Origin of the sequence: Streptomyces sp. NPDC088747 (assembly GCF_044751025.1) — a bacterium.
Taxonomy (GTDB): Bacteria; Actinomycetota; Actinomycetes; order Streptomycetales; family Streptomycetaceae; genus Streptomyces.
Window position 1 is genome coordinate 685,426 of sequence record NZ_JBIVKZ010000002.1, and the last position, 56,741, is coordinate 742,166.

At 70.7% G+C, this 56,741-nt stretch carries 53 protein-coding genes, 5 tRNA genes and 1 other RNA gene (2 of these 59 only partly in view); 20 read left to right on the plus strand and 39 right to left on the minus strand.

The window, feature by feature from the left end; genetic code table 11:
* A protein-coding gene (locus ACIP79_RS07585) for a DUF4158 domain-containing protein (protein ID WP_401220545.1) crosses the window boundary here: on the minus strand, positions 1-268 show its beginning. Its footprint begins 431 nt before the window's first position; 268 of the gene's 699 nt are visible here — the first part of the coding sequence; the start codon lies at positions 266-268; the stop codon falls past the left edge of the window.
* A 149-nt stretch (positions 269-417) separates the two neighbouring features.
* Between ACIP79_RS07585 and ACIP79_RS07590 the strand changes: the two genes are divergently transcribed.
* A complete protein-coding gene (locus ACIP79_RS07590) occupies positions 418-618 on the plus strand; it encodes a hypothetical protein (protein ID WP_383679002.1) in 201 nt (66 codons plus the stop codon).
* 546 nt (positions 619-1,164) lie between these two features.
* On the opposite strand, the gene ACIP79_RS07595 is transcribed toward ACIP79_RS07590, so the two are convergent.
* The 9 genes from ACIP79_RS07595 to ACIP79_RS07635 form a co-directional block, all read right to left on the minus strand.
* The gene (locus ACIP79_RS07595) at positions 1,165-1,407 is read right to left on the minus strand and encodes a hypothetical protein (protein WP_401220548.1); all 243 of its coding nucleotides are present in this window, start codon (positions 1,405-1,407) and stop codon (positions 1,165-1,167) included.
* A 592-nt stretch (positions 1,408-1,999) separates the two neighbouring features.
* Positions 2,000-2,926: an RNA polymerase sigma factor SigF gene (locus tag ACIP79_RS07600; RefSeq protein ID WP_401220550.1), complete on the minus strand. Its 927-nt coding sequence runs from the start codon at positions 2,924-2,926 to the stop codon at positions 2,000-2,002.
* Between the two features lie 244 nt (positions 2,927-3,170).
* Positions 3,171-4,073: an RNA polymerase sigma factor SigF gene (locus tag ACIP79_RS07605; RefSeq protein WP_401220955.1), complete on the minus strand. Its 903-nt coding sequence runs from the start codon at positions 4,071-4,073 to the stop codon at positions 3,171-3,173.
* A 305-nt stretch (positions 4,074-4,378) separates the two neighbouring features.
* Positions 4,379-4,672 carry a Dabb family protein gene (locus tag ACIP79_RS07610; RefSeq protein ID WP_383678996.1) on the minus strand — a complete coding sequence of 98 codons (294 nt, stop codon included), beginning with the start codon at positions 4,670-4,672 and terminating at the stop codon, positions 4,379-4,381.
* 56 nt (positions 4,673-4,728) lie between these two features.
* Entirely contained in the window at positions 4,729-4,908 is a 180-nt protein-coding gene (locus tag ACIP79_RS07615; protein ID WP_401220958.1) for a hypothetical protein, read from the minus strand.
* Positions 4,909-5,096: 188 nt separating this feature from the next.
* A tRNA-Ser gene (locus ACIP79_RS07620) sits at positions 5,097-5,181 on the minus strand.
* A 76-nt stretch (positions 5,182-5,257) separates the two neighbouring features.
* On the minus strand, positions 5,258-5,689 hold the full coding sequence (gene tadA, locus ACIP79_RS07625) for a tRNA adenosine(34) deaminase TadA (RefSeq protein WP_401220961.1): 432 nt from the start codon (positions 5,687-5,689) through the stop codon (positions 5,258-5,260).
* An 81-nt stretch (positions 5,690-5,770) separates the two neighbouring features.
* Complete coding sequence (locus tag ACIP79_RS07630; RefSeq protein WP_401220553.1) at positions 5,771-6,313, minus strand: hypothetical protein; 543 nt, start codon at positions 6,311-6,313, stop codon at positions 5,771-5,773.
* Between the two features lie 899 nt (positions 6,314-7,212).
* Entirely contained in the window at positions 7,213-7,395 is a 183-nt protein-coding gene (locus ACIP79_RS07635) for a hypothetical protein (protein WP_401220556.1), read from the minus strand.
* A 138-nt stretch (positions 7,396-7,533) separates the two neighbouring features.
* Here ACIP79_RS07635 and upp point away from each other — a divergent pair, with 138 nt between their 5' ends.
* On the plus strand, positions 7,534-8,169 hold the full coding sequence (gene upp, locus ACIP79_RS07640) for a uracil phosphoribosyltransferase (protein ID WP_383680014.1): 636 nt from the start codon (positions 7,534-7,536) through the stop codon (positions 8,167-8,169).
* A gap of 21 nt (positions 8,170-8,190) precedes the next feature.
* On the opposite strand, the gene ACIP79_RS07645 is transcribed toward upp, so the two are convergent.
* On the minus strand, positions 8,191-8,832 hold the full coding sequence (locus tag ACIP79_RS07645) for a LytR C-terminal domain-containing protein (protein ID WP_383680098.1): 642 nt from the start codon (positions 8,830-8,832) through the stop codon (positions 8,191-8,193).
* A 114-nt stretch (positions 8,833-8,946) separates the two neighbouring features.
* Positions 8,947-9,243: a type II toxin-antitoxin system VapB family antitoxin gene (locus tag ACIP79_RS07650; RefSeq protein ID WP_003999914.1), complete on the minus strand. Its 297-nt coding sequence runs from the start codon at positions 9,241-9,243 to the stop codon at positions 8,947-8,949.
* A 105-nt stretch (positions 9,244-9,348) separates the two neighbouring features.
* Between ACIP79_RS07650 and ACIP79_RS07655 the strand changes: the two genes are divergently transcribed.
* Positions 9,349-11,070, plus strand: coding sequence for a helicase HerA-like domain-containing protein (locus ACIP79_RS07655; protein ID WP_401220561.1), 1,722 nt, complete (start codon positions 9,349-9,351; stop codon positions 11,068-11,070).
* Positions 11,071-11,130: 60 nt separating this feature from the next.
* On the opposite strand, the gene ACIP79_RS07660 is transcribed toward ACIP79_RS07655, so the two are convergent.
* The 5 genes from ACIP79_RS07660 to ACIP79_RS07680 form a co-directional block, all read right to left on the minus strand.
* The gene (locus ACIP79_RS07660; protein ID WP_401220563.1) at positions 11,131-11,328 is read right to left on the minus strand and encodes a hypothetical protein; all 198 of its coding nucleotides are present in this window, start codon (positions 11,326-11,328) and stop codon (positions 11,131-11,133) included.
* 50 nt (positions 11,329-11,378) lie between these two features.
* On the minus strand, positions 11,379-11,708 hold the full coding sequence (locus ACIP79_RS07665; RefSeq protein WP_401220565.1) for a hypothetical protein: 330 nt from the start codon (positions 11,706-11,708) through the stop codon (positions 11,379-11,381).
* Between the two features lie 112 nt (positions 11,709-11,820).
* Positions 11,821-12,420, minus strand: a complete 600-nt coding sequence (locus tag ACIP79_RS07670; RefSeq protein WP_401220568.1) for an HdeD family acid-resistance protein — start codon at positions 12,418-12,420, stop codon at positions 11,821-11,823.
* A 313-nt stretch (positions 12,421-12,733) separates the two neighbouring features.
* Positions 12,734-13,327 carry an HhH-GPD-type base excision DNA repair protein gene (locus tag ACIP79_RS07675; protein WP_401220571.1) on the minus strand — a complete coding sequence of 198 codons (594 nt, stop codon included), beginning with the start codon at positions 13,325-13,327 and terminating at the stop codon, positions 12,734-12,736.
* A 24-nt stretch (positions 13,328-13,351) separates the two neighbouring features.
* Positions 13,352-14,080, minus strand: a complete 729-nt coding sequence (locus ACIP79_RS07680) for a siderophore-interacting protein (protein WP_401220574.1) — start codon at positions 14,078-14,080, stop codon at positions 13,352-13,354.
* Between the two features lie 76 nt (positions 14,081-14,156).
* On the opposite strand from ACIP79_RS07680, the gene ACIP79_RS07685 reads away from it, so the two are divergent.
* The 3 genes from ACIP79_RS07685 (at position 14,157) to ACIP79_RS07695 (ending at position 18,814) form a co-directional block, all read left to right on the plus strand.
* Positions 14,157-16,250, plus strand: coding sequence for a penicillin acylase family protein (locus ACIP79_RS07685; protein ID WP_401220577.1), 2,094 nt, complete (start codon positions 14,157-14,159; stop codon positions 16,248-16,250).
* Positions 16,240-16,872: a GNAT family N-acetyltransferase gene (locus ACIP79_RS07690; protein ID WP_401220580.1), complete on the plus strand. Its 633-nt coding sequence runs from the start codon at positions 16,240-16,242 to the stop codon at positions 16,870-16,872. Before ACIP79_RS07685 ends, ACIP79_RS07690 begins: the two co-directional genes overlap by 11 nt.
* Positions 16,873-16,945: 73 nt before the next feature.
* Positions 16,946-18,814 (plus strand): copper resistance CopC/CopD family protein, encoded by a 1,869-nt coding sequence (locus ACIP79_RS07695; RefSeq protein ID WP_401220582.1) that lies wholly within the window; start codon positions 16,946-16,948, stop codon positions 18,812-18,814.
* Positions 18,815-18,826: 12 nt separating this feature from the next.
* Here the strand turns inward: ACIP79_RS07695 and ACIP79_RS07700 are convergent, their stop codons facing one another.
* The 7 genes from ACIP79_RS07700 to ACIP79_RS07730 all read right to left on the minus strand — a co-directional run bounded on the left by ACIP79_RS07700 (position 18,827) and on the right by ACIP79_RS07730 (position 28,294).
* On the minus strand, positions 18,827-20,146 hold the full coding sequence (locus ACIP79_RS07700; protein ID WP_401220585.1) for a glycosyltransferase: 1,320 nt from the start codon (positions 20,144-20,146) through the stop codon (positions 18,827-18,829).
* Positions 20,147-20,348: 202 nt separating this feature from the next.
* Entirely contained in the window at positions 20,349-22,784 is a 2,436-nt protein-coding gene (locus ACIP79_RS07705) for an endonuclease/exonuclease/phosphatase family protein (protein WP_401220588.1), read from the minus strand.
* Between the two features lie 314 nt (positions 22,785-23,098).
* Positions 23,099-24,226 carry a M24 family metallopeptidase gene (locus tag ACIP79_RS07710; RefSeq protein WP_401220591.1) on the minus strand — a complete coding sequence of 376 codons (1,128 nt, stop codon included), beginning with the start codon at positions 24,224-24,226 and terminating at the stop codon, positions 23,099-23,101.
* A complete protein-coding gene (locus ACIP79_RS07715; protein ID WP_401220594.1) occupies positions 24,223-25,221 on the minus strand; it encodes a threonine/serine exporter family protein in 999 nt (332 codons plus the stop codon). The genes ACIP79_RS07710 and ACIP79_RS07715 overlap by 4 nt, the downstream gene beginning before the upstream one ends.
* Positions 25,222-25,774: 553 nt before the next feature.
* Positions 25,775-26,557, minus strand: a complete 783-nt coding sequence (locus tag ACIP79_RS07720) for a polysaccharide deacetylase family protein (RefSeq protein ID WP_401220597.1) — start codon at positions 26,555-26,557, stop codon at positions 25,775-25,777.
* A 153-nt stretch (positions 26,558-26,710) separates the two neighbouring features.
* A complete protein-coding gene (locus ACIP79_RS07725) occupies positions 26,711-27,358 on the minus strand; it encodes a dihydrofolate reductase family protein (protein WP_401220600.1) in 648 nt (215 codons plus the stop codon).
* Between the two features lie 102 nt (positions 27,359-27,460).
* The gene (locus ACIP79_RS07730) at positions 27,461-28,294 is read right to left on the minus strand and encodes a PIG-L family deacetylase (RefSeq protein ID WP_401220602.1); all 834 of its coding nucleotides are present in this window, start codon (positions 28,292-28,294) and stop codon (positions 27,461-27,463) included.
* 133 nt (positions 28,295-28,427) lie between these two features.
* Between ACIP79_RS07730 and ACIP79_RS07735 the strand changes: the two genes are divergently transcribed.
* Positions 28,428-28,700, plus strand: coding sequence for a hypothetical protein (locus ACIP79_RS07735; RefSeq protein WP_401220605.1), 273 nt, complete (start codon positions 28,428-28,430; stop codon positions 28,698-28,700).
* Positions 28,701-28,897: 197 nt separating this feature from the next.
* Here the strand turns inward: ACIP79_RS07735 and ACIP79_RS07740 are convergent, their stop codons facing one another.
* From ACIP79_RS07740 to ACIP79_RS07760, 5 genes are all read right to left on the minus strand, one after another.
* On the minus strand, positions 28,898-29,119 hold the full coding sequence (locus ACIP79_RS07740; protein WP_401220608.1) for a hypothetical protein: 222 nt from the start codon (positions 29,117-29,119) through the stop codon (positions 28,898-28,900).
* Positions 29,120-29,203: 84 nt separating this feature from the next.
* Positions 29,204-29,626, minus strand: coding sequence for a PIN domain nuclease (locus tag ACIP79_RS07745; RefSeq protein WP_401220610.1), 423 nt, complete (start codon positions 29,624-29,626; stop codon positions 29,204-29,206).
* Positions 29,623-29,838 carry a type II toxin-antitoxin system VapB family antitoxin gene (locus ACIP79_RS07750; protein ID WP_401220613.1) on the minus strand — a complete coding sequence of 72 codons (216 nt, stop codon included), beginning with the start codon at positions 29,836-29,838 and terminating at the stop codon, positions 29,623-29,625. Before ACIP79_RS07750 ends, ACIP79_RS07745 begins: the two co-directional genes overlap by 4 nt.
* A 465-nt stretch (positions 29,839-30,303) precedes the next feature.
* A complete protein-coding gene (locus ACIP79_RS07755) occupies positions 30,304-31,383 on the minus strand; it encodes a hypothetical protein (protein WP_401220616.1) in 1,080 nt (359 codons plus the stop codon).
* Between the two features lie 508 nt (positions 31,384-31,891).
* Positions 31,892-31,979: transfer RNA gene (locus ACIP79_RS07760), tRNA-Ser, on the minus strand.
* 71 nt (positions 31,980-32,050) lie between these two features.
* Between ACIP79_RS07760 and ffs the strand changes: the two genes are divergently transcribed.
* The 6 genes from ffs (at position 32,051) to ACIP79_RS07790 (ending at position 42,340) form a co-directional block, all read left to right on the plus strand.
* Positions 32,051-32,149, plus strand: an RNA gene (gene ffs, locus ACIP79_RS07765) — signal recognition particle sRNA small type.
* Positions 32,150-32,256: 107 nt separating this feature from the next.
* Complete coding sequence (locus ACIP79_RS07770; RefSeq protein WP_401220618.1) at positions 32,257-34,650, plus strand: DNA polymerase III subunit gamma and tau; 2,394 nt, start codon at positions 32,257-32,259, stop codon at positions 34,648-34,650.
* Between the two features lie 729 nt (positions 34,651-35,379).
* A complete protein-coding gene (gene purD, locus ACIP79_RS07775) occupies positions 35,380-36,633 on the plus strand; it encodes a phosphoribosylamine--glycine ligase (protein WP_401220620.1) in 1,254 nt (417 codons plus the stop codon).
* A 299-nt stretch (positions 36,634-36,932) separates the two neighbouring features.
* Positions 36,933-39,449: a hypothetical protein gene (locus ACIP79_RS07780; RefSeq protein WP_401220623.1), complete on the plus strand. Its 2,517-nt coding sequence runs from the start codon at positions 36,933-36,935 to the stop codon at positions 39,447-39,449.
* A gap of 270 nt (positions 39,450-39,719) precedes the next feature.
* Positions 39,720-41,273: a N,N-dimethylformamidase beta subunit family domain-containing protein gene (locus tag ACIP79_RS07785; protein ID WP_401220626.1), complete on the plus strand. Its 1,554-nt coding sequence runs from the start codon at positions 39,720-39,722 to the stop codon at positions 41,271-41,273.
* Positions 41,274-41,428: 155 nt separating this feature from the next.
* Positions 41,429-42,340 carry a phosphoribosylaminoimidazolesuccinocarboxamide synthase gene (locus tag ACIP79_RS07790; RefSeq protein WP_401220628.1) on the plus strand — a complete coding sequence of 304 codons (912 nt, stop codon included), beginning with the start codon at positions 41,429-41,431 and terminating at the stop codon, positions 42,338-42,340.
* 98 nt (positions 42,341-42,438) lie between these two features.
* On the opposite strand, the gene ACIP79_RS07795 is transcribed toward ACIP79_RS07790, so the two are convergent.
* The 8 genes from ACIP79_RS07795 to ACIP79_RS07830 all read right to left on the minus strand — a co-directional run bounded on the left by ACIP79_RS07795 (position 42,439) and on the right by ACIP79_RS07830 (position 47,330).
* Positions 42,439-42,514 (minus strand) — tRNA-Gly (locus tag ACIP79_RS07795).
* A 23-nt stretch (positions 42,515-42,537) separates the two neighbouring features.
* A complete protein-coding gene (locus ACIP79_RS07800) occupies positions 42,538-43,194 on the minus strand; it encodes a response regulator (protein ID WP_401220631.1) in 657 nt (218 codons plus the stop codon).
* Complete coding sequence (locus ACIP79_RS07805) at positions 43,191-44,564, minus strand: sensor histidine kinase (protein ID WP_401220634.1); 1,374 nt, start codon at positions 44,562-44,564, stop codon at positions 43,191-43,193. Before ACIP79_RS07805 ends, ACIP79_RS07800 begins: the two co-directional genes overlap by 4 nt.
* 20 nt (positions 44,565-44,584) lie before the next feature.
* Positions 44,585-45,328 carry an ABC transporter permease gene (locus ACIP79_RS07810; protein WP_401220963.1) on the minus strand — a complete coding sequence of 248 codons (744 nt, stop codon included), beginning with the start codon at positions 45,326-45,328 and terminating at the stop codon, positions 44,585-44,587.
* Between the two features lie 59 nt (positions 45,329-45,387).
* Positions 45,388-46,422 carry an ABC transporter ATP-binding protein gene (locus ACIP79_RS07815; RefSeq protein WP_401220636.1) on the minus strand — a complete coding sequence of 345 codons (1,035 nt, stop codon included), beginning with the start codon at positions 46,420-46,422 and terminating at the stop codon, positions 45,388-45,390.
* Positions 46,423-46,592: 170 nt separating this feature from the next.
* Positions 46,593-46,665, minus strand: a tRNA-Gly gene (locus ACIP79_RS07820).
* 79 nt (positions 46,666-46,744) lie between these two features.
* Positions 46,745-46,816: transfer RNA gene (locus ACIP79_RS07825), tRNA-Gly, on the minus strand.
* A 196-nt stretch (positions 46,817-47,012) separates the two neighbouring features.
* A complete protein-coding gene (locus ACIP79_RS07830) occupies positions 47,013-47,330 on the minus strand; it encodes an Lsr2 family protein (RefSeq protein WP_383680055.1) in 318 nt (105 codons plus the stop codon).
* A 361-nt stretch (positions 47,331-47,691) separates the two neighbouring features.
* Between ACIP79_RS07830 and purS the strand changes: the two genes are divergently transcribed.
* The 7 genes from purS to purM all read left to right on the plus strand — a co-directional run bounded on the left by purS (position 47,692) and on the right by purM (position 55,395).
* Complete coding sequence (gene purS / locus ACIP79_RS07835; RefSeq protein ID WP_005482678.1) at positions 47,692-47,955, plus strand: phosphoribosylformylglycinamidine synthase subunit PurS; 264 nt, start codon at positions 47,692-47,694, stop codon at positions 47,953-47,955.
* Complete coding sequence (gene purQ, locus ACIP79_RS07840; protein ID WP_383680057.1) at positions 47,952-48,632, plus strand: phosphoribosylformylglycinamidine synthase subunit PurQ; 681 nt, start codon at positions 47,952-47,954, stop codon at positions 48,630-48,632. Before purS ends, purQ begins: the two co-directional genes overlap by 4 nt.
* Positions 48,629-50,887, plus strand: a complete 2,259-nt coding sequence (gene purL, locus ACIP79_RS07845; RefSeq protein ID WP_401220641.1) for a phosphoribosylformylglycinamidine synthase subunit PurL — start codon at positions 48,629-48,631, stop codon at positions 50,885-50,887. Before purQ ends, purL begins: the two co-directional genes overlap by 4 nt.
* A 158-nt stretch (positions 50,888-51,045) precedes the next feature.
* Positions 51,046-51,843 (plus strand): sterol carrier family protein, encoded by a 798-nt coding sequence (locus ACIP79_RS07850; protein ID WP_401220644.1) that lies wholly within the window; start codon positions 51,046-51,048, stop codon positions 51,841-51,843.
* 67 nt (positions 51,844-51,910) lie between these two features.
* Entirely contained in the window at positions 51,911-52,705 is a 795-nt protein-coding gene (locus ACIP79_RS07855) for an META domain-containing protein (RefSeq protein ID WP_401220647.1), read from the plus strand.
* 61 nt (positions 52,706-52,766) lie between these two features.
* Entirely contained in the window at positions 52,767-54,293 is a 1,527-nt protein-coding gene (gene purF / locus ACIP79_RS07860; protein WP_383680062.1) for an amidophosphoribosyltransferase, read from the plus strand.
* A 34-nt stretch (positions 54,294-54,327) separates the two neighbouring features.
* On the plus strand, positions 54,328-55,395 hold the full coding sequence (gene purM / locus ACIP79_RS07865) for a phosphoribosylformylglycinamidine cyclo-ligase (RefSeq protein ID WP_387182555.1): 1,068 nt from the start codon (positions 54,328-54,330) through the stop codon (positions 55,393-55,395).
* A gap of 166 nt (positions 55,396-55,561) precedes the next feature.
* Here purM and ACIP79_RS07870 read toward each other — a convergent pair whose 3' ends face one another.
* Both ACIP79_RS07870 and ACIP79_RS07875 read right to left on the minus strand, forming a co-directional pair.
* Positions 55,562-55,819 (minus strand): DUF3073 domain-containing protein, encoded by a 258-nt coding sequence (locus tag ACIP79_RS07870; RefSeq protein WP_401220651.1) that lies wholly within the window; start codon positions 55,817-55,819, stop codon positions 55,562-55,564.
* A 280-nt stretch (positions 55,820-56,099) separates the two neighbouring features.
* On the minus strand, positions 56,100-56,741 hold the 3' portion of the coding sequence (locus tag ACIP79_RS07875) for a Leu/Phe/Val dehydrogenase (protein WP_401220654.1). It continues 462 nt past the right edge of the window; 642 of the gene's 1,104 nt are visible here — the last part of the coding sequence; the start codon falls outside the window, past its right edge; it ends in the stop codon at positions 56,100-56,102.

Here is a 56,741-nt window from a genome sequence, read left to right on the forward strand (position 1 = left end):
GGCGCCCCTCCGTACGCTGCCGCTCAGCGGTGCGGCCCGTCTCGTACAACGGGAGCGTGCCCTCCGGCAGCTCGACCGTACGGCGGACGAAGTCGACCACCATCTCCGGACACTCCTCCGGCTTCGGGAACCGGCCCATCCGCTGATACGACTTCAGCGCCGGCAGCAGCGCGAGCTGATGCCCGTCGGAGTCCATCCGCTCAGCGGCCCACGCAGCCTCCTCACCACAAGTCCCGCCCCAGGCCCAGAGATCAGTCAGTACCAGCACCAACGAGCTTCGGCCAAATGGGTGACGGCTGATGCCGCACAGGGTGCCAAGATCAAGTACTGGCGGCCTTTGGGCTTACCTCGGCGCTACCCCCTGGAGCGGAACCCCGCACTTGGGCAACCGTTCCGGGTTCGCTAGTGTCCTGGGCCATGGCAAACACCCAGGGCCCCGAGGGCACCCAAGACCCCGCGGGAAGCACCCAGATGTTCCGCGCGTTCGTCGACGAGGCCCCTCAGGGCCGGCAGCAGCAGGCGGTGGCCGCCCCGGCGGGTCCCCGCATCGGCCTGATCATCGGAGTCGTCCTCGCCGTGGCGGTCGTCGCCGCGGTGGCCTGGCTCGCACTCAAGTAACGGCCGGTCCGGTCTCCGGCGCGGCGGGTGCGTGTGTGTGCCTTCCGCGCCGCGGGGCGGCGTCCGCCGGGCGGCGTCCGCCGGGCCGGGGTGAGGGACCGCCGCCTTGGGGGCGGCTGGCTCTGGATGTCGCCTTCGGCGGTCACGACGAATGTGGTCGGTGACCGGTTGGTGGTTGGTCGCGGTCCTGCCGGATGTCGGCCTTCGGCGGTCAGGCCGGGGCGTCCCCGGCCTGTGCCGACTGGCATCGGCCGAGTTCGTATCGGCGGTCGCGGCGGATGTGGCCGGTGGTTGGTCGCCTGCCGGGTGTTGGCCTTCGGCGGTCAGGCTGGGCGTCGCTGGTCATGCCCACGGGCGTCGGCCGAGTTCGTACCGGCGGTCGCGACGGCTGTTGCCGACGGGTCGGTCGCGGGCCTGCGCGCTGTTACCCCCGACGGCCTCCCGTTTCCTCTCCCGTCAGGCCGTCGGCCGAGGTCTTGTGGCTGTCGACGGTCACCTTGCCCGTCCGCGGTCCTGCCGACGGCCCTCACGCGACGGTGAGACCGGCTACCGCCACTCGGCGGTCACGTCCCGCGTCTCCACGTGCATGCCCAGCGGCACTCGCCACGCCTCGACGCAGACCGTCCAGGTCTTGGTCCGTGCCGTGCCCGCGGTGATCGGCGCGGGCAGTTCCTCGGTGGACTCGATCGTCGTCCAGTCGATCCCGAGGGCCCCGATGACGTGCGTCCCGAAGGTCACCGTGCCCGAACGCACCGGCGTACCCCCGGTGTTGCGGAACGAGACCGTCACGCGCTCGCACCACCGCTGATCGGCGCCCGCGCGCTCCGGGGTGCCGACGGCGAGGGCGGCGGGCCCGGGTTCCGCGGGAGCCGACGGTGTCGAAGGAGTCGTCGGAGGCGCCGTGGGTGTGCCGGTCGCGGTCCCGGGGGTGGAACTCCCGCCTGTACGGCCTGAGTCGGAGCCGCCGTCGGAGTCAGAGCCGCCAGGCGGTGTCGTACGTCGGCTGCCGGAGGTTCCTGTTCCCGGTGCGGGCGCGTCCCCGGCCGGGGTGTCCGCCGGCCGTGAAGTGCCGTTCCGCGCCGTGCCCTTGACACCCTCGGGCATTGGGGCGTCCTCCAGAGGGATCAGCCGCACATCCCCGGTGGGTGCCACCGCCGGGCCGGACGCGGGGTGCTGCACAGCGACGTAACCGCCCCCGCCGCTCCCGGCACCGCAGGCCGCCAGCGCGCTCCCGAGACACACCACAGCCGCCGAGGCACCCACAAGGGCACCTCGGCGACCACGTATCGACTGTCGGCGCATCGCGCCAGTGTGGCTGACGCACCGTCAAATATGAACCCGCGGAACCTCAAGTCCTGGGTGAGGGCCCGCGGTGTGGGCCTCAGTCGGAGATGAGCCCTTCGCGCAGCTGCGAGAGCGTCCGGGTCAGGAGCCGGGAGACGTGCATCTGCGAGATGCCGACCTCCTCGCCGATCTGCGACTGGGTCATGTTCGCGAAGAAGCGGAGCATGATGATCCGGCGCTCGCGGGGCGGGAGTTTGGCGAGCAGCGGCTTGAGGGACTCGCGGTACTCGACGCCCTCAAGCGCGGTGTCCTCGTAGCCGAGGCGGTCCGCGAGGGATCCCTCGCCGCCGTCGTCCTCGGGGGCGGGCGAGTCGAGGGAGGAGGCGGTGTAGGCGTTGCCGACCGCGAGGCCGTCGACGACGTCCTCCTCCGACACCCCGAGCGCGACGGCGAGTTCGGCGACGGTGGGCGAGCGGTCGAGGCGCTGCGAGAGCTCGTCGCTGGTCTTGGTGAGCGCGAGGCGCAGCTCCTGGAGGCGGCGCGGGACGCGCACCGACCAGGACGTGTCGCGGAAGAACCGCTTGATCTCGCCGACGACGGTCGGCATCGCGAACGTCGGGAACTCCACGCCGCGTTCGCAGTCGAAGCGGTCGATCGCCTTGATCAGGCCGATCGTGCCGACCTGGACGATGTCCTCCATCGGCTCGTTCCGGGAGCGGAAGCGTGCCGCCGCGTACCGGACGAGCGGGAGGTTGAGTTCGATGAGGGTGTCCCGGACGTAGGCACGCTCGGGGCTGTTCTCGCCGAGTGCGGCGAGCCGCAGGAACAGGGAGCGGGACAGGGTGCGGGTGTCGATGGCTCCCGAGGTCGCGGGCGCCGGGACTGCCTCGGCGGCCGGGGCCGGAGCGGCGTCGGGGGCCGGAAGGGCTGGAACATCGACAACATCGACACGGTGAAGCGCGTCGGGCGCGGATTCGCTCTTCGTGAGCGTGAGCACCTTCGAGCTGCCCTGGTCTGCGGACATGCCACCCCCTTTGGGTCGCGGACGGTCGCGGCGGACGCTCCCGTCGGAGGAACGCAGCCTCCACCTGAATACCGGCGGCGGGGCTGCGGCAAACGCGCTTCCCGCAGAATGTCACATGTCGGCAACACGCTGTAGTGACATGTCGACATGTGGATGGTGAATAGGCCCTGGATAAAGGGGGTCTGACGGATTTTCAGTGCCGAACGGCCGGGAAAGACGCCGGTGGGCGATTCGCTCCTACCGGTTACGCCTCGATCCTGTTTGCGGATCGAAGACGCGCGAAACTACGGGCGAGCAGCCTTGACACATGCATCTGGGAGACCCCCAGTTCGGCGCTGATCTGTGACTGGGTCAGGTTGCTGTAGTAGCGCAGAAGAAGGATCCGCTGTTCGCGCTCGGGCAGTTGTACGAGGAGATGGCGGACGAGGTCGCGGTGTTCGACCCCGTCCAGCGCCGGGTCCTCGTAGCCGAGCCGGTCGAGCAGTCCGGGCAGCCCGTCGCCCTCCTGGGCGGCTTCGAGGGAGGTGGCGTGGTAGGAGCGTCCGGCCTCGATGCAGGACAGCACGTCCTCCTCGGAGATCCGCAGCCGCTCGGCGATCTCGGCGGTGGTGGGGGAGCGTCCGAAGGCCGTCGTGAGGTCCTCCGTCGCGCTGTTCACCTGCACCCACAGCTCGTGCAGCCGGCGCGGTACGTGGACGGTGCGGACGTTGTCGCGGAAGTACCGCTTGATCTCCCCGACGACGGTCGGCATCGCGAAGGTCGGGAACTGCACGCCCCGGTCCGGGTCGAACCGGTCGATCGCGTTGATCAGTCCGATCGTACCGACCTGGACGACGTCCTCCATCGGCTCGTTGCGGCTGCGGAAGCGGGCGGCGGCGTAGCGGACGAGCGGGAGGTTGGCCTCGATCAGTGCGCCCCGCACGCGGTTGTGCTCCGCGGTGCCCGGCTGGAGCCCTTTGAGCTGGCCGAAGAGCACCTGGGTGAGGGCCCGGGTGTCGGCTCCGCGGCGCCGCTCGGGGGCCATCTCCTGGGGCGGGTCCTGGATGACCACGGCGTCCTGCGGCGGGCCCGGCGGCGAGCCCTGGGGTGGCGTCTGCGGTGACGCCTGGGCCGGTGCTTGCGGGGACGCCTGGGCCGGTGCTTGCAGAGGGGGTTGCGGGGGCGTCTGCGGGGGCGCGGTCGGGGGTGTCTGCAGAGGTGTCTGCAGGGGTGCTTGCGGCGGTGCTTGAGGCGCAGTACTGGCCGGCACGGTCAACTCCACCTCTATGATCCGTCAGATCCATCAACTCATCCGTCAAAAGCGGTCATAGCATCACAAGACCTGTGCACTGTGTGCAAGCACCCCATAACGCCGTGTTGAACCAGATTTAGGGAGAGTTGGGGCATAGCACGCAAAAGAACCCCCCGCCGGTTCCGGCGAGGGGCTCCCGAACGCGCGGTCCGGAACGGTGGTCAGAACGGGTAGTCGGCGATCACCCAGGTCGCGAACCCGCGCCACAGCGCGACGCCCGCCTGGTGGGCCGGGTGCTCCAAGTACCGCTTCAGGGAGTCGAGGTCGTCGACGGCGGAGTTGATCGCGAAGTCGTAGGCGATGGGCCGGTCGGTGATGTTCCAGTCGCACTCCCAGAAGCGCAGCTCCGGGATCTGCTCGCCGAGCGCGCGGAACGCCGCGACGCCCTCGACGACGCGCGGGTCGTCACGCTCGACACCCTCGTCGAGCTTGAAGAGGACCAGATGGCGGATCACGGGTACTCCCTGGTGGTGCGGTTGTTTTCGCTGCCCCGGCGCTCGGTCACTGGCGCTCAGTCGCTGGCCCCGTCGGCTATCCACGTCATGAAGTCGCCGACGCTCCCAGCGGCGTTCGATATGCCCTCGAACCCTATCTGGACGTAGTCGGCTGCCTTCTCGGGATCTGTGATGATCACGTAGAGCACGAAGACCACGAGCACGTAGACGGCGATCTTCTTCGAATTCACCGCCATCGCGGCCTCCCCTGTGACTGCTGTGGCCGCTGGGCCCCTGTTGACGGCGGCGAGTGTAACCTTCACCACCCCTCGGATGACCAACGGCCCGCTGGTCGCGGCCCTTTGGGGTTTCCGCGGCCGTCCGCTCCCGCCCGCCGCGCCCGGACGCACGAAGGGCCCCGTCTCTCGACGGGGCCCTTCAAAAGCGGTAGCGGAGGGATTTGAACCCTCGGTGACTTGCGCCACACTCGCTTTCGAGGCGAGCTCCTTCGGCCGCTCGGACACGCTACCGAGAGAGACCTTACCTCACGGTGGGGCGTGCTCAGAAATCCGTTTAGGGGGCCGCTGGGACCGGCCGGGCCGGGGTTCAGCGGTGGCGGAAGAAGTCGGTGAGCAGGTGCGCGCACTCGTCGGCGAGGACGCCCTCGATCACCTCGGGGCGGTGGTTGAGCCGGCGGTCGCGTACCAGGTCCCAGAGGGATCCGACGGCGCCCGCCTTTTCGTCGCGGGCGCCGTAGACGACCCGGTCGACCCGGGACTGCACCAGGGCGCCCGCGCACATCACGCAGGGTTCCAGGGTCACCACGAGGGTGCAGCCGGACAGCCGCCACTCGCCCAGTTTGGCGGCGGCCCGGTGGAGCGCGAGAACCTCGGCGTGCGCCGTCGGATCGCCGGTCGCCTCGCGCTCGTTGTGCCCGGTCGAGAGCACCGTCGTGCCGTCCGTGGACAGCACGACGGCGCCGACGGGGACATCCCCGCCCTGGACGGCCGTTCGCGCCTCGTCCAGGGCGAGCCGCATCGCGGGCCGCCAGCGGTCGCGTACCGGGTCGGGTTGTGGGGTCTCCTCGGTGGTGCTCACCAGGGGAACCTAACCGAGGAATTAGCGGACGGTTTCCAGGACCTCCGCCGCCCCCAGCGCCTCGGCGATCGTGCTGAGCGCGTCGCCTTCGTCGAGGGCGAGCAGTTCCTTCTCGCTGACCCCGAGGTCGGCGAGGATGTCGCGGTCCCCGACGGGGCTGTGCGACACGGCGTCGCCGGAGGCGACGGTCTCCTCGTCCTCCTCCTCGGAGTCCTCGGGCTCACCGTCCTCCGTGCCGTCCAGGTCCAGGGAGTCGAGGTCGGCGACGTCGTCGTCGCCGGGCTCCCTTCCGAGCAGTTCGTCGGTGAGCAGGATCTCGCCGTACGAGCTGCGGGCAGCGGCGGCGGCGTCCGAGACGTAGATACGAGGGTCCTCCTCGCCATCCAGGCGGAGAACGCCGAACCACGCGTCCTCCTGCTCGATGAGGACGAGTACCGTGTCCGCCTCCTCCGAGGCTTCACGGGCCAGATCCGTCAGATCCGACAGGGTCTCCACATCGTCCAGCTCTGTGTCGCTCGCTTCCCACCCGTCTTCGGTGCGCGCGAGCAGTGCGGCGAAGTACACCGTGACTCTCCCACTGTCCTAGGCGTGCCGGTTGGCGGTCCCCCCGGCGGAGGCTGTGGGCGGGGAGCGTTTCACCGAGCCCCACCCACTCGGAATCGTGGCAGAAACAGAGCCTTCAGGGGATGTCTTCGGCCTGCTGTGTCTGCCTCTTTTGATCGCTAACAGCGGATCGTACGCGGCCGTCGGCACCACGTACGCACCTCCCCGCCCTCACGGCGTGGGCGCCGCGCGGCCGGGTTACCTGCGGATGTCGCGCACCCGCGCGGCGAGGCAGCCGACGAATGACGCGCAAGCACATGGTGGGGCTGACGGCGAAGACGGCGCAAGAACCCCGCGTGTACCTCGCGGGCGGGGGGCGGGCACGCGGCGTGGCGGGAGCCGGGCGGGTGGCGCCCGGCGGGGAGTGGGTGACGGTCGGTGCGTGTACGCCGAGGCCGGCGGGTGGGTCGGGGCCGGGGGCCGGTACATCCGCCCGTCGCCGCCGGATCAAACGCCGGTTGACTGGGGACGGGTCCGGTGACGCGGGCGTACGCGACGGGCATGTGATGTACCGGCCCCCGGCCCCTCCCGCCGGTGGGCGGCTTTCCGTATCAGTTCCGGCCCGGGAATCTTCAGCCCGTCCGGCGTTTGAGGACGAGCGCGTCAGCGCGTTGCGGGGGTCTGGGGGCGGCAGCCCCCAGGAACGGGACGGGAAGGGGCGGAGGGGGCGTAAACGTATGGCGTGCGGTGGCCGGTGGTGGCTGGCCGTGGAACGGTGGTCGCGGCGTGCCGCTGTCGGGCGTGGCGGTTACCGGCGGGGGGTGCAGGCGTGTGGCGTGGGGCGGCCGGTGGTGGCGTGGCGTTGCCGCGCGTGGCCGTTAGCGGCGGAGGGTGCGTGAGCGTATGGGGGCCGGCGCTGGCTACCAGCGGAACGTGCGCATGCGCATGGCGTGCCGCATGCGGGCGGTCTTGGCGCGGCGGGGCTGGACGCGGTCGCGCAGCTCGCGTGCCTCGGCCAGGTCGCGGAGGAACTGGGCGCGGCGCCGTCGGCGCTCGGCGTCCGTCTCCAGCCGCTCGGGCAACTCCTCTTCCCGGTCTCGCACAGGCTCACCACCCCAGGTCCGTCCCTCCCACTTTCCCCCTCATGGGCGGTTTGATGCCAGCGGACGGAAGAGGGGCGGCGCCGGACCGTCCCGGACGGGGCACTGGTGGGCGCCCGGGGCCCGGCTACTGTGGTGGACATGCGTCTCCACGTCGTCGACCACCCCCTGGTCGCCCATAAGCTCACCACTCTGCGCGACCGGCGCACCGACTCCGCGACCTTCCGGCGGCTCGCCGACGAGCTGGTCACCCTGCTCGCCTACGAGGCCACCAGGGACGTGCGCACGGAGCAGGTCGACATCGTGACCCCGGTCTCCCCGACCACCGGCGTCAAGCTCTCCTACCCGCGCCCCCTCGTCGTGCCGATCCTGCGCGCGGGTCTCGGCATGCTCGACGGCATGGTCCGGCTGCTGCCGACCGCCGAGGTCGGCTTCCTGGGCATGGTCCGCGACGAGGAGACGCTCCAGGCGTCCACTTACGCGACCCGCATGCCGGACGACCTCTCCGGGCGCCAGGTCTACGTCCTGGACCCGATGCTGGCCACCGGCGGCACCCTCGTCGCGGCGATCCACGAGCTGATCAAGCGCGGCGCCGACGACGTCACCGCCGTGGTGCTCCTCGCCGCCCCCGAGGGCATCGAGGTCATGGAGCGCGACCTGGCGGGCTCCCCGGTGACGGTCGTGACCGCGTCGGTCGACGAGCGGCTCAACGAGCACGGCTACATCGTGCCGGGCCTCGGCGACGCGGGGGACCGGATGTACGGGGCCGCCGAATAGGTACCTGCGGTTCTACGGACCTCAGCAGCTGTTCTTCGTGACGGAGGGCGTCGGCCGGGGCTGGGCCAGCACGGCCAGCGCCTTGTCGGCGTCCTCCTTCACTGTCAGGTTCTTGAAGCCGGTGCCGAGGATCAGGTCGACCTGGTCGGCCTTCGCGCGGCCGTCGGTCTTCAGCTGGGCGCCGGAGAGCTGGGTGTTGAGCACCGGCAGCGCGGCCTCGGCCGCGCCCTTCGCGCCGAGCAGTATCCCGGCGCCGGCGACCTTCTTGTCGTAGGTCTTCGGCGCGTTGCCCACGTCGCCGATCCGGAAGCCGCGCTTCTTCAGCTCGTCCGCGGTCTCCTTGGCGAGCCCGCTGCGGGGCGTCGCGTTGAAGACGTTGACGGTGATCTGGCCCGGCCTGGGCGGCGTCCCGGCGGAGGTCGAGGCCGTGGAGGCGCCGGAGGCGGTGGCCGAAGGGCTCGCCTTCGACGGGCAGCCCGACTTCGTTCCAGCTGCCGAGGCCTTGTCGCCGCCCGTGAAGACGTCGATGAGCTGGAGGGTTCCCCACCCGATCAGCCCGAGTGCGGTGACGGAGGCGACGATCAGGAAGGCGAGCCTGCGGCGCCCGCGGGGTCGGCGCATCCGCGGGTACTTGTCCCCCGTGATCCGGTACTGGCCACCCATGCCAGGGGGAGTGAGCATGCTCATGGGCGCAGCGTAGTGCTCCGCGGCGACGATAACTACTAGATGATCATTGTCCCGCGCTCAGTCCAACCCAAAAGGGTCAACAGGCGTGGGTCAGTCCAGTTCGAGGACGCGTGCGTGCAGTACCTGGCGCTGCTGGAGCGCCGCGCGGACGGCCCGGTGCAGGCCGTCCTCCAGGTACAGATCGCCCTGCCACTTCACGACGTGCGCGAAGAGGTCGCCGTAGAACGTGGAGTCCTCGGCGAGCAGCGTTTCCAGGTCGAGCTGGCCCTTGGTCGTCACCAGCTGATCGAGGCGGACCGGGCGCGGCGCGACATCCGCCCACTGCCGGGTGCTTTCCCGGCCGTGGTCGGGGTACGGCCGGCCGTTTCCGATGCGCTTGAAGATCACACGGAAAGCCTACCGGTCAAGACCTTCCGGGCGCAGCCATGGCGACGGAGTGCGACGCTGGAAAAGACGCCGGAAACCAGGGCAAACCGGAAACAGGGGCCTCATATGAGTGACAGCGAGAGCGCAGCTCCGGCCACCGCCGGGACCCCGCCCGCGGCGACCGCTCCCCGGACGGCGGAAAGCGCTCCCGCGACGGACGCAAGCGCTTCCGTGCCCACCGGTGACGTTCCGGGGGCCGGCGATGGCGTTTCCGGGGTCATCGGTGACGCCGCGGCCCTCCCCGAAGGAGCCCTGGAGATCGCCTCCGGATACGCCTTCTCGGGGCCCGCGCTCGATCTCGGCGCCCTGCTCTGGGACGCGCGGTGCGTGCCGGACGTACAGATCCGCATCCCGCTCCCGATGCTGAACCGGCACGGACTGGTCGCCGGGGCCACCGGCACCGGCAAGACCAAGACCCTCCAGCTCGTCGCCGAACAGCTCTCCGCCCAGGGCGTGCCCGTGTTCCTCGCCGACATCAAGGGTGACGTCTCCGGGATCTCCGCGCCCGGCGTCCCGAACGACAAGGTCCGCGAGCGCGCCGCCGACGTACGCCAGGAGTGGACACCGGCCGGCTGCCCCGCCGAGTTCTACGCCCTGGGCGGTATGGGCCACGGCATCCCCGTACGGGCGACCGTCACGAGCTTCGGTCCTGTGCTGCTCTCCAAGGTGCTCCAGCTCAACCGGACCCAGGAGCAGTCGCTCGGCCTGATCTTCCACTACGCCGACCAGAAGGGCCTCGAACTGGTCGACCTCAAGGACCTGCGCGCGGTCGCCACGTTCCTGACCTCGGACGAGGGCAAGGCCGAACTGAAGGGGATCGGCGGGCTCTCGACCGCGACGGCGGGCGTGATCCTGCGCGCCCTCACCACGTTCGAGGCGGAGGGCATGAGCCCCTTCTTCGGGGAGCCGGAGTTCGACACGGCCGACCTGCTGCGGACGGCGGCGGACGGGCGGGGTGTCGTGTCCGTCCTGGAACTTCCCGAGGTCCAGGACAAGCCGCGGCTCTTCTCCACCTTCCTGATGTGGCTGCTCGCCGACCTCTTCCACGACCTGCCCGAGGTCGGCGACGTCGACAAGCCGAAGCTCGTCTTCTTCTTCGACGAGGCGCATCTGCTCTTCAACGACGCCTCGAAGGCGTTCCTGGACTCCATCACGCAGACCGTCCGGCTCATTCGCTCGAAAGGGGTCGGCGTCTTCTTCGTGACGCAGACCCCGAAGGACGTGCCCGCCGACGTCCTCGGGCAGCTCGGCAACCGCGTCCAGCACGCCCTGCGCGCCTTCACGCCCGACGACCAGAAGGCGCTGAAGGCCACGGTGAAGACCTTCCCCGACTCGCCCTACGACCTGGAGGAGGTCCTCACCGGCCTCGGCACCGGCGAGGCCGTGATCACCGTGCTCAGCGAGAAGGGCGCGCCGACGCCGGTCGCGGTGACGCGGCTGCGGGCGCCGCGGTCCCTGATGGGGCCGGTCGACGCGGGCGTTCTCGACGCGGCGGTCGAGGCGTCGCCGTCGTACGGGCGCTACGCGCGGGCGGTGGACCGGGAGTCCGCGTACGAGAAGCTCGCCGCGGCGCAGGCCTCGCGCGCGGACAGCGCGGGCGGTGCCGTGGCGTCCGGGGGTTCGCCCGTACCGGCGAAGTCGCGGGCCAGGGCGCCCAAGGAGGACGCGTCGGTCGTCGAACAGGTAGTCGGGAGCGGCATGTTCAAATCCCTGGCCCGGTCTGTGGGGACGCAGATCGGGCGGGAGATCACCCGGTCGCTCTTCGGGACGGCCCGGCGCAGGCGGTAGGCGGGGCGTAGGCGATACGCGGGTGGCCGTCCCTCGGGTGAGGGGCGGCCACCTGTCCGGTCAGTTCCTCCGGGACCGCCGCGGCTGTTCGTCCAGGACGGGGCGGGGTTCCGGGTTCTGCCGGGTCGGCCGGGGGTTCGGCTGCGGGCCGGCCGGCTGGGTGGGCGCCGGGTTCGGGGTGCGGTGCGGCTTCGGTGCGTTGCGTACGGCGTCCGCGCGCAGCAGGGCGCGCAGGACCGCGTAGGGATCGTTGGGCATGGCTGTGTCCTTGCGGTCGCTGGTGACTGACGGTCCGGAGGCCGGGTCCGTCAGCAGCGCAGGACCACGCAGCGCAGTGCGTGCAGGGTGGGGGAGTGCGACGGGGGTGCGGATACGGGGCGGGAGCGCGGGGCGTCGGCCGGGTGGTCCGCGCCGGGTCGGGGCGCGGGGCGCAGGGGGGTGACCGGGCGGTGTCCCTGGCGGGTCGGCGGGCGCAGGGCCGTGTCCAGTACGTCGGGTTCCGCGGCGGGGGCCGGGGCGGGGGCCGGGGCGGTGGGGGCGGATTCCGTGGCCGTGCCCAGCATGGTGGTGGGCGCGGCGGGGTGCGGGGTCGCCGCGAGTAACGCGACGACCAGCAGGATCAGCACCCTCAGCCTCATGAGACGTCATGTCCCCATCGGGAGACGGTGGTTCATCCGCGGGCGCGGAGATCCGCCCTCTTGGCGTACGGGGCGGGTGCGGAGCGGGGCCGCGGGGGCGGGCCCGCGGCGGTCAGACGGTGACGGGAACATGGTGGGCGCGCCCGCGGATCCGGAACGCCGTGATGATCTCGGTGACGCCGACCGCGAGGAGCCAGCAGCCGCCCACCAGGGTGAGCACGGCGACCGACTCGAACGGCGACACGATCAGCACGATGCCCGCGAGCAGACTGACGATTCCTAGGAAGACCTGCCAGCCGCGGGCCGGGACGTCCGGGTCGGAGGCGGCGGCCAGGGTCTGGGTGATCCCGCGGAACAGCCAGCCGATGCCGATCCACAGGGCGAGCAGCAGGATCGACTGCATCGCGCCGCGGAAGCAGAACAGGCCCAGCAGGATGGACAGGGCGCCGCTGATGAAGGCCATCACCCGCAGCGAGGTCGCCGCGTGGGTGCCGAAGGCGGCGGCCAGTTGCAGGACGCCGCTGACCAGCAGGTAGAGGCCGAAGAGGATGCCCGCGGCGAAGAGGGAGGCGCCCGGCCAGACCAGGACCATGACGCCCAGCGCCAGGGTCGCGACGCCTGCGGCCAGGACCGCCTGCCAGGCGGCGCGGCTGAGGAGGTGCAGGGGGCCTTCTAGGGGGGTTCGGGGGGCTTCGTCTCTTTCCTCGGTCATGTCTCATGCTGGGGACGGCTGGGAGGGGGGCGCCAGCGGGGTGGACCGAGTGGTGTACGGGGTCGCTTGCGCTGTGCTGGGCTGGGCTGGTTGGGGTTGGTGCTCGGTCGGTAAGTGGGCGTTCCGCGGTCGGTGGGGGGTCGGGGGCGTGCCGGTACGTCCCGCCCGTCGCCGACGGATCAGACGTCGGGCAGGAACTGGGGGTCCGGTGACGCGGGCGTACGCGACGGGCATCTGGACGTACCGGCACGCCCCCTTCCGCCGGGGGGTGGGTGCGGGCGGTGGGGGCTCCCGAGGGTTGCGGGCCCGGGTGCTATTCGGCCGTCGTCTTCGCCGCCTTCGCGGATGCCTTCATTTCCTGTTTGTGGGCTCTCACCTTTGCCAGGGAGGTGGGGTCGGTGATGTCGGCCACTGAGCGGAAGGACTTGGGGGCGCCGTAGGGGCCGGCGGCCTCTCGCCAGCCCTTGGGGTGGACGCCGAGTTGTTTGCCGAGGAGGGCCAGGAAGATCTGGGCCTTCTGGGGGCCGAAGCCGGGGAGTTCCTTGAGGCGGGTCAGGAGTTCGGCGCCGGTGGGGACGTCCTTCCAGACGGCGGTGGCGTCGGCGTCGTAGTGCTCCACGAGGTACTGGCACAGCTGCTGGACGCGCTTGGCCATCGAGCCGGGGTAGCGGTGTACGGCCGGCTTCGTGGAGAGGAGGGCGGCGAAGGCCTCGGGGTCGTACGCGGCGATCTCCTGGGCGTCGAGGTCGTCCCTGCCCATGCGCTGGGCGATCGTGTACGGGCCCGCGAACGCCCACTCCATCGGGACCTGCTGGTCCAGGAGCATGCCGATCAGGGCGGCGAGCGGACTGCGGCCGAGGAGTTCGTCGGCCTCGGGCTGCTGGGCCAGGTGAAGGGTGACGTCCATGGATCGATGATGGCGGGTGCGGTCTCAGGCCGCGCGCCAGTAGCCCAGCGAGTGGACGCGCTGCCGGGGAAGCGCCAGCTCCTTGCGGACGTAAGACGTCAGGGAACGGGTGGTGGCCGTGTCGCAGGCGATCCAGACGTACGGGTCCTGGTGCTCCTTGAGCAGGGCGGGCAGGTCCGATTTCACCCGGGTGACCAGGTGGGCGCCGTTTGCCAGGCGCGGGAGCGGGCGCAGGTCGTGGCAGGCCGGGGTGTGGCGGAGGGGGAGGCCGGCCGTGTCGTGGTCCGTCTCGAACCAGATGGTGGCCGACGCCGGGTCCATCGCGTCCAGGAGCGAGTTGAGGGCGGGGAGCGAGGCCGGGTCCGCCACCGCGAAGAGGTGGGCGGGCGTGGGGTCCGGCTCGGTGAAGGCGGTGCCCTGGACCGTCGCGTCGATGGTGTCGCCGGGCTTCGCCGAGCGGGCCCAGTCGCTCGCGCACCCCTCGTGCAGCGCGAACTCCAGGCCGAAGGCGCCCGCCTCCGGGTCCCGGTCGACCAAGGTGTACGCCCGCTGGTGCGGCTTGCCCGCGTTGTCGAACCAGATGCGTACCCACATGGTCGGGTGCACGCCGGTCGCCGCGAGCATACCGCCGTCGGTGAGGTGGAGGCGCCGGTAGTGCGGTGTCACGTCCTCGGCGCCGGTCACTGTGAACGTGAAGTCCTTGCCGCGCAGGAGTCTGAGGACCGCGCCCTCCCAGCCGTGCCCCTGACCCATGACCTCTGCACCCCTCACGTACGATCTCTTCTAGTAGAAGTTAGGTTAGCCTAACCTGATTGAGTGGGGATGGACCGTGACCGTCGAGATCTACCGTGACGCCTGGGGGATCCCTCACCTGCGAGCCGGCAGCGCACTCGAACTCGCCCGTGCCCAGGGCCGGGTCACCGCCGTGGACCGCGCCTGGCAGCTGGAGGTCGAACGGCACCGCTTCCAGGGCACCACCGCCGCGTTCCTCGGTGCCGAGGCCGTCGCCTGGGACCGGTTCGCCCGTCAGGCCCGGCTCGACGACACCGCCAGACGCTGTTTCGCCTCTCTGGAGAGACGGGATCCGGAGACCGCGGCGTGGGTCGCCTCGTATGTGGACGGGGTCAACGAAGGGCTGGCCGAGGGTGGTCGACGGGCGGCCGAATTCGCGGAGACCGGACTCGTTCCCGGGGGCTGGGAGCCGTGGACGCCGCTCGGCGTCTGGCTCGGCACGCACATCCTCTTCGCCGGGTTCCCGGCCAAGCTGTGGCGCGAGGAGGTCGTGCGGCGGCTCGGCCCGGATGCCGTGGGGCTCTTCGCCACCGACGGGCCCGGTACCTCGGGCAGCAACGGCTGGCTGGTGAGCGGCGCGCGCACGGTCACCGGGCACGCTGTCATCGCCGGCGACCCCCACCGCTTCATCGAGGACCCCGGCGTCTACCAGCAGATCCACCTCTCCTGCCCGGAGTTCGACGTCATCGGCCTCACCGTTCCCGGCGTCCCGGGCATCGCCCACTTCGCCCACACGGGGCACGTCGCCTGGGCCATCACCAACGCGATGGCCGACTACCAGGACCTCTTCCGGGAGCGGCTGCGGCGCGCCGGGTCCTCGTCGGCGGAGGTGGAGGCCCTCGATCCGGACGGTGAGTGGCGGGCCGCGACGCGGCATACGGAGAGTGTGGAGGTCGCCGGGGGCGAGCCCGTCGAGGTCGAGGTGATCGAGACGGCGCGCGGGCCGGTCGTCATCGGCGGAATCGATGCGCCTGAGTCCATCAGCCTGCGCTGTCCGCCCCGCGTCTCGGAGGACCTCGGCTTCAGCGCGCTGCTCCCCCTCCTTCGCTCCCGCCGGGTCGCCGACGTCGACCGCGCCCTCGACCTGTGGGCCGAGCCGGTGAACGTCGTACAGGCCGCCGACACCGAGGGCGGACTGCTGCACCGCGTCGCCGGCCGGGTCCCGGTGCGCGGCACGGACAACCGCACGTGGATCGTGAACGCCTGGGAGCCGGGGCGGGAGTGGCGGGGCTGGCACCAGGACATGCCCCACGACGACGGCATCGACGGCGGCGGTGGTGGTGGCGGGGTCGCCGTCATGGCCAATCAGCGAGGGATCGCCACGCCGTTCGGGGTCGAGTTCGCCGCGCCGCATCGTGCCGCCCGGATCACGGAGCTCCTCGGGGGGCGGGCGAAATGGGCCGCCGAGGACATGGCTGCCGTTCACATGGACACCCATCTGGCCTCCGCCGGGGCCCTGTTGGACCGGGTGGGCGCTCTGCGGGAAGGGCTCAGCCCGGGGGCCGTCGAGCTGCGGGACCAACTCCTCGGCTGGAACCGGCACATGGACGCCGACAGCCTTGGTGCGGCGGCGTTCGCGGCGGTTCGGAGCGCGGTCGTACGGGGGCTCGCGGCGCAACCCGCGCTGGCCGTCCTCGCCGAGCCGCCCGCCTGTCCGGAGGTCTTCCTTCCCTGGCTCGCCCTCGTGCCCCGCATCGGGTTCGCGCTCGAAAACCTGCTGCGGGCCGAGGAGTTGTACGGCATCGACCGCACCGCGATCGTCCGGGCGGCGGTCGAGGAAGTGGCCGCCGAGCGGACCCCGCGCACCTGGGGCGAGACCCACCGGCTCGTGCCCTGGCGCGCGCTGGGCGGCACGACGTACGAACGGCCGGGACTCTCCGGCGACCACGACTGCGTGCTGTGCACCTCGGCGGTCCCCGGCATCACCGACCTGAGCGCACGCGGCCCGGCCGCCCGGTACGTGTGGGATCTCGCCGACCGGGACCGGAGCCTGTGGATCGTGCCGTTCGGCGCCGACGGGGTCGCGGGAGCCGCCCACCACCGTGACCAACTCCCCTTGTGGCTCAGGGGAGAGCTGGCCCGGGTGACCACCGACTGGAACGTACTGACCAAGGAGAACCATGCGGAATGAGCCGTACGCCGTGGATCGCGAAGCCGTCCACGAGCAGTCGGTCGACGGCTTCGGGACCGTCCGGATCCTGACCGTCGACCCGCACGCCGACCTGGACGTCCTGCACGGCTGGGTGAGCGAGGAACGGGCCCGGTTCTGGGGCATGAACGGGCTCAGCAGGCAACAGGTCCTGGAGACCTACCTCCACCTCGACTCCCTCGACACCCACCACGCCCTGCTCGCGGTCAAGGACGGCGAACCGGCCGCGCTCTTCCAGTCGTACGAGCCCGCCGCCGACCGTGTCAGCGAGTGCTACGACGTCCAGGACGGCGACATCGGGGTCCATCTGCTGATCGCGCCCCCGGGAGCGGGCGGCGAGCGGCCGGGGTGGTCGGCCGCGCTGCTGACCGTGCTCACCACGTACCTGCTGGTCGGTCTCGGCAGGCGGCGGGTGGTCGTCGAGCCCGACGCGCGCAACACCAGGGCCATCGACCGGCTGACCAGGCAGGGCTTCGTCCCGGGGCCGCCGATCGTGCTGCCCGAGATCGACCTGCCCGAGGTGTATCTGCCGGAGAAGTCCGCCCGGCTCGCCTTCCTGACGCGGGAGAGGGCTTTCGCGGAGGGTTTCCCGCCGCGAAGGTGAGCACGAAAGTGAGCAGGACACCGCATTCGTCCGTACGTATCCGAGACCGGGGAAACGCGGGCGCGACCAGGACATGCGGATACGGAGACGGTACGTGAGCGGACGGCGAACGCGGCGGCACATCGTCCGGGGACTTGCGCTGCTGGGCACAGTGCTGGTCCTGGTGCTCTTCGGCGGCGTGGGCGGCGCGTCCGCGCACGCCGCGCTGAAGGGCAGCGATCCGCAGGACGGCAGCGTGGTGAAGAAGGCGCCCACGCAGATCACGCTGACCTTCACCGAGTCCGTCGGACTCCTCGACGACTCCTTCCGCGTGATCACCCCGGAGAACCGCCGCGTCGACACGGGCAAACCGGGGCACGCGGGCGACCGCGCCAACACCGCCCTGGTGAGCCTGCCCGACGACATGGGCACCGGCACCTTCACCGTGGCCTGGCGGGTCGTCTCGGCGGACAGCCACCCGGTCTCCGGCGCCTTCACCTTCTCCATCGGCAAGCCCTCCGCGACCGCCGCCGTCCTGCCCGCCGCCTCCGCCCAGGACACCCTCGCGAGCAACCTCTACGACATCACCCGCTACGTCGCCTACGGCGGGCTCGCCGTACTCATCGGCGCCGCCGTCTTCGTGCTGGCCTGCGGGTTCCAGGGCAGTGTGCGGCGCCTGCTGCTGGGCGGCTGGTGGACCCTGTTCGTCTCCACCCTGCTCCTGCTGCTCCTGCGCGGCCCCTACGAGCGGGGCAGCGGACTCGCCGCCGCCCTCGATCCCGCGGTGCTGCGCGAGACGCTGACCAGCAGGCCCGGACTGGCGCTGGTGGCACGGCTGGTGCTGCTGGGCGCCGTCGTCTTCTACCCCGTCGAAGCGGGAGAGCGGGGCCCGGGACGGGTCAGGTGGGCGATCGGCGGAGCTCTCGCTCTCGGCCTCGCGGTCACCTGGGCCGCCGCCGAGCACGCGTCCGCCGGCATCCAGGTCCCGGTGGCGATGGTCTCCTCCGTACTGCACCTGCTCGCCATGGCCGTCTGGCTCGGCGGCCTGACCACCCTGCTCACCGCGCTGTACCGCACGCGGGAACCGGTCCCCGCGGCCGTCGTCAGCCGCTTCTCCCGGTTCGCCCTCGGCTCGGTCGCCGTCCTCGCCGCCACCGGCGTCTACCAGTCCTGGCGCGGCATCGGCACCTGGGACGCGCTGACCTCGACGTCGTACGGCCGCATCCTCCTCGTCAAGCTGTGCGCGGTGCTCCTCCTGCTCGCCGGGGCCTGGTTCTCGCGGCGGTGGACCGGGCGGCTGGCGCTTCCGGAGCCGGTGGCCGCCTCGGTCGCGGTGAAGGAGCGGGAGAGGGAGCGGGAGCGGGTGCCTGAGGTCGTCGGGGGTCCGGGCGGCTCCGAGGGCGTACGGGAGGGCACGTCCACCGGTGAGGTGCGGGCAGACGAGTCCGGCGAGGTGGAGGCGGGTTCCGGTTCCGGTGGGTACCGGCGGGCGTTGCGCCGTTCCGTCTTCGCCGAGGTCGGCGTCGGGATCGTCGTGCTGGTGGTCACCACCGTGCTGACCGGTACCCAGCCGGGGCGGGCGGCCACCGAGACCGCCGCCGCCGTCTCGGCCGCCGAGCAGCCCACCGGCTCGACGACGCTGATCCCCTTCGACGTCGGCACCCCCGGCGGACACGGCAAGGTGCAGATCGAACTGGCGCCGGGCCGGGTGGGCGAGAACTCCGTCCAGGCCGTGGTTTACGGTCCCGACGGCGGGCTCGCCACCGTCCCCGAACTCCGCCTCACCTTCACCTTGCCGAAGCAGGACGTCGGCCCGATCAATGCCCAACTCGCCGACAAGGGCGGCTACTGGGCCACCGACGGCCTCACCCTCCCCCTGGCCGGCACCTGGACGATGAAGGCCACGGTGCGGACCTCGGACATCGACCAGGTCACGGTGTCGAAGACGGTGAAGATCGGCTAGGACCGCCCTCGGCTAGGACCGCCTCGGCCAGGACCGCCCGAGGAGGGCGCGCAGTCGTCGCCGCAGGGCGCCCGGCACCCGGCGTGCCCTGGTGGCGGACGCGCCCGCGAGGTCCCGGACGGTGTGCGCGGCCGCGCGTGGGAAGGCGGCGGCGGAGCGCGCGGGGGCGGCGAGGGTGCCGGCGCGCGTGTCCAGGAGCTCCTGGAAGAGGGCCGCGCACTGCTCGGCGATCGGCTCCGGGTCGTACCGCGCGCCCTTGCGCAGCCCCTCCCGGCCCATGCGCCGGCGCCGGTCCCCGTCGTCGATCAGCTCAAGGAGCGCCGCGGCCAGCGCGTCGACGTCGCCGGGTGGCACCAGCAGGCCGTCCACCCCGTGGCTGATGATCTCGCGGGGCCCGTGCGGACAGTCGGTGCTCACCACCGGCAGACCCACCCGCATGGCCTCGACGAGGGCCATGCCGAAGGACTCCATGCGTGAGGACATCACCAGGATCGACGCATCGGCCATCACGGGTTCGACGGGGGTGACGTTGCCCAGGAAGGTGACCCGGTCGGCGAGGCCCAACTCCGCTACCAGAGCCTTCAGTTCGCGATCCTGGGAGCCGACGCCGCAGATCCGCAGGCCCCAGTCGGGGCGCCGGGCCGCGACCTGGGCGAAGGCGCCGATCAGGTCCGGGTAGCGCTTCACCGGGGTGGTCCGGCCGACCGCGACGATCCGCGGGGCGGAGCAGTCGGAGGGTTCGATGCCCGGATCGGGAACGCTGTTGGGCAGCACGGACACCCGGACGCCCGGCAGCCACATCCGGCGGCGGTACGCGTCGGCGTCGGCGCGAGTGGTGGTGGTGACCGCGTCCAGCCCGCGGTACACGCGGCGCAGCGTGAGGCTGAGCCGGTGGGTGTGCGCGTCCAGCGACAGATGCTCCTGCCCGACCCGGACGACGTGCGCCGGAGCCTGCCGGGCGATCTGCACGTTGAGGCCGGGGCGGGTGCCGACGACGACGTCGGTGTCCAACTCGGCCAGTAACGCCGCGATACGACGGTCCGTCAGGGCGCTGTACTCGTGATACCGGTGGTCGCCGCGCGGGAAGTCGGCGGAGGGGAGGGCGAATTCGGGGTGTCCGCCCTCGTAGCCGGGGCTCTTCCTGTCGGTGTCGACGAGGTGGCGCAGGTTCACGCGTTTGTCGTAGGCGAAGCGGGGGGCGGCGAGATGCCGGAAGACCGACACGACCTCGACTTCGTGCCCCAGGTCGGCCAGCGCGCCCGAGAGGTTGCACGTGGTGCGGATGGTCCCGCCGACGCCGTAGGCGTTGTGGATCAGAAACGTGACGCGCATGCCTGCCATCCCCCGTCGGTCCCGGGGGGCAACCCGGCAGCCAATCCGTGGGCTCCCCACCCGCCCCAAAGGCTGGAAGCTTAGCGCGGCCTGTGAAACGGCTCTCGCCGTGCCGGTACCCGGTTGCCGGGTCGGCACGGCGAGAGCCCGCGGAGAACTGATACGCGAAGGCGCTGACGCCACGTACGGAAAGGCGTTGCCGCTAACCGCACTTGCTGATGTCGATGCGGACGATCTGCGGGTCGTGGTCGCTCGCCTGGTCGGCGAACTCCGCGTTGATGTGCACGACGTCGTAGTCGAAGTCGCTGATGGCCCGGCTGGTCAGGATGTGGTCCAGGGTCTGCGAGTTGCCGTCGTAGACGTAGGTGTAGCGCTGCGACTTGGGGAGCGTCGTGATCAGCGGGGTGAGCACCCGGCCCGCGGTGAGCGTGGTCACCGTCTGCGAGAACTCGTAGTCGTTCAGGTCGCCGAGCACGACCACCTTGGCGCTCCGGTCGGCGGCGAGCACGCTCTTGACGAAGGTGTTGACCTCGGCGGCCTGGGCGTTGCGCTGCGTCTCCGAGCTGCGGTCGGGCAGTTGGTCACTACCGTGCAGCGGCTCGTCGCCGCCCTTGGAGAGGAAGTGGTTGGCGATCACGAAGACCTGCTCGCCCCGGAAGGTGAACTCGCCCACCAGCGGCTTGCGGCTCGCGTCCCACGCGTCACTCGCGGGGTTGATCCGGCCCGGCGAGTGGGTGAGCTGCGCGCCCTTGCGGGTCTTCACCACACCGGTCGCGGTGGTGGCGTCGCCGCCCGGACGGTCGGTGAGGGAGACCCGCTTGGCGTTGAAGAGGAAGACCTGCCGGATGTTGCCGCCCGGCTCGCCGCCGTCCTTGTTGTTCTCCGGGGTGACATAGCGCCACGAGTAGCGGGGGCCGCCGGCCGCGACGATCGCGTCGGTGAACCGGGTCAGCGTCGCCTCGCTGGTGACGGTGCCGTCGTTGACGGCGCCGTTGTCGTCCTGGATCTCCTCCAGGGCGACGATGTCGGGGGAGTTGAGACTGACGGCCACGCCGCCGGCCAGCCGGTCGAACTTCTCCTGCTCGTCGATCGCGTCCAGGTTCTCCACGTTGTACGTGGCGATCGCCAGCTCCTTGCTCTTCTGCTTCCGCGTGGTCTCGGGCTTGAGGCCCTTCGCGGTGAGCGTGCCGAGCTGGGTGGCCTGGAGGTTGTAACCGCCGTACGTGGCGTAGTCGAGCGGGCCCGCGGTGGTGCCGGTGAGCACGTCACCGACGTTCGCCACCGGGAACGCGGCGGTGGCGTCGAGTGACATCACCTTGATACGGCCGGTGTTGGGCTGGTCGTAGGAGGAGTACAGGGTGCCGCCGCGCGGGGTCGGGTTCTCGCCGGGCTTGACCGTCACCCACACCTCGTCGTACGCGGTCGTCGCGCCGACCACCCGGGTGTCGGTGGCCGCGACGCGCATGCCCTCCAGGGACTCGTAGAAGTCCAGCGCGTACGTGGCCGGTTCGAGGGCCAGACCGTCGATGCTGCCGCCCGCCGCGGTGGGCGTGTACGCGCTCGGGACGCTGGTCGCGTTCAGGGCGACGGTCTCGGGCAGCGCGTTGCCGCTGGAGAGCACCTTGGTGGTGGGGGCGGTGATCTCGGTGAGGGACTGGCTGGTGCTGCTCGGGTAGTACTCGCTGACCTTGCCGGTGGTCAGGACGCTGTCGCCGGCCTTGACGGCCGGAGCCGCCGAACCGGTGTAGACGAAGACACCCTCGCTGGTGCGGGCGTCGGCGTCGGGCTGCGCGTCCTGGATCCAGTAGCCCTTCGAGCCCGACGTACGCACGCCGGTGACGATGCCCGGGACGCGGGTGACGGTCTGCCCGGCGTACGGGGAGAGGCGGGTGGTCCCCTGGATGTCGTGCACGCGGACGGTACCGGGCTCGGTCGAGCCGTCGTCACCGCCACCGTCGTCGCCGCCCGAACCGGCCGTCTCACCAGCCGAGTTGTACGGCGTGGGCGCGCCCGCGGTGAGGTCGGTGGCGTTGTCGTCGGTGTCCGCCAGGGACGCGGCGCGGGCCACGGCCGCGGTGTTGGAGGCGCCCGCCGCGGGGCCGCTGCCCTCCCGTACGAGCGCCGTACCGTAGCCCACCAGGTCGACGATCCGGCTGTCGGCCGCGCAGTCCGCGGCGGTCTTGCAGCTGAGCGCGGTGATGCCGGAGACCAGGGCGATCGTGCCGGTGGTCGCGCTCATGGCGATCGTGCCGGTCGCGTCCGCGGTGGGCAGCGCCGTCGTGCCGCCGGTGCCCGCCGACTCCGCCACCAGGAACCGTCCGCCGGGCGCGACCGAGCCGCTGAGGGCCGTCACTCCCCACTGGGAGGACGCCGACGGCGAGCCGGGCAGGTACTGCACGCTGAAGCCCGACAGGTCGTACGCCGCCGAGCCCGCGTTGCCGAGCTCGACGAAGTCCCGGGTCAGCGTCGCACCCGAGTTGCCCCCGCCGCCGTACACCTCGGTGATCAGCGCGCTCGCCGAGGGCGCCGCGGTGGCCGCGGGCACGGCGGTCAGGACGAACGCCCCGGCCACGCCCGTCGACAGGAGCGGATAGGCGAGATGGCGCAAACGGGGTCTGCTGTGTGGAGTTCTGGACACGCCGACTGTCTCCTTGTACGTCACGAACGTCAACGCGCCACCGGCAGGCGGCACATGGAGTGGCTGCTGTGGGGAGTCGGCTCAAGTTACGCGCGTAGACCGTGGGTGCCAAGGTGTCGTACGTTAAATCTCGGGAACGAGCGGGTGTCGGCGCCGGGACGGTAACTCTCCTGGTGCCGCCCGGGGTCGGACACCGACTCTCATGGTGGCGCCTCGGGTCGCACACCAACTCTCCTGGTGACGCCCGGGGTCGCACGCCAACTCTCCTGGTGACGCCCGGGGTCGCACGCCAACTCTCCTGGTCGCGCCCGGAGTCACTCCACGACGGCCATCGCGTGCGGGGTCGTGTTGAGCCGGCGCCCGGCGTCCTCCGTGCACGTGACGATGTCCTCGACGCGGACGCCGAAGCGGCCGGGGAGGTAGATCCCGGGCTCGATCGAGAAGCACATGCCCGGGACCAGCGGCTGCTGTTCGCCCTCCACCATGTACGGCGGCTCGTGCGTGGTGACGCCGATGCCGTGACCGGTGCGGTGGATGAAGTACTCGCCGAAGCCCGCGTCCCGGATCACCGCGCGGGCCACCCGGTCGATCTCCTGGCAGGCGACGCCGGGCCGCACCGCCTCGAACGCCGCCTGCTGCGCCGTACGCACGATGTCGTGCACCTCGCGTTCCTCGTCGGTGGGTTCGCCGACGTGCACGGTGCGGGTGGTGTCGGAGCCGTAGCCGTCCTTGAGGCCGCCGAAGTCGAGGACCACCATGTCGCCCGTGACGATGACGCGCTCGCCGGCCTCGTGGTGCGGGTTTGCGCCGTTGGGGCCGGAGCCGACCACGGTGAAGTCGACCTGGCTGTGGCCGTGTTCGCGCAGCAGCCGGGCCAGGTCGGCGGCCACCTCCGTCTCGCGGCGCCCGGCGAACCGTACGGAGAGGATGTCCCCGTACGTGGCGTCCGCCGCCGCGCCCGCCGAGGCCAGCCGGGCCAGCTCGTGCTCGTCCTTGACGGCCCGCAGCATGGGCAGCGCGTAGGTGAGCGGCCGGTACTTGGTGAGCGGTACGGCCTCCTGGAGCTCCAGCAGGTGCAGCGACCAGGTGGAGTCGGACACGCCGTAGCGGCCGTCGTGGCGGAGCAGTCCGGCCGCCGCGGTGTAGGAGTTCTCCCCGTCCCGCCAGTCGGACAGCCGCAACGCGCCCGCGCCGGGCGCCGCTTCCGCGTCGGGCCGTTCCAACACCGGTACCAGCAGGTGGGGTTCGGAGTCCGGGGCGAGCACGAGGAGGGTGAGGCGTTCGGTGATCGCGGTCGGCCGGTAGCCGCAGAGCCACTCCAGGTCGGGGCCCGGGGTGACGAGCAGTCCGGCGAGCCCCGCCGCGGCCGCGTCCCGCGCGGCGCGGGCCATGCGGGCCGCGTAGTCCTGTCCGGTGAACTCCGGCGCTGTCGTCCCGGTCATGATCTGTCCTCCTGGCCGTGCGGCGTGCCGCGTTCTCCATTGGATCGGATCGGGCTCCCCGGCGCTTCCGTGGAAGCGGCCGTCCGAGTGAAGGTGAGTGCGGTCCCGAACACCATGCCGACCGCGATGGCGGTGACGATCGTGATCAGCTCCAGCAGGTCACGGAAGCCCTCGATGACGTGTCCGCCCGCCAGTGTCGTCAGTCCGCGCATGCCGAGCGAGCCGACGGTGAGGGTGAAGAAGCCGGGGAGCAGCAGCACCAGCCGGGGCGGCCGGTCCCTGCCGCGGGCCAGCACGGTGGCCGCCGCCGACAGCACGGCCGCCGCCACGAAGGTGCCGCCCGCCTCCCCGACGAGCTTGGTGAACAGCGACTGCACGCCGACGGTGACGTACACCAGCGCGAGCAGCGGCCAGTACAGCCGCCGCGGGATCGCGAAGGCCAGCACCGTCCCCGCGCTGAACACGAACCAGCCGAGGAACAGCGCCCAGCGCGGCAGGTCGGGTTCGGCCACCACGTCGAACAGGCCCCGGGTGGAGTTGCCGGTGGCGAACACGCCCAGGAGCACGCCCAGATAGAGCTGGACGAGCAGGAACACGGCGTAGACGAGCCGGATCGCGCCGGTGGTGATCAGGCCCGCGGCGAGTTCGGCGGTGGCCGCGCTCAGATAGTCGCCGGGGACGAAGAAGAACAGCGCGGGCAGCATCAGCAGCACCGGCCCGCCGTGCGCCGGATCGCGCGCGAACACCTCCAGCGCGACGACCGAGACGGCCGCCGACACCACCAGCGGCAGCACCCGGGCCAGCCTGGGCAGCCGGGCGGCGGCCACGGCCAGGGCCGCGGCGAGCGCCGCGAGCACCGCCGTCGACCCGACCTCGTACCAGGTGGCCTGCATCAACGGCGCGAATCCCAGCGAGAACAGCACGATCCCGAGGAACTTCAGCCACCAGGGATAGTCATCCTCATGGGCGTCGAGGAGCCCCGCTGCCTCATCCACGCCCCGAACGAGAGCGTCGATCCGACCGAGATCGAACACATGGCGCATGTCGAGGCGCTGTTCTTGCGGGCGTACGCGTCCGGGGCGCGCTGAGGACGCGGACGACGTGAAGAACGGCGGGCCGACTCCGTCCCAGGGCCGGACGTGGCCACGGTGGCCGTGCCGGCACAGGAGGCTCAGCACGACGATCCAGCGGATGGACAACGTCCGCGTGGTCGTCGACGACCCTGAGGCCGTCATCTCGTTCTTCGTCGAACTCGGTATGGAGCTGGAGGGCAGGGCGCCGCTCGAAGGACGCCGGGCGGGGCGCGTCATCGGGCTCGACGACGTCCGGCAGGACGTCGCGATGCTGCGCACCCCGGACGGCCACGGGCGGGTGGAGCCGGCGAAGATCCACCGGCCGAAGGCCATCGGCTCCGAGCCGGGGAACGCGCCCGCGAAAGGGCCACGGTGCCGAACTGGTCGGCGAGTTCGCGCAGTACGAGACCCTTCCGAGCCGTTCCGAGCCGTTCCGACGGAATGCTCCGGCACCGGCGGAGCGCCGTCCGGACGGTCACCGGTATATCTTTCCGGGCTGGGCCGTGGCCGGGCGCAGAAGCTGGGACACGGTGACGAAGGAGTATCCCCGCGCCGTGAGTTCCCGCAGAATCCGTGGCATCGCGGGGACGGTGCCCTTGCGCAGCGGGTGGAGAAGAATGATTCCGTCCCGGTCGGCCCCGTCGAGAACCCGCTCGGTTATCAGAGCCGAGTCCGTCGTCCGGTAGTCCTTCGCGGTGACCGTCCACAGGATCTGCGCCAGCCCCAGCTCCTCGGTGACCCTGGAGACCCGGTCGTCGGTCCGGCCCTCGGGCGGTCGCATCAGCGTGGGCCTCCTGCCGGTGAGACCCGTGATCGCCTCTCCCGTGCGGTTCAGTTCGTCACGGACGCGCGCATCGGAGATCTCGGTCAGCCGGGCGTGCGTCCACGTGTGGTTACCCAGTTCATGTCCTTCGTCCGCGATACGGCGTACCACCTCCGGATGTTCGTGAATTTTTCTGCCTTCGAGGAAGAAGGTGGAGGGCGCCCCGTACTGGTCCAGGAGGTCGAGGAGCCTGTCGGTCGGCTCGCCGGGATTGCCGTCGAACGTCAGGGCGAGGCATTTCGCCTGCCGGCAGTCGACGTCTCCCGGCGCCGTTTCCGGAGGTGTCGCGGAATCCTCCGACGCCCGGTCCCGCGCGTCACGCGGGGAGACCGTTTCCAGTGAGAACGTCGCGACGTCGACGACGACGGCCACGGCCGTCAATACCGCCAGGGCAGCGGGTATCCCCAGCCGTACTCTGCCTTTCAAAAAACTCACTCCCGAGATCTGGTCCGAGCCAACGGCGGACGAGCGCCGAGTGGCTGACCGGATCGGTCCCGGGTTTGTGACAGCGAAGCGTGTTTCTGCTCTGTGGTGGGGCGTGGGCGCGGTCGGCCGGCGGTCAGGAGGGGCGGGCCGCGCCCTGGTCCGCTACCCGGCGTCGCGTCCGAGACCGCGATCGGGCGCGCTCATGTCCCCCGTCCCGGGAGTGCCGTCGGCGAGCCCGTAGCGCAGGTGGACGGTGCCCTTGGGGCTGGTGGCCGGCGGTTCGAGGAGGGTGAGGTTCGTGGGCACCGCGCCGCCGTCGAACACCTTCTTCCCGACACCGAGCACGATGGGGTGCACCCAGAGGTCGAGACGGTCGAAGAGCTTCTCGCGCAGGAGGGTCTGCACCAGATCCAGACTCCCGACGACCTTCACGTGCTCATGCCGGTCACGGATCTCACGCACCGCGTCGGGCAGATCCGGGCCGAGCAGCGTGGACCCGGCCCACGGCAGGTCGGGCTTGCCGCGGGAGGCCACGTACTTCGGCACGCTGTTGAAGAGCCTGGCGATCTCGTTGTCCTCGCCACCCTCCTGGTGCGGCCAGTAGGCGGCGAAGATGTCGTACGTCCGCCGGCCCAGCAGCAGCGCGTCCGTCCCCTCGTACGCCGCACCGACCTGCGCCCCGGCGACCTCGTCCATCAGCGGCGCCTGCCACCCACCGAACGGAAACCCCGCCGGATCCTCCTCGGGCCCGCCGGGCGCCTGCCCGACGAGGTCGAGCGTTGCGAACATCTCCACGTGAATGAGTCCCATGTCGTACTCCCGACGATTCGTGTGCCTCGGTCGAGAGGTAGACCCCCAGCCACCGCCGGACTCATCGCAACGCCGACACCCGGGGTCGGCCGGGGCGGCGGATCAGCGCAGTCCCGCGAAGAGATCGTTCTCGGGTACGGCCGCGCCGGTGGAGTCCTGGACACGCAGGAAGGTCTCCATGCCCATCAACTCGCCGAATTTCTCCTTGCCCATCTTGAGGAAGAAGATGTTCTCGCCCTGGCTGGCGTGCGCGGCCAACGCGTCGAACTTCTGACCACTGAACCCGGTCGTGTCCACCCACGTGGTGATCTCATCGTCCGGGAGACCGATCTCGGCCATCGCGGCGGCCTCGGCAGGATCCGGCTCCGGCATGTCCTCGTTGAACTCGCGCATGATCTCCCCGAACCGCCGCATCATCGAGCGGGGCATCGTCGTCCAGTACACCTTCGGTGCGAGGTCGGTCATCTCCAGCGCCGCCATCGTGATCCGGTGGGCCTGGATGTGGTCGGGGTGACCGTAGAAACCGTTCTCGTCGTAGGTCACGACCACATCGGGCCGGTAGTGCCGCATGAGTTCCGCGAGTCGGGCCGCGCCCTCCTCCACGGGGGTCTGCCAGAAGGACCCCGGGGCATCGTTGGTCGGCCAGCCGGCCATCCCGGAGTCGGCGTAGTCCAGCATCTCCAGATCGCTGACCTTCAGGACCTCACAGCTCGCCTCAAGTTCTCTACGTCGCATCAGGGCGACCGCCGCCGGATCGTGCCCGGGATCACCCGGCTTGACACCCCCCGGCCCATCACCGCAACCCCCGTCGGTACACGTCACCAGAACCGTCCGAATGCCTTCCGCCGCATACCGCGCGAGAACCCCTCCGGTTCCGGTGGCCTCGTCGTCGGGGTGGGCGTGCACTGCCATGAGCGTCAAAGGCCGGTCAGTCATGAAAAAGTCCTCCAGCGGAAGTAAGTCTCGGTCCACGTAACCTGGCGGTTGCACCGCCCGCGATGCAGGGCCCATGCCCCGGTCCGGGAGCCTCACGAGCCGGACGACCTCGTGGCCCCCGTATCCCCCGCCCGTGCGGCACCGCTCCCTCAACCCCTACAACCGCCCAGACCGGACCGCCTGTTCCCGCTTCGCGGTCGAGCACACGGACGCCACCGGGACAACACTCGTGGTCACCACCAACCAGCCGCACGCGAGCAACTGGTTCGGACGCGAGGCCAAGCCCGTACTGCCATCCGACGTAGCCCGAACCATTCAACAGGCCCTCCGCGACGGCTGGACACCCACAGCTCCAGGCCCCCCGTACCACCTCGACGAGTCCGCCGGCTTCACACCGTCGCCCTGAGCGAACCAGAGGGCCCGCCGCGACCTGGGACTTCGGTCGAGCGCCCCTCCAAGCAGCCTCGCAGTGCTCCCGCACTCTCCCGCACGGGCGGGTGCGATCGTTGAAGGCTGCCTGCATCCAAAGTCATCGGTGTCAGACATCAACAGCTGCCACGACACGAGCGCGAGTCACGCGCGTAGCCCGTGTAGTGATCATGGCTAACTGCGCGCTGCCCGGATGCCGTTGACCAGGTTGATGACCCCGCCCAGCACCAGGAACCAACCAAGGAAGAGATAGATCCGGCCTGCCACCCGCTTGCTCTTGCGGGGTGGCCCTTCGGGGAGCAGGACATCGCCCACGCGTACAGGCCTGTCCGGATTGACGATGCTGCGCCCTGTTCGGCGCTGATGACGACCACCCGCTATGAGCGTCACTGCCACGACAGGACAGAAAGCCGCTGTCTGGAAGTACGTCCCAGGAGACGACAGTTGCGCTGCCGCGCCGGAACTGCAACCACCGCCAGACTATTTGCCGTGCTCCGGGCCGTACCACTGGAGGGCTTGTCCGGTCACTGCGGCGATGCACTCGAAGTCGTGATCGCGATGAAGCAGGGTGAGCCCTTGCAGCTCAGCGGTTGCGGCGACGACCAGATCGATTGCTCCCGCGCTCCGGTGTTTCCCCTGCTTGGTGAGGGCTTCCTGGACGTGCCAGGCGCGATCGTAGGCGCGGTCGTCGACGGAAACCCAGCCGAAGATCAGCCGCATGTCCTCGATGCCGTCCGCTCGATCGGCGGCCGACCGTGCGCTGTAGAAGAACTCGAGCTCCGTAATGGGGCAGGTCGCGATGAGCCCAGCCGCGGCGGCCTGGTCCCAGCCGTACTGCTCCGCTTCCCCGCGCATGAACCGCGCGAGCGCGCTGGTGTCGATCAGGAACTGGGCCGCGTTCACCGGCGGTAGTTCCCCTTGTTCTCGAACAGCTCCAGATCAAATGCGCCATCGTCCGCCGCGGCCCGCAGCCGGGCGAGAGCCAGGGCGCGACGTCGACTCTCCAACACCTCGCGAAGAGCGGTGTTGACGGTCTCCTTCTTGGTGCTCGTCCCGAGGGCTTTCGCGACGTCCGCGACCAGTTCATCGTCCAGGTCGATAACCGTCCGACTCATGTCGACCTCCTGTATATCAAATGTGGGGCTAAGTATATCTCAGGAGGTGTCATGAGTGTCTTGCCGACCACCGGGTCCTACGCAGGCGTCCCCCACGGTGGGGTGGGGTAAAGACGCGTTCCGCCTGGTGCAGGTGGCACCAGGCGCCGAGGTGGTGCGGGTCGTGTAGGTCGACCTCCAGGTTGCCGAGGTGAGTCCGTGCGAATCGGTCGCCCGAGGTGGCGACGTGTGCGCCGGCGACGCCCGCACCGGCGCCGACGGACGTGTTCGATGAGTGGATGGCGGTGGTGCCGCGTCGCGCCGATGGGGGCGAAGCTCGCGGCGCGCTGCGCACCCGTCCGTGGCGTCAGGCGGTGTCGGCGACGCGGTAGGTCAGCAGCTGACACGATGCCGCTGGCGGAGCAAGTTGCCAGGTCGGCGTTGATGTCGTTCATGGTGTGGGCAACACATTTATTTGTTTATTCGCTATTGTCCGCCGACATGAAAAGCCCCATTCTCCACATCATCGGGATGCACGATGGAGTCCTGGATGCCCAAGATGTGCATAAGTGACTTGACTGACACGAACCGCCTATTTCCAATCCAGAGTACTCTGAATGGGAGGGTGCCCTTCCTTGCCATCCTAGATGCTTGCGATTCTGAAAGACCAGCGATATTGGCCGCCTCACTGAAGCCAACATACTGCGGCAGGAGATCGGAAATCCGATAGTAAAGATTTTTCCCGTTCACCCAAGATCGTCCCACCTGTGCGGGAGTTATTGCGGGAGCGTCTACCTCGTCGCGGCGACCGCTGCGGAGTTTTTCGTGCAGGATTTTGACGTGGTCGAAGACTCCCATTCGTTGCAGCAGAGCTCCCGTGCGCTCACCGCGAATTCTCTCGTCGGCATCCGGATCCTGCACTGTTCTGGCATCAATGATTACCGATGCGCGCAGTGTGGCATCTTCGTCGTGCGCAGCGTCAGCCAAGTACTCCGCCCTTGCCGCACACGTTTCCGAGCTTCCGGCTTCCACCAGGCCGCGAGCGCCAGTGAACGCGCGAGTCATCATGGTGTCGAGGAGCTCCTTGGCAGGCGTGCCTCCTGGCATGGAAAACCATGCGTCCAGCGCTCCTTCCATCATCGCAGACCTGATGTCAGAGACCTCGTAATTCCATTTTCGTGCCAGCTCTCTCGACCATCTACCAAAGTGCGGAGTCAGTAGATCCAGTAGGATCATCAACCATTTATCCCTCTCCTGTTGGCCACTTTCTTTCGCCAAAGTGCTCACCGACTCCCAGAGGCGCACGCTTGCCACGGATTTCGATCTACCAAGTCGAACTTTGCTCCGCAACACCTGATACGTGGGATGGTTTTTGATTTCACATAGTTGAACATCGCCGACGTGTGCACAGATGGGCTCCACGCCCCAGTCAATCGCAACTCTTTCAGTGATGAGTGTGAAGACATCGCGCATGGGTTTCCTCTCACGCCGCCAGATCGGCCCTGTGAAAAAATCATGGGGCGCGGTAGTTGAACTCCAGGGATTTCTGCTGGAATCCAGCCCCATTGAGTGAACTATGTTTGTACCGACGCTGAGGTCCCGGCGCAGGTGCTGACTGACTCGAGGCCAGGTGGTACGCAAAGAAGTGGCCGTGAAGGTACGCGTCCAGGGCTTCTTCGGCGCGCCTTCGCAGCAGGTTGTCTTCGCCGTCGGAGGGGGAGGCGAATGGGAGGCCGCTGAGGCCGATGTCCACCAGGTGCGGGGTTCGTTGAGGGCAGCATCGGCCTCGTCGAGAGGCCCGATCGCGTGTTCCGGTGGTGATGATGCGGCTGCCAACAGTGAGAAGGAGTGCAGGCGACGAGGAGTGGATCCTGGCGGTACGGACCGGCGGCGAGCGCCAACTGGTAGGCGGGCGACGGCTTGTCCCGACCGACGGCCCACCCGCCGCAGTCTCGAAGGTACTGGAGCAGTGCGGTGCTGCTGATGACGGTCGGATCGTGGTGGAGGCCACCGGACACGTCGAAGGGCCCCACCTCGCGGTGGGGCCCTTCGACGTTAGTGCCCGGTGAGGCACTGGCGGAGGATACGAGATTCGAACTCGTGAGGGGTTGCCCCCAACACGCTTTCCAAGCGTGCGCCCTAGGCCACTAGGCGAATCCTCCGCGGCAAACAATACAAGACGTTGAGGAGTGCTCGCGAACTCGTTCCCACCGGCAGGTTCCTGTACTCTGTGCGGAGCCCCTCACGTGGCGCTATCTGACTGAACTCCCCCAGGGCCGGAAGGCAGCAAGGGTAGGTTGGCTCTGGCGGGTGCGTGGGGGGCGCTTGCGTTTGCATCCCGTGGTTGAGGGGTGTGGGCGGGGGGCGTGTACGGGTGTGGGGGCGGGGTCGGCTTCCGGGCGGTCCCTGTTGTCAGTGGGCGCCTATAACCTCGTACGCGTGTCGTCTCTCGCGCTGTACCGCCGTTATCGCCCGGAGTCGTTCGCCGAGGTCATCGGGCAGGAGCATGTCACCGACCCGTTGCAGCAGGCGCTGCGGAACAACCGGGTCAATCACGCGTACCTGTTCAGCGGTCCGCGCGGATGCGGGAAGACCACGAGCGCGCGGATTCTGGCCCGCTGTCTGAACTGCGAGCAGGGGCCCACGCCGACGCCGTGCGGGGAGTGCCAGTCGTGCCGTGACCTGGCGAGGAACGGGCCGGGTTCGATCGACGTCATCGAGATCGACGCCGCGTCGCACGGTGGTGTCGACGACGCCCGTGACCTGCGCGAGAAGGCCTTCTTCGGGCCGGCCGGCAGTCGGTACAAGATCTACATCATCGACGAGGCCCACATGGTCACGTCGGCCGGTTTCAACGCGCTGCTGAAGGTCGTCGAAGAGCCGCCCGAGCATCTCAAGTTCATCTTCGCGACCACCGAACCCGAGAAGGTCATCGGGACGATCCGGTCGCGTACCCACCACTACCCGTTCCGGCTCGTGCCCCCGGGGACCCTTCGGGAGTACCTCGGCGAGGTCTGTGGACAGGAGGGCATTCCCGTGGCGGAGGGGGTGCTGCCGCTGGTGGTGCGGGCCGGTGCCGGGTCCGTGCGTGACTCCATGTCCGTCATGGACCAGCTGCTCGCGGGCGCGGGCGAGGCTGGTGTGACGTACGCCATGGCCACCTCGCTGCTCGGGTACACGGACGGCTCGCTGCTCGACTCGGTCGTCGAGGCCTTCGCCGCGGGGGACGGCGCCGCGGCCTTCGAGGTCGTGGACCGGATCATCGAGGGCGGTAACGACCCGAGGCGGTTCGTCGCCGACCTGCTGGAGCGGTTGCGGGATCTCGTGATCCTCGCTGCCGTGCCCGACGCCGCCGAGAAGGGGCTCATCGACGCTCCCGTCGACGTGGTGGAGCGGATGCAGGCCCAGGCGGGCGTCTTCGGCGCCGCCGAGCTGAGCCGGGCCGCCGATCTCGTCAACGAAGGGCTGACGGAGATGCGCGGTGCCACCTCGCCGCGACTTCAGATCGAACTCATCTGCGCGCGCGTGCTCCTTCCCGCCGCGTACGGGGACGAGCGGTCCCTCATGGCCCGGCTGGACCGCGTCGAGCGCGGGGTGAACTTCTCCGGGGGCGGGGGTGCCCCTGCCATGGGGTACGTGCCTGGGGCGGCCACCGACGCGCATGGACAGGGGTATGGGCAGGGGCATCATGCGCAGGGGGTGGGGGCTGGGCCTGGCCAAGGTGAGGGTCCTGTTTCGTCGGCGGGGGCGGTAGTTCTCCCCGGGGGTGGGGTCGCTGCGGCTCGGGCCGCGGCGCGTGGGGCGGGAGGCGGGCCGGTCGCCGACTCGGGCGGCCCGGCAGCTAGCCCCTCGGCTCCTGCGGCCGCTTCTCCCACACCTCCAGTAACCACACCTCCGGTAGCCACCACTCCTGGAGCCGTGCCTCCCGCAGTCGCACCTGCTGCGGCCGCGCCTCCCGTGGCCGCGCCGCCGCAGGCTCCGCACACTCCCACCCCGGCCCCCGCCGTTCCGCCCGCGGCCTCCGCTCCGTCGGGCGCCGCGCCCGGTTCCTGGCCGACCCCTACGGCCGCAGGCAGTGGTCGGCGTCCCGGCGGTTGGCCTACGGCGGCGCCCACGGGCGGGGGGCAGCCCGCGGCGTCCGCGCCCGCGACACCGGCGTCGGCGCCGTCCGCCGGGGCTCCCGCACCCGCTCCCGCCGCCGGTTTCGCGGCTCCCACGGGCGGCGGACCCGACCCCCGCATGCTGTGGCCGAACATCCTGGAAGCGGTGAAGAACCGTCGCCGGTTCACCTGGATCCTCCTCAGCCAGAACGCGCAGGTGAGCGGATTCGACGGGACGACGCTGCAGATCGGCTTCGTCAACGCGGGCGCCCGGGACAACTTCGCCAGCAGCGGCAGCGAGGAAGTGCTGCGGCAGGCGCTGGCCGAGCAGTTCAACGTCCAGTGGAAGATCGAATCGATCGTCGACACCTCGGGTGGCTCGGGCGGGCAGGGTGGCCCCGGTGGCGGCTCGCCCCCTCCCGCTCCGGGTGGCGGCCCCGGGTTCGGCGGCGGTTACGGCGGGGCACCGACGCCGCCGCGCCCCGCACCTCAGCAGCACTCGTCCCCGGCTCCGGGACCCACTGCTTCGCCGGGCCCCTCCGCGAGCCAGGCTCCCGCGGAACCCACCCGGGCCTTCACTCCCGCGGCGCCCGAGCCGCCGCCCCCGGTCGCCCCCGAGGACGACATCCCCGAGGACGACGACCCCGACCTCGTCGAGTCGGCCCTCTCCGGATACGACCTGATCGTCCGCGAACTGGGGGCCACGGTGGTGGAGGAGTTCTCGAACGAGTAGCGGGAAGCGGGACGACGTGGCGGGGGCGGGCCGCGTGTCCGGACGCTCGGTGGGACGTTTGCGCACGTCCGGGTATCCGGACGGGTCCTCGAACAGGTCCCCGCGCGAGTGCGAGTCGTCCATTCGGACATCTGGCGGGTGAGCCGCCGGTTCGGGCACCCGGCGGGAGCGCCCCGGGCGTCCGGACGCCCGGGGGTGCGAGTCCCCCGTCCGAGTACGCGTCGCCACCCAGGCCACCCGGCTGGTACGGGTCGCTCATCCGGGCCGCCCCGGAGAGTACGAGTCACTCGTCCGGACACCTGCCGAGGCGAGCGGCGCGTCCGGACACCTGTCGGGGCAAGCCGCCTGTCTGGGCACCTGGCGGGCGAGCCGCCGGTCCGGTCACCCGGCGAGTACGAGTCCCGTAACCGGGTCACCCGGCGGGGCGAGTCGCCTATCCAGGCCGCCCGGCGAGTACGAGCCCCCGCCCCCCACACACAGCTGAGCGCAAGCCGCCCCGCTCAGGCACCCAGGCTGCCAGGCACCCATGCAGGCAAGCCGCCCCCTCCGGAACCCAGGCACCCATAAAGGCAAGCCGTCCCTTCCGGCACCCGTGAAGGCAAGTCCCCTATCCGGAACCCCGAAAGACCCGCCGCCCGCCACGGCGTTGGAGGAACCCACCATCCCCCCGCACCCCCTCCCTCGGCAGCCCCCACAAAGGAACCCGCTCCCGGCGGTTAGGCTGACCCCGTGAAGGTCCTTGTCATCGGTAGCGGCGCCCGCGAGCACGCCCTGTGCCGTTCCCTGTCCCTCGACCCCGACGTCACCGCCCTGTACTGCGCCCCCGGGAACGCAGGCATCGCGGAGGTGGCCGAGCCGCACGCGGTCGACGCCCTCGACGGTGCGGCCGTGGCCTCGCTGGCCACTGAGCTCGGCGCCGAGCTGGTGATCGTGGGCCCGGAGGCCCCGCTTGTCGCGGGGGTCGCCGACGCGGTGCGCGCGGCGGGCATCCCCTGCTTCGGCCCCTCCAAGGAGGCCGCGGAGCTGGAGGGTTCCAAGGCCTTCGCCAAGGACGTGATGGCGGTGGCGGGCGTCCCGACGGCGCGCTCGTACGTCTGTACGACACCGGACGAGGTCGAGGAGGCGCTCGACGCCTTCGGAGCCCCGTACGTCGTGAAGGACGACGGACTCGCGGCCGGCAAGGGCGTTGTCGTGACCGACGACCTCGCGAAGGCCCGTGACCACGCCAACGCCTGCGACCGCGTCGTCATCGAGGAGTTCCTCGACGGCCCCGAGGTCTCCCTCTTCGCCATCACGGACGGCGAGACCGTGGTCCCGCTCCAGCCCGCCCAGGACTTCAAGCGCGCGCTGGACGGCGACGAGGGTCCGAACACCGGCGGCATGGGCGCGTACTCACCGCTGCCCTGGGCCGACCCCAAGCTCGTCGAGGAGGTCATGCAGACCGTTCTGCAGCCGACCGTCGACGAACTGCGCCGCCGCGGCACCCCGTTCTCCGGCCTCCTCTACGCCGGCCTGGCGATCACCGGTCGAGGCGTACGGGTCATCGAGTTCAACGCCCGTTTCGGCGACCCCGAGACCCAGGTGGTCCTGGCCCGTCTGAAGACGCCCCTCGCCGGGGTGCTGCTGGCCTCGGCGAACGGCACCCTCGCCGATCTGGAACCCCTGCGCTGGAGCGACGCCGCGGCCGTCACCGTGGTCATCGCCTCGCACAACTACCCCGACACCCCGCGCACCGGCGACCCGATCACCGGCCTCGACGAGGTGGCCGCCCAGGACGCCCCGCACGCGTACGTCCTGCACGCCGGGACCAGGCACGACGGCGAGGCGGTCGTCAGCGCGGGCGGCCGGGTGCTCTCCGTCACGGCGACCGGCACCGATCTCACCCAGGCACGCGAACGCGCGTACGAGGCGGTCGGCCGCATCCGGCTGGACGGTTCGCAGCACCGCACGGACATCGCGGCGAAGGCGGCGGCAGAAGCGTAAAGCCTGGTCAGCGCGGTTCTCCGGGCCCCGGATTCCAGACGGAATCCGGGGCCCGATCCTTGCCCACCGTCATGCACCTTTCCCCAGAGCCATTCCATCGAGTGACCGATCCCTTATCCGGCTGACGGGGGCCGAGGCCCCAACTAGGGTGCGGCGAAAGCGTTCCGGCACTTGGCCCACCGGCATTGCGATGTCGGTGGCGGGTGCCACAGTGGGGGAGTGAGGAACGCCAGGACATCCGCCGACGCGGGCTGTGGGACAGCCCGCGCCGAGCGGACCGTAGGGGGTGAGGACCGGTCGTGACAGGTATGGGTGTGGAGGTGGGCGCGCAGTCCGCGCGCTCCCGGGCTCTGGCCGTGCTGCGCATCCGCAGCAGGGCGCTGGCCGTCGCCCTGCTGCCCGCGGCCGTCGCCGTCGTCCTGGTGGCCGGCGGCTCCACCGGGCACATCACGGGCGAAGGCTGGGACACCACCCGCTGGGTCGTGACCGGTCTCGCCGCCGTGGTGCTCCTCGCCGCCGCGGGCATCGCGCTGGTCGTCGCCCGTGCGCGGCCCGCCGTGAGTCCCACGGTCGCCATCGCCGAGGAGTCGGCGCCCGATCTCTACCGCATGGTCCGCGACCTGGCGGACCGACTCGACGTCCCGGCCCCCTCGGCGATAGCGCTCACCCCGGACTGCGACAGCTGGCTGGAGGACCGCGCCCACCTGTCGCACGGCCGGCCGGCTTCGGAGGGCAAAGGTGAGAAGGGCGAGGCGGAAGGAGCGCGAAGCCCGAGAGGCGTACGTGGGCTGTCGACGCGCTCCCGCCAGGCGCCCTCCGCTCCCGTCCTCGTCATCGGCTCCCCCTTCCTGTGGTGGATGCGCGTCGGTGAACTGCGCGCGGTCCTCGCCCCGGTCGTCGCGGGTACGGGTCCCTCGGCGCACCCCGACATAGCCGCGGCCCGGCGTTTCGTACGAGGGCTGGACGCGGCCGTGGCCGTGGCTTCGGCGCCGACCCGGGGCCCGTTGTCCCGCGTGGTCCTGGGCGGCGTCGGCTGGATCACCCGTCTGCTGTTGCGCAGCTGCCGGGGGCACGCGGCCGAGATGGAGCGAGGGGTGGCTGCCGCCGCGGCCGAGCGTGCACAGGCTGTGGACTACGGCCTGCGGATCGTCGCGCAGGAGCAGGTGGGACTGGCGTACGCGGGCTGGGACCGGCTCCTGACCCGGGTCGCGCTGCCCGCCTGGCGGATGGGCCGCTGGCCCTCCCGGCTGGACGCCGGGGTTGTCGCAGCCCTCACCGAGCTGTCCCGCCGGGACCGGCTGGCCGAGGGCTTCACCTCACGGCTCGGCGAGCGTCCTGCCTGTGACCTGCTCGAAGAGCCCGGCACGGTCGACGAGGCCGCCTCGCTGCTCGCCGCCCGCCTCTTCCACGGCGGTCCCGCCGAGGCCGGGCCCGACTGGGCGCCCGTGGACTGGCTGGACTATCCGGACGAGGTCGTCGACCGCAAGTGGCGCGCCGACGCCGCCCGTCTCCACCGTGTCCTGGACGCGCTGGGCGTCCGGCACGCCCCGAACCCGGCCACACCCGACTCGGGCGGCCCCACGCTGGCCCGCGTGATGAACCACCTGACGGCGTCCCCGGACGACGACAAGGACGCGGACGTGGACGCCGGCGTGGACGTGCGGGACGGAGCCACGGCAGCGTCCGGTCCGGCCCGGAACCCACGCTCGGGCGACGACCCGCGCCCGCACCAGCAGTCGCCCTCGGACAGGGCCCTCCCCTCGGACGGGGAGTCACCCGCGGGCCAGGCCCCGCTCTCCGGCCGTGACCTGCCCTCGGACGGAGCTTTGCCCTCGGAGCGGGAGCCGCACGCGGACTCGGACGGGGATCCGCATCCGGCTTCGGACGGGGACCCGCATCCGGCTTCGGACGGGGACCCGCACCGGGCTTCGGACGGGAACCCGCACCCGACGACGTCGGACGGGAACTCGCACCCGACCTCGGACCGAAACCCGCACCCGACCTCGGACCGGACCCCGTTCGCGGAGTCGACGACGGACCCGAGCCCGGACGCGGACGCGAGCCTGCACCCAGACCCCGACCCGGTAGCAAACCCGAGCCCGAGCCCGAGCCCGAGCCCGAACCCGGACGCGAACCCGAGCCCGAACCAGCTCCCGCACCCGACCCCCGACCCCCTGCCGCACCCGACCCCGCCCCCCGCCACAAACCCGCCCCCCACCACCCCGGACCCAACCCCCCTCCCCACCACCCCGGACCCAACCCCCCTCCCCACCAACCCGGACCCAACCCCCCTCCCCACCACCCCAGCCCTCCCCACCACCCCAGCCCTCCCCACCGACGAAGAACTGCTCCTCCCCCTCGGCGAAGAAGACGAGGACGACCCGGAGTTCGCGCTCGGGAACGAGCGGACGGCTGCGCTCGCGGCGGGGCTCAGCGCGGAGGTGGCACGGGAAGAGGCGGCGGCGCCGGACCTGACGTCCGGACCTGCCGCGGGCGGCGCGGAGCAGCAGGGCCCCGACCTGGCCTTCTGGGACGACGGACCGCTACCCCTCTTCCCGCTCCAGCCACCGCGCACCGGCCGCGAGCTGTTGGCCGACCACGTGACGGCGATGGTGTGCTGCGCCGCGATGGACACGGCCGGAGCGGCGCCGGGCCTCGACTGGCTCGACGGCCCCTCGCTCCTCGTCGACGGCGAACGCGCCGCCGACCTGAGCCCCCGCGTCCTCACCCTCGTCGAGACGGGCGACCCCGCCCCCCTCCGCGACTGGCTCCGCCGCCTCGGCGTCCGCCCCGAGAAACCGGTCCGCCTGATCTGAGGCCGGCGCCCGCCCGCTCCACCGCACACCCTGCTCTGCCGCCATGCCGTTGCCCTTTCCCCGTACCGCTCCCGCCAATTCGCGACGAACGGTGACCGTACGCGTGCTGAATGTGATGTGCTGGAACTGATCGCACAAACGGCCAGGACGTACGCGGACGTGCCGACACGTTCGAGAAATGCAGACATACCGCGTACGAGCCGTACCGGGCTCCTGACCAGGGCCACGGGCGCGACGGGGACCATGGGGGCGACAGGGAGGGAAGCAGAGATGGGGTCCGAGCAGATCCGCCGCTGGGAGTCGGGAGCACTCGCCCATGCCGTCACGGACCCCTTCGGTCAGGGTCCCGTCCCCTGGCTGCGCGGCGACGAGCAGTACTTCGACGACACCGGCCACGTCGTCCCCTGGTACATCGACCGCGCCCCCGGCGCCACCGGCCCAGGCGCCACCGCTCCCGGCCCCGGCCCCGGTGCGAGCGGGACCCGCCGAGGGACCCCGGCCGCGGGCCGCGCCGTCCCGCACCCCCGGACCGCCGCCGGCCCCCGCCCCGCGGACGACGTGCACCGCCAGATCAAGGGCTTCACGTCCACCGGCACGGTCGCCCCCGGTGAGGCCATCGACTTCCGGGTCACGGTGGACCCGCCGCAGGAGTTCAGCGTCGACATCTACCGGATCGGCCACTACGGGGGTGACGGGGCCTCGAAGATCACCACCAGCCCTCGCCTCTCCGGCATCGTCCAGCCGCCGCCCCTCACCGCCGACCGGACGGTCTCCTGCCACCACTGGTGGCTGTCCTGGCGTCTGCAGGTCCCGAGCTACTGGAGCATCGGCGCGTACGTGGCCGTACTCACGACCGCGGACGGCTACCGCTCCCACGTCCCCTTCACCGTCCGGGACAACCACCCGGCGGACCTGCTCCTGCTCCTGCCGGACATCACCTGGCAGGCGTACAACCTCTACCCGGAGGACGGCCGCACCGGCGCCAGCCTCTACCACGCCTGGGACGAGAACGGCCGGCTGCTCGGCGAGGCCGACGCCGCGACGACCGTGTCCTTCGACCGCCCCTACGCGGGCGCCGGCCTCCCCCTCCACGTGGGCCACGCCTACGACTTCATCCGCTTCGCCGAGCGCTACGGCTACGACCTCGCCTACGCCCACGCCCGCGACCTGCACGCCGGCCTGATCGATGCCACCCGCTACCGGGGACTGGTCTTCCCGGGCCACGACGAGTACTGGTCGCCGGCGATGCGCCGCACCACCGAAGTCGCCCGTGACCACGGCACCTCGCTGGTCTTCCTCTCGGCCAACACCATGTACTGGCAGGTGGAGTTGGGGCCGTCCCCGTCGGGCGCCGCCGACCGGCTGCTGACCTGCCGCAAGCGCAGGGGACCCGGGAAACCGGCGCTGTGGCGTGAGATCGACCGCCCGGAGCAGCAACTCATCGGCATCCAGTACGCGGGCAGGGTTCCCGACCCCCACCCCCTCATCGTCCGCAACGCCGATCACTGGCTCTGGGAGGCGACCGGCGCCCACGAGGGCGACGAGCTCACCGGCATGGTCGCGGGCGAGGCCGACCGTTACTTCCCGCGCGCCCCGCTCCCCGAGCACGAGGGCCGCATCCTGCTCGCCCACTCCCCGTACGCCGACAGCGAGGGCACCGCCCGCCACCAGGAGACCTCCCTCTACCGCGCCCCCTCCGGCGCTCTGGTCTTCGCCTCCGGCACCTTCGCCTGGTCGCCGGCCCTGGACCGCCCCGGCCATGTGGACCCGCGCGTCCAGCGAGCCACGGCCAACCTCCTGGACCGCATCTGCAAACACGACTGAACCCGCATGGAACCCCCTGTGATGGGGACCCGCCCAGAGCACCCGTCAGCGCGCCCCCGCGCTCCGGCCGCGAGGCACCCACGTACCCCCTGGCCAAACCCGCTCCCCGCGTACGGGAGAATCGAGCCACATGTACAGAACCACGGGGAGGAACCGTGTCCGGATTCGTTGAAAAGCCCGAGCCCCTCCAGGTTCCGGGACTGGTGCATCTGCACACCGGCAAGGTGCGCGACCTGTACCAGAACGAGGCGGGCGACCTCGTGATGGTCGCCAGTGACCGCATCTCCGCCTACGACTGGGTGCTGCCCACCGAGATCCCCGACAAGGGCCGCACCCTCACCCAGCTCTCCCTGTGGTGGTTCGACAAGCTCGCCGACCTGGTCCCCAACCATGTGCTGAGCACCGAACTCCCGCCGGGCGCCCCGGCCGACTGGGAAGGCCGCACCCTGGTCTGCAAGTCGCTGCGGATGATCCCGGTCGAGTGTGTCGCCCGCGGCTATCTCACCGGCTCGGGTCTCACCGAGTACCAGGAGACGCAGACGGTCTGCGGCCTCGGTCTCCCCGAGGGCCTGACGGACGGCTCCGAGCTCCCCGGGCCGATCTTCACCCCGGCCACCAAGGCCGCGGTCGGTGAGCACGACGAGAACGTGTCGTACGAGGAGGTCGCCCGCCAGGTCGGCGCCGAGACCGCGGCCCAGCTCCGCCAGACGACCCTCGCCGTCTACACCCGCGCCCGCGACATCGCCCGTCACCGGGGCGTCATCCTCGCGGACACCAAGTTCGAGTTCGGCTTCGAGGGAACGGGCGAGAGCGAGACCCTGGTCCTCGCCGACGAGGTGCTCACGCCGGACTCCTCGCGCTTCTGGCCGGCCGAGCAGTGGGAGCCCGGTCACCCGCAGCCGTCGTACGACAAGCAGTTCGTCCGCGACTGGCTGACCTCGGCCGAGTCCGGCTGGGACCGGGCGAGTGAGCAGCCGCCGCCCGCGCTGCCCCAGCACATCGTGGACGCGACCCGCGCCAAGTACATCGAGGCGTACGAACGCCTCACCGGTACGAGCTGGACCTGAGCACCGGACCTGAGCATCGCGCAGGCGAACACCGCGCACGCGAACACCGCGCACGTACGAGGAAGGCCCCGGTCGATGACCGGGGCCTTCCTCTTCGCTGGAGCGGACGACCAGGTTCGAACTGGCGACCTCAACCTTGGCAAGGTTGCGCTCTACCAACTGAGCTACGTCCGCGCTGCGCCGTGGCGCGAGAGCAACTATACCCAACCCCGCTCGCGCGCGAGACGCACCGCCGTGTGCCGGTTCTCGGCCCCGAGCTTGGTCGCGGCGGACGACAGATAGTTCCGTACGGTCCCCTGCGAGAGCGCGGCCCGCTCGGCGATCTCCGCGACCGGCGCCCCGTCGGCGGCGAGTTCGAGCACCTCCGCCTCGCGCGCGGTCAGCGGCGAGTCACCGGCGGAGATCGCGTCGGCGGCCAACTCCGGATCGACGTAACGGTTTCCCGCGTGCACCGTACGGATGATCTCCGCGAGCCGCTGCGCGCTGACCGTCTTGGGGACGAACCCGCGCACACCCGCCGCGAGCGCCCGCTTCAGATGCCCCGGACGTCCGTGGCTGGTCACGATCAGCACCTGGCACGAGGGCAGTTCGGCTCGCAGCGATGTGGCCACCCTCACACCGTCGGCGCCGGGCATCTGGAGGTCGAGTACGGCGACGTCGGGCTCGTGCGCCCGCGCCATCGTCAGTGCCTCCGGCCCGGACGCCGCCTCGGCCACCACGACGAGATCGTCCTCCAGGCCGAGCAGCGCGGCGAGCGCTCCACGGATCAGATGCTCGTCATCGGCGAGCAGCAGGCGTACGGGAGGCGCCGAGGTCACCGGCGAGACGGGGGAGACGGGCGGCAGGGAAGTCATGACGTGACCCCAGTCACTGGATCTGGCTCTGGTTCTGGTTCTGGTCGGGCGGCTTGACGCGAAGGCTGGTGAGGGGCCGCTTGACGCCGAGCCTGGTGAGGGGCGGAGGGCGCGGTTCGCCGCGAGTGCGTGTCCCGTACGGCGGGGACCGGTACGGACGGCGTCGGCAGCGGCACCACCGCGGTCAGCCGGAACACACCGCCCTCGGCGGGGCCCGCCCGCAGCACCCCGCCCACCTCGGTCAGCCGTTCCCGCAGCCCCACGAGCCCGGAGCCCCTCCGCAGCGCTGATCGCGAGGGGCCGTCCGGCACCCCGTCGTTCTCGACGGTCAGCGTGACCTGCCCGTCCGCGACCAGGAGTGACACCGTGCACCGCTCGGCGTTCCCGTGCCGCAGCACGTTCGTCGTCGCCTCCCGTACGACCCAGCCGAGCGGCGGCTGGACCTGCGGGGGCAGTCCCGTGGCCGAGCCGCGGATCTCGCACGCGATGCCGGCTGCGGTCAACACGCCCTGGGCGCCCGCGAGTTCGTTGGCCAGATCGGCCTCCCGGTAGCCGCGTACGACCTCGCGCACCTCACGCTGCGACTCCTGGGCGATGCGCTGCACCTCGATCATCTGCTCCACGGCCTCGGGCCTGCCGCGTCGCGCCAGCTGTACGGCGAGTTCGCTCTTCAGGGCGATCACCGCGAGGTTGCGGCCCATCACATCGTGCAGGTCGCGTCCGAAGCGCAGCCGTTCCTCGGCCACGGCGAGCCGGCCGCGGGTCTCGCGGGCCTCGTCGAGCGTGTAGACGGTGTCGAGCAGCCAGACGGAGAGGTGCGAGGTGGCGGCGAACAGCGCGGTCGTGACCAGGGTGACGCCTCCCTCAGCCAGCGCGGCGGGCGCCGGAAGGCCCACCAGGAGCCCCACCCCCGCGACGCCGGCCGCGACGCCCGCCGCCATGACGAGCGTGCGCCCCCGGTCGCGGACGGCAAGGGCGATGGTCCCGAAGCCGTACGAGGGGACCGTCACGGACAGCATGGCCGCGCCGGACTCCGTGCCCGAACCGTTGCCGCCCCGCTCGAACAGGACGAGCGCGGCGACCCCGAGCAGTGCGGTGACCGCGCCGAGCGACCACAGGAGTCGTACGGGCAGCTCACGGCTGCCGCGTGTCCAGTCGAGCACCCGCGACGCGGTCAGCGCGCAGAACACCCCGTGCGCGCACACCGCCACCAGTACCGGGACCACGAACCGCGACCCCATCTGGCCGATCGCCGGAAGCCCCACGCCGGCGATCGTGACCACGGCGACGAAGTGGAACGACCAGCGGGTGTACGTCTCGACCTTCGCCGGCGTGCTCTTGCCCCGCCACCAGACCCCAGGTCTCCGCATGCTCCCGCTCCCGTCGCCTTTCACCGTCGGGGCTCCCATCGGAACCACCGTCGTACAGCAAACACCGCGAGGACCGTCCAGGCCACCGCGACGGCGATGGCACCCGCCGCGTCCGCCGCGGAGAGGTCTCCGGTCCAGCCGCCGCGTATCAGGGTGATCACCGGGGTCAGCGGCAGCAGCTCGCAGACCCTGGCGAGACCGTCCGGCATCAGCTCCAGGGGGAAGAAGGTGCCGGACGCGAGCAGGGAAACCATCAGGAGCGGCATGGTCGCCACCTGGGCGCCCTCCACACTCCTGCTGAAACCCGCGGTGACCGCGGCCAGCGGGGGCCACATCACCAGGCCCAACAGCAGTCCCAGGACGGCGAGATGGGGCGCGGGCGGCGCACCCACGTCCAGCAGCGCGACGCACGCCGCCGTCAGCGCCACGCACTGCACCAGCGCGATCGCCACCGACGGCAGAGCGGCGCCCGCGAGGATCTCGGTGTCCCGCAGCTCCCCGGTGCGCAGCCGCTTGAGGACGAGTTCCTCGCGCCGGGCCGCGTACACGGTCACCAGCGAGCTGTAGACCGCGAAGAGCAGCGAGAAGCCGATGGAGGAGGGCAGGATCACCGAGCCGGTCGACAAGCCCGCGCTCTTCAGATCCATCTGGTCGACCGTCGAGCTGAGGCTGAGGGGCATCACGATCGGCACGAACAGCGCGGCGAAGAGCGTCGCCTTCGTGCGCCCCAGGAGCGTGAGCTCGGCGCGCGCCAGGGCGGCCATCCGTCCCCTCGCGGTGGTGGTGGTCTTCGTCGTCTCCGGGTTCGTCACGGCCACCGTGCTCACGCCACCGTCTCCTTGGTCTTGTCGCTGTCGTCGCTGCCGTTGTCGGTGTCGCCATCGTTGGTCTTGTCGCTGTCCTGGGCAGGAGCGCCCGCGCCGGAGGCCCCCGCCGCCTCCCGCGCGATCCGCAGGAACGCCTCCTCGAGCGAGGCCGACCGCACATCGAGGCCCCGCAGCTCGACGCGCGTCCGCTCGGCCCACAGCAGCAGGGCGGTGGCCGTCCGCTGGAGTTCGTGGGTGCGAAGCCGGACGGTGCGCCCGTCCGTCTCGTGGCCGGTGACACCGAGCGGGGCGAGCGGGGGCAGGTCGCCGAGGAAGTAGCCGTCGGGCAGTTCGAAGGAGATCCGGGACGGCTGGGAGGCGGTCACCTGGGCCGGGGTGCCGGTGGCGGCGATGCCTCCCTCGTGGAGGATCGCGAGCCGGTCGGCCAGCTGCTCGGCCTCTTCCAGATAGTGGGTGGTGAGCAGCACGGTCGTACCGCCGTCGCGCAGTTCGCGCACCAACTCCCAGGTGCTGCGGCGTCCTTCGGCGTCGAGTCCGGTCGTCGGCTCGTCGAGGAAGAGGACCTCGGGGCGGCCGAGGAGGGCGAGCGCCAGGTCCAGGCGGCGCTTCTCGCCGCCGGACAGCTGCTTCACCCGTACGCCGGACCGCCGGGTGAGCCCGACCATGTCCAGGGCCTCCGCCGTGGGGCGCGCGCCGCTGGTGCAGCCGGCCCACATCCGCACGGTCTCCGCGACCGTGAGCTCGGAGGGGAAGCCGCCCTCCTGGAGCATCAGGCCGATCCTGGGCCGCACGAGCGCCCGTTCCTTGTAGGGGTCGTGCCCGAGGACCCGTACCCGCCCGCCGGTCGGTGGCGCGAGTCCCTCCAGGAGTTCGACCGTGCTGGTCTTGCCCGCTCCGTTCGTGCCCAACAGGGCGAAGAGCTCACCGGGGGCCACGGAGAAGGTGATTCCGCGCACCGCCTCGAAATCCCTCCCGTACACGCGGCGCAGCTCAGTGACCTCGATCACGTCATCGTGCTCGTTCGTGTTCATGCATTCAGCGTCCCCGCGGAAGGCATCCGTCAGCAGTGCGCGGTGTCATCACTCCGCATGACATATGTCAGACGGCCGCGACGGAGGGGAGTGTGGGGAACGCGGGGAACGCGAGGAACACGGGGGTACGACAAAGGCCCCGGTCGATGACCGGGGCCTTGATCTCGCTGAGCGGACGACCAGGTTCGAACTGGCGACCTCAACCTTGGCAAGGTTGCGCTCTACCAACTGAGCTACGTCCGCATTGCCTCCGACCGGCTCTCACCGATCGGCGCGAGCACCACCCTACCTGATCCAAATGGACGGTCGGTAAGAGATGCGGAGCGGGTGACAGGAATTGCACACTGCGCCTTCCCCCTGGAAGGGGGATGTTCTACTACTGAACTACACCCGCGTGACTCCGTGAGGTTCGGCTTTCGGCCTGGCCCCTCGGCGTGTTCCAGACTCTAGCTGACCAGCGGGGGGTCTGCGCAAGTCGGCTCCGCTCAGGGGCGGATGACCGGCCGGGCCGACGCCTCGGCCGGCCGTCGTCCGGATGTCCGAGGGCGACGGCAGGCCGGGGGCGACGGCCGGCTGAGGACGGCCCGGTCTCAGTGCGCCTCGGCGAACGCCTCGTAGACCTTCTTGGGGATGCGCCCGCGCGGCGGCACGTCCAGCTTGTTGGAGCGGGCCCAGGCGCGGACGGCCGCCGGGTCCGGGGTCAACGCGGTGTGCGTGTACGCCTTCCCGGACCTCGACTGCTTGCGGGCGGCCTCCAGGTAGGGCGCGAGTACCTTGCGCAGTTTCTTGGCGTTGGAAGGATTCAGGTCGATCTCGTACGACTTGCCGTCCAGTCCGAAGGCGATCGTCTCCGCCGCTTCTGAGCCGTCGATGTCGTCAAAGAGAGTGACCACGACACGCTGCGCCACGAATATCGGTCCCTTCGTGCGACACCTCTGCGATCAACGGTCATGACGTGCGAAGACGTCACGGAGTTGTCGGGGAGATGTCGACTGTCCGCCTGTTATTGGGCAAAGTATCGGCTAATGCCAATTCCTTTGTACAGTGCCCGGCATTGCATTGTGAAGCCCGACTAAATCCTTCCGCGTGTCCGGAAGCAATGGGGCCCTGCCGCTCTTCTGCGGTTTTTCCCAGGATTTTCCGTCGTGACCCCCGTGCCGATGCGAGATCGTGATCGGGGTCACGTAGGATTCTACGAATCTACGCGAGTAGAAATTTTGTGCGGGTAGTCTGAAGCGACCTGCTCAGCACCACACACCGGGAGTGCCAGTGGCACGCGTCGTAGTCGACGTCATGCTCAAGCCGGAGATCCTCGACCCCCAGGGCCAGGCGGTGCAGCGTGCACTGCCGCGTCTCGGATTCGAGGGCGTCTCCGACGTACGTCAGGGAAAGCGATTCGAACTGGAAGTGGACGGACCGGTGGACGACGCCGCGCTCGCCCGCATCCACGAACTCGCGGAATCCTTCCTCGCCAACACCGTGATCGAGGACTTCACCGTCAAGGTCGAGGAAGTCGCGGAGGCCGGAAAGTGACCGCTCGTATTGGAGTCGTCACCTTTCCCGGAAGCCTGGACGACCGGGACACACAGCGCGCGATCCGGCTCGCCGGAGCCGAACCCGTCGCGCTCTGGCACAAGGACAAGGACCTGAAGCAGGTCGACGCCGTGGTGCTGCCCGGCGGATTCTCGTACGGCGACTATCTGCGGGCCGGTGCCATCTCGCGCTTCTCGCCGGTGATGGGCTCCGTGATCGAGCAGGCGAAGTCCGGAATGCCGGTTCTCGGCATCTGCAACGGCTTCCAGGTCCTCACCGAGGCGCACCTCCTCCCAGGCGCCATGCTCGGCAACGACCACCTGCACTTCATCTGCCGCGACCAGAAGCTGCGGGTGGAGAACGCGGAGACCGCCTGGACCGCCGACTACGAAGCCGGCCAGGAGATCCACATCCCGCTGAAGAACATGGACGGGCGGTACGTCGCCGACGAGCACACGCTCGACATGCTGGAGGCGGAGGGCCGGGTCGCGTTCCGCTACGTGGACGTCAACCCGAACGGTTCGCTGCGCGACATCGCCGGCATCACGAACGAGGCCGGGAACGTGGTGGGCCTCATGCCGCACCCCGAGCACGCCGTCGACCCGCTGGTCGGTTCGGCCCGTACCGACGGCCTCCCCTTCTTCACCTCGATCCTCAAGAAGCTGGTCAACGCATGAGCCGCACGCCTCTGGACACGGTCGAGAACGCGGCCGCGACCCCCGACGTCGAGCTGCCCTGGGCCGAGCTGGGCCTGAAGAAGGACGAGTACGAGCGGGTCGTGGAGATCCTCGGCCGCCGCCCGACCGGCGCCGAGCTCGCCATGTACTCGGTCATGTGGTCCGAGCACTGCTCCTACAAGTCCTCCAAGGTCCACCTCCGCCAGTTCGGCGAGAAGGCCCCGCAGTCCGACGCGATGCTCGTCGGCATCGGTGAGAACGCCGGAGTCGTCGACGTCGGCCAGGGCTACGCCGTCACCTTCAAGGTCGAGTCGCACAACCACCCCTCGTACGTGGAGCCCTACCAGGGCGCCGCGACGGGCGTCGGCGGCATCGTGCGCGACATCATCGCGATGGGCGCCCGCCCGGTCGCGGTCGTCGACCCGCTGCGGTTCGGCGCGGCCGACCACCCCGACACCAAGCGCGTCCTGCCCGGCGTCGTCGCGGGCATCGGCGGCTACGGCAACTGCCTGGGCCTACCCAACATCGGCGGCGAGGTCGTCTTCGACGCCTGCTACCAGGGCAACCCGCTGGTCAACGCCGGTGCCATCGGCGTCATGCGGCACGAGGACATCCACCTCGCGAAGGCGTCCGGGCCGGGCAACAAAGTCATCCTGTACGGGGCCCGCACGGGCGGTGACGGCATCGGCGGCGCGTCGATCCTCGCCTCGGAGACCTTCGACGACGCCAAGCCGTCGAAGCGTCCCGCCGTCCAGGTCGGCGACCCCTTCCAGGAGAAGCTGCTCATCGAGTGCACCCTGGAGGCCTTCGCCGAGAAGCTGGTCGTCGGCATCCAGGACCTCGGCGCGGCCGGCCTGTCCTGCGCCACCAGCGAGCTCGCGTCCAACGGCTCCGGCGGCATGCGCGTCACCCTGGACGACGTACCGCTGCGCGACTCCACGCTCTCGCCCGAGGAGATCCTCATGAGCGAGTCGCAGGAGCGCATGTGCGCGGTCGTCGAGCCGGAGAAGGTCGATCGGTTCCTTGAGATCTGCGACAAGTGGGACGTCATCGCGACCGTCATCGGCGAGGTCACCGAGGGCGACCGGCTGGAGATCTACTGGCACGGCGGCAAGATCGTCGACGTCGACCCGCGTACGGTCGCGCACGACGGCCCGGTCTACGAGCGCCCCTACGCCCGCCCCGAGTGGCAGGACGCGCTCCAGGCCGACGACGCCAACAAGCTGCCCCGGCCCGCGACCTCGGACGAGCTGAAGGACCAGGTCCTGCGGCTCGTCTCCTCCCCGAACCAGGCCTCCAAGTCCTGGATCACCTCCCAGTACGACCACTTCGTGCAGGGCAACACGGTGCTGGCGCAGCCCGAGGACTCGGGCATGATCCGCATCGACGAGGAGACCGGACTCGGCGTCGCCATCGCCACGGACGGCAACGGCCGCTACGCGAAGCTCGACCCGTACGCGGGCGCGCAGCTCGCGCTCTCCGAGGCGTACCGCAACGTGGCGACGACCGGCGCCAAGCCGCTCGCCGTCTCCGACTGCCTGAACTTCGGCTCGCCCGAGGACCCGGCGGTGATGTGGCAGTTCGCCGAGGCCATCCGCGGGCTGGCCGACGCCTGTCAGCAGTTGGGCACCCCGGTGACCGGCGGCAACGTCTCGCTCTACAACCAGACGGGCGAGGTGGCCATCCACCCGACCCCGGTGGTGGCCGTCCTCGGCGTGATCGACGACGTCGAGCGCCGCACCCCGGTCGCCTTCCAGGAGGACGGGCACCTGCTCTACCTGCTGGGCGACACCCGCGAGGAGTTCGGCGGTTCGGCCTGGTCGCAGGTGGTCCACGACCACCTGGGCGGCCTGCCCCCGAAGGTCGACCTGGAGCGCGAGCGGCTGCTGGCCGAGATCCTGATCTCCGCCTCCCGCGACGGCATGATCGACTCCGCGCACGACCTGTCCGACGGCGGTCTGGTCCAGGCGGTCGTGGAGTCGGCGCTCCTCGGCGGCAAGGGCGCGCGGCTGGTCGTCCCGGACGGGCTCGACGCGTTCACCTTCCTGTTCTCGGAGTCGGCGGGCCGCGCGGTCGTCGCCGTTCCGCGCTCGGAGGAGCTCCGCTTCAACGACATGTGCGGCGCGCGCGGCCTGCCCGCCACCCGCGTCGGTGTGGTCGACGGTGACGCCGTCGAGGTCCAGGGCGAGTTCACGCTCCCCCTGACCGAACTCCGCACGGCGCACGAGGGGACGATCCCGGCGCTGCTGGCGTAGTCGTCCTCGGCTGTACGAGACGTGGGTCCCACCCGGTTCCGGGCGGGACCCACGTGCGTTCCGGGCCACAGGAACCCCAGGGACCCAAGGGGCCGCGCGTCCACCGGCCCAGGGCCCGGGTGCTTCCGTTCTCCCGGGCAGGTCCTAAGCTCCCGACCATGCCTCCGGCCAAGAAACGCCCCCGTTCCCACGACCCGGTGAAGATCCGCGCCGCGGTACTCGCGCAGTTCGGGAACGTACGGGAAGCGGTCCGTGGGCTCACCGACGAGCAGCTCGCGCGGCCCGCGCACCTCGGGGACTGGACCGTGCGGGAGCTGGCCGCGCACGTCACCATGGCCGTGGAGAGCGTCAGCCGGAACATCGACAGGCCCGAGCCCGGCAAACGGGAGCTCGCCCTGCTCGACTGGCCGTTCGCGACCGCCGACCGGGCTGGTGACATCGCCGCCGACTGCCGTGAGCTCGCCGAGGCGAACCCCGACCTCGACGCGCTCTTCGCCCGCACCGGGGAACGGCTCACGGAGCGCCTTGCCACGGCCCCGGACGAACGGCTGCTCGGCACCCGCACGGGCACCATGTCGCTCGGCGACCACCTCGTCACCCGTACCGTCGAGCTCGTCGTGCACACGGACGACCTGAACCGGGCGGTGCCGGGCCTCGGCATCCCCTTCGACCGGCAGGCCCTCGCCGCCTGCACCCGGCTGCTCGCCGACGCGCTCGCGGTGAAGGCCCCCGGCGCGTCGACGGAGGTGCGGATTCCGCCGTACGCGGTGGTGCAGTGCGTGGCGGGCCCCCGCCACACCCGCGGCACCCCGCCGAACGTCGTCGAGACCGACCCGCTGACCTGGATCCGGCTCGCGACGGGACGTACGGAGTGGAAGGCGGCGCTGGGGGACGCCAAGGTCAGCGCGAGCGGCGAGCGGGCGGACCTGGGCGGGCTGCTGCCGCTCATGGGCTGAGCCGGCGGAACCACCCCCGCCCTGACCTGCGCGGAACCAACCACCCCACCCGCCCCGTCGAACCGGCATGTACAGGCAGCGGCTCACCCTCAGCGTCCTGACACTCATCCCGCTCGCGATGGCCTGCGGCAACGAGTCCGGCGGCGGCAGTTCGGTCGGCGCCGGCGCGCGGGCGGACGTCGTCGGCGCCCACTGGATCGTCGACGGCGTCACGGTGGACGGCACCAGGCACCGCGCGCCCGGCGGAGCGAACGTCGAGTTCGGGGAGGACGGCAAGGTCGAAGGAAACTACGGCTGCAACCACTTCGACGCGACCGCCACCTTCAAGGACGGCCGTATCGACGTCGGGGACGCGACGACGACGGACATGGCCTGCGAGAAGGGGCCGATGGACTTCGAGCGGACCCTCGCCCGCACGCTCGCCGACGGCGCCCTCACCACGACGGCCGAGGGCGACGACGTCACCCTCACCAACCCCGCCGGCGACCGCGTCCACCTCAGCAGGGAGCGGGCCGCCGCCCTGTACGGCACCAAGTGGGCCGTCACGGCACTCGGTGCCGGGGACACGGTCCACTCCCTCCCCGCGGAAGCCGACCCCTACCTCGTTCTCGACAAGGCGAAAGGCACCCTCAGCGGGCGTCTCGCCTGCAACGACGTCTCCGCGAAGGCCACCGTCGGCGACGGACATATCACCCTCGGAACCCCGAAGACCACCCGCATGATGTGCGACAACTCACTCATGGCCACCGAGAAGACCCTCCTGGGCCTCTTCGACAGCAGGGTCGACTACCGACTGGATCACCGCACCCTCACGCTGACCAGCGCAAACGGCGAAACTGTGACGGCCGTCGCAGCCAAGTGAGGCGTCGGAGCCCCAGATCCCCAATTCGGACCAGTGGTCGATCTCGCCTACACTCGGTGCCGTGCCACGTGGTGACGGTCGACTCAATCATGATCTGCTCCCCGGTGAGAAAGGCCCCCAGGACGCTTGCGGCGTCTTCGGAGTCTGGGCTCCGGGCGAAGAGGTCGCCAAGCTCACTTACTTCGGGCTCTACGCCCTCCAGCATCGGGGCCAGGAGTCCGCGGGAATCGCGGTCAGCAATGGTTCCCAGATCCTCGTCTTCAAGGACATGGGCCTCGTGTCCCAGGTCTTCGACGAGACCTCGCTCGGTTCGCTCCAGGGTCACATCGCGGTCGGTCACGCCCGCTACTCGACCACCGGTGCCTCCGTGTGGGAGAACGCCCAGCCGACGTTCCGTGCCACCGCGCACGGTTCCATCGCGCTCGGCCACAACGGCAACCTGGTCAACACGACCGAGCTCGCCGGAATGGTCGCGGACCTCCCCAAGCAGGACGGCCGCAGCACCCGCGTGGCCGCCACCAACGACACCGACCTCCTGACGGCCCTGCTGGCGGCGCAGGTCGACGACAACGGCAAGCCGCTGACCATAGAAGAGGCGTCCGCCCGGATCCTCCCGCAGGTCAAGGGCGCCTTCTCGCTCGTCTTCATGGACGAGCACACCCTGTACGCGGCCCGCGACCCGCAGGGCATCCGCCCGCTGGTCCTCGGCCGCCTGGAGCGCGGCTGGGTCGTCGCCTCCGAGTCCGCCGCCCTCGACATCTGCGGCGCCGCCTACGTCCGGGAGATCGAGCCGGGCGAGTTCGTCGCCATCGACGAGAACGGCCTCCGCACGTCGCGATTCGCTGAAGCGAAGCCCAAGGGCTGCGTCTTCGAGTACGTCTATCTGGCCCGCCCGGACACGGACATCGCCGGTCGGAACGTGTACCTCTCGCGCGTGGAAATGGGCCGGAAACTCGCCAAGGAAGCTCCCGTCGACGCCGATCTGGTCATAGCGACCCCGGAGTCCGGGACGCCCGCCGCGATCGGTTACGCGGAGGCGTCCGGCATCCCGTTCGGCGCCGGCCTCGTCAAGAACGCCTACGTCGGCCGGACCTTCATCCAGCCCTCGCAGACCATCCGCCAGCTCGGCATCCGCCTGAAGCTCAACCCCTTGAAGGAAGTCATCAAGGGCAAGCGGCTGGTCGTGGTCGACGACTCGATCGTGCGCGGCAACACCCAGCGCGCGCTGGTCAGGATGCTCCGCGAGGCGGGCGCCGCCGAGATCCACATCCGGATCTCCTCGCCCCCGGTCAAGTGGCCCTGCTTCTTCGGCATCGACTTCGCGACCCGCGCCGAGCTGATCGCCAACGGCATGACCATCGAGGAGATCGGTACGTCACTGGGCGCCGACTCCCTGTCGTACATCTCCATCGACGGCATGATCGAGGCCACCACCATCGACAAGCCGAACCTGTGCCGCGCCTGCTTCGACGGCGAGTACCCGATGGACCTCCCGGACCCCGAACTGCTCGGCAAGCAGCTCCTGGAGACCGAGCTGGCGGCAGGTCCTGCCGCCACGGCCGCGGCCGACGCGATCCGTCGCCCCTGAGCCCCCTCATCACCAACCCGAAAGATCCCAGGCAATGTCTGAGAGCACAGGTGCCAGCTACGCGTCCGCCGGCGTCGACATCGAAGCCGGCGACCGCGCCGTGGAGCTGATGAAGGAGTGGGTGAAGAAGACGCGGCGCCCCGAGGTCCTCGGCGGCATCGGCGGATTCGCCGGCCTCTTCGACGCCTCCGCCCTCAAGCGCTTCGAGCGCCCCCTGCTCGCCTCCGCCACGGACGGCGTGGGCACCAAGGTCGACCTCGCCAGGCAGCTCGGCGTGTACGACACCATCGGTCACGACCTGGTCGCGATGGTCATGGACGACATCGTCGTGTGCGGCGCCGAGCCGCTCTTCATGACCGACTACATCTGCGTCGGCAAGGTGCACCCCGAGCGCGTCGCCGCCATCGTCAAGGGCATCGCCGAAGGCTGTGTCCTGGCGGGCTGCGCCCTCGTGGGCGGCGAGACGGCCGAGCACCCGGGCCTGCTCGGCCCGGACGACTTCGACGTCGCGGGCGCGGGCACCGGCGTGGTCGAGGCGGACCAGCTGCTCGGCGCCGACCGCATCCGTACGGGTGACGCGGTGATCGCCATGGCGGCCTCCGGTCTTCACTCCAACGGGTACTCGCTCGTCCGGCACGTCCTCCTGGAGCGGGCGCGGCTCAAGCTCGACCGCCACATCGAGGAGTTCGGCCGCACGCTCGGCGAGGAGCTCCTGGAGCCCACCAGGATCTACTCGCTGGACTGCCTGGCCCTCACCCGCACCGCCGAGGTGCACGCCTTCTCGCACGTCACCGGCGGCGGACTGGCGGCCAACCTGGCCCGTGTCGTCCCCGACGGCCTGCACGCCGTCGTCGACCGCGGGACGTGGACCCCGGCCCCCGTCTTCGACCTCGTCGGCCGGACCGGCGACGTCGAGCGCCTGGAGCTGGAGAAGACCCTCAACATGGGCGTCGGCATGATCGCGATCGTCCCCGAGGAGTCGGCGGACGTGGCGCTCGCCACCCTCGCGGACCGCGGGGTCGAGGCCTGGATCGCCGGCGAGATCACCGAGCGCGGCGAGCACACCAGCGGCGCCGCACTGATCGGTGACTACGCCGTGTAGAACCGGCCCGCACGGCGACGGAGCGGCGCGAACCGGGGCTCAGGCCCCGGGGAGAGCACAAAACCGACAGCACAAAACCCGGTCCGGTGGAACACCCCGGACCGGGTGAGGTGCAGATGCCATGAGGCTCTACGAGAACGCCGAACCTGCTGACCCGCTGTTAGCGCTACGCGCCGCGACGTTGAGACTGGGGACCGGCCTGGTCGTCCTCGTCGTCATCGTCGTCGTTATAGAGATCCGCGTACTGCGCGTACGGGTCGTCTTCTTCCTCGTCGTCGTCCTCGAACGGCTCGCCATTCGGCGGCTGTTGCGAAGTCGAAGCGCCCAGCTCATTGGCCAGACGCGAGAGGTCAGTCCCGCCGCTGCTGTACTTCAGCTGGCGGGCGACCTTCGTCTGCTTGGCCTTTGCCCGGCCGCGCCCCATGGCTCGACCCCCTCGGATACGGGGCTCGGTGGCCCCAGAGTCTTGACACGCGTTCATGATCTGGAACGGGCTCTCCGTGAAGAGACCGGTCCGTAGGGCTTCCACGGTACCTGCTCCCGCGCCCATACGGTACGTCGCCCGCAGGACGCGCGTGTGCGCAGAACCTGCGAGGAGCCCCGTCCTCGCTGGTCAACCGCGATTTTAACCTCTTCTTGGCGGCCGACCCGCCGACAGACGTGAGAGTTCTCTCCAACACCCGTCGGCGGGTACCTCCCGGGGGTCAGCCCCGGCGCGCCTCCGCCATCCGCTGCTCGGCGATCCGGTCGGCCGCGGCGGCCGGGGGAATCCCGTCTTCCTTCGCACGTGCGAATATGGCGAGCGTGGTGTCGAAGATCTTCGCGGCCTTCGCCCTGCACCGCTCGAAGTCGAAGCCGTGCAGCTCGTCGGCGACCTGGATGACGCCGCCCGCGTTCACCACGTAGTCCGGCGCGTAGAGGATCCCGCGGTCGGCGAGGTCCTTCTCGACGCCCGGGTGGGCCAGCTGGTTGTTGGCGGCGCCGCACACGATCCTGGCGGTGAGCACCGGCACGGTCTCGTCGCCCAGTGCCCCGCCGAGCGCGCAGGGGGCGTAGATGTCGAGTCCCCCGAGGGGATGGTCGCCGCGGATCAGCGCGTCGGTGTCCGCCGCCACCGCGACGGAGGGGTGCTCGTCGACGATCCGCCGGACCGACTCGGCCCGCACGTCGGTGATCACGACCCGGGCGCCGTCGTCCAGCAGGTGGCGCACCAGGTGGTGGCCCACCTTGCCGACGCCCGCGACGCCGACCGTGCGGCCGTGCAGCGACGGGTCGCCCCACAGGTGCTGGGCGGAGGCCCGCATGCCCTGGAAGACGCCGTAGGCGGTCAGCACGGACGAGTCGCC

Excerpts from the sequence above, each read along its gene's own strand:
- ACIP79_RS07815 (WP_401220636.1), bottom strand. The coding sequence starts at position 46,422 with ATGAACACGAACGAGCACGATGACGTGATCGAGGTCACTGAGCTGCGC.
- ACIP79_RS07855 (WP_401220647.1), top strand. The coding sequence starts at position 51,911 with ATGTACAGGCAGCGGCTCACCCTCAGCGTCCTGACACTCATCCCGCTC.
- upp (WP_383680014.1), top strand. The coding sequence starts at position 7,534 with ATGCGTCTCCACGTCGTCGACCACCCCCTGGTCGCCCATAAGCTCACC.
- purL (WP_401220641.1), top strand. The coding sequence starts at position 48,629 with ATGAGCCGCACGCCTCTGGACACGGTCGAGAACGCGGCCGCGACCCCC.
- ACIP79_RS07660 (WP_401220563.1), bottom strand. The coding sequence starts at position 11,328 with ATGCCCAACGATCCCTACGCGGTCCTGCGCGCCCTGCTGCGCGCGGAC.
- ACIP79_RS07690 (WP_401220580.1), top strand. The coding sequence starts at position 16,240 with ATGCGGAATGAGCCGTACGCCGTGGATCGCGAAGCCGTCCACGAGCAG.
- ACIP79_RS07710 (WP_401220591.1), bottom strand. The coding sequence starts at position 24,226 with ATGACCGGGACGACAGCGCCGGAGTTCACCGGACAGGACTACGCGGCC.
- ACIP79_RS07645 (WP_383680098.1), bottom strand. The coding sequence starts at position 8,832 with ATGGGTGGCCAGTACCGGATCACGGGGGACAAGTACCCGCGGATGCGC.
- ACIP79_RS07655 (WP_401220561.1), top strand. The coding sequence starts at position 9,349 with ATGAGTGACAGCGAGAGCGCAGCTCCGGCCACCGCCGGGACCCCGCCC.
- ACIP79_RS07750 (WP_401220613.1), bottom strand. The coding sequence starts at position 29,838 with ATGAGTCGGACGGTTATCGACCTGGACGATGAACTGGTCGCGGACGTC.
- ACIP79_RS07615 (WP_401220958.1), bottom strand. The coding sequence starts at position 4,908 with ATGGCGGTGAATTCGAAGAAGATCGCCGTCTACGTGCTCGTGGTCTTC.
- ACIP79_RS07665 (WP_401220565.1), bottom strand. The coding sequence starts at position 11,708 with ATGAGGCTGAGGGTGCTGATCCTGCTGGTCGTCGCGTTACTCGCGGCG.
- ACIP79_RS07700 (WP_401220585.1), bottom strand. The coding sequence starts at position 20,146 with ATGCGCGTCACGTTTCTGATCCACAACGCCTACGGCGTCGGCGGGACC.
- ACIP79_RS07675 (WP_401220571.1), bottom strand. The coding sequence starts at position 13,327 with ATGGACGTCACCCTTCACCTGGCCCAGCAGCCCGAGGCCGACGAACTC.
- ACIP79_RS07810 (WP_401220963.1), bottom strand. The coding sequence starts at position 45,328 with ATGGCCGCCCTGGCGCGCGCCGAGCTCACGCTCCTGGGGCGCACGAAG.
- ACIP79_RS07600 (WP_401220550.1), bottom strand. The coding sequence starts at position 2,926 with ATGTCCGCAGACCAGGGCAGCTCGAAGGTGCTCACGCTCACGAAGAGC.
- ACIP79_RS07870 (WP_401220651.1), bottom strand. The coding sequence starts at position 55,819 with ATGGGGCGCGGCCGGGCAAAGGCCAAGCAGACGAAGGTCGCCCGCCAG.
- ACIP79_RS07805 (WP_401220634.1), bottom strand. The coding sequence starts at position 44,564 with ATGCGGAGACCTGGGGTCTGGTGGCGGGGCAAGAGCACGCCGGCGAAG.
- ACIP79_RS07695 (WP_401220582.1), top strand. The coding sequence starts at position 16,946 with ATGCGGATACGGAGACGGTACGTGAGCGGACGGCGAACGCGGCGGCAC.
- ACIP79_RS07725 (WP_401220600.1), bottom strand. The coding sequence starts at position 27,358 with ATGGGACTCATTCACGTGGAGATGTTCGCAACGCTCGACCTCGTCGGG.
- ACIP79_RS07800 (WP_401220631.1), bottom strand. The coding sequence starts at position 43,194 with ATGACTTCCCTGCCGCCCGTCTCCCCCGTCTCGCCGGTGACCTCGGCG.
- ACIP79_RS07590 (WP_383679002.1), top strand. The coding sequence starts at position 418 with ATGGCAAACACCCAGGGCCCCGAGGGCACCCAAGACCCCGCGGGAAGC.
- ACIP79_RS07785 (WP_401220626.1), top strand. The coding sequence starts at position 39,720 with ATGGGGTCCGAGCAGATCCGCCGCTGGGAGTCGGGAGCACTCGCCCAT.
- purM (WP_387182555.1), top strand. The coding sequence starts at position 54,328 with ATGTCTGAGAGCACAGGTGCCAGCTACGCGTCCGCCGGCGTCGACATC.
- tadA (WP_401220961.1), bottom strand. The coding sequence starts at position 5,689 with ATGCGGCTCGCCCTGGACGAGGCGCGAACGGCCGTCCAGGGCGGGGAT.
- ACIP79_RS07755 (WP_401220616.1), bottom strand. The coding sequence starts at position 31,383 with ATGGGGCTGGATTCCAGCAGAAATCCCTGGAGTTCAACTACCGCGCCC.
- ACIP79_RS07730 (WP_401220602.1), bottom strand. The coding sequence starts at position 28,294 with ATGACTGACCGGCCTTTGACGCTCATGGCAGTGCACGCCCACCCCGAC.
- ACIP79_RS07670 (WP_401220568.1), bottom strand. The coding sequence starts at position 12,420 with ATGACCGAGGAAAGAGACGAAGCCCCCCGAACCCCCCTAGAAGGCCCC.
- ACIP79_RS07680 (WP_401220574.1), bottom strand. The coding sequence starts at position 14,080 with ATGGGTCAGGGGCACGGCTGGGAGGGCGCGGTCCTCAGACTCCTGCGC.
- ACIP79_RS07850 (WP_401220644.1), top strand. The coding sequence starts at position 51,046 with ATGCCTCCGGCCAAGAAACGCCCCCGTTCCCACGACCCGGTGAAGATC.